This window comes from Synechococcus sp. CS-197 (assembly GCF_025128215.1).
In the GTDB taxonomy this organism is placed as follows: domain Bacteria; phylum Cyanobacteriota; class Cyanobacteriia; order PCC-6307; family Cyanobiaceae; genus Synechococcus_C.
Map to the genome: position 1 here is coordinate 1 of NZ_JAHLZC010000021.1, position 48,802 is coordinate 48,802.

The 48,802-nt window shown below is 60.1% G+C and carries 79 protein-coding genes (1 of these 79 cut by a window edge); 44 read left to right on the forward strand and 35 right to left on the reverse strand.

Annotation, left to right across the window (positions count from 1 at the left end):
- Window positions 1-119: 119 nt before the first annotated feature.
- Window positions 120-263 (reverse strand): hypothetical protein, encoded by a 144-nt coding sequence (locus KQ296_RS12715; protein ID WP_311133867.1) that lies wholly within the window; start codon window positions 261-263, stop codon window positions 120-122.
- Window positions 264-463: 200 nt separating this feature from the next.
- A complete protein-coding gene (locus tag KQ296_RS10220) occupies window positions 464-1,258 on the reverse strand; it encodes a hypothetical protein (protein ID WP_259726475.1) in 795 nt (264 codons plus the stop codon).
- Window positions 1,259-1,287: 29 nt separating this feature from the next.
- On the opposite strand from KQ296_RS10220, the gene KQ296_RS10225 reads away from it, so the two are divergent.
- Window positions 1,288-1,896, forward strand: a complete 609-nt coding sequence (locus KQ296_RS10225; protein ID WP_011932823.1) for a hypothetical protein — start codon at window positions 1,288-1,290, stop codon at window positions 1,894-1,896.
- Window positions 1,897-1,913: 17 nt separating this feature from the next.
- Here KQ296_RS10225 and KQ296_RS10230 read toward each other — a convergent pair whose 3' ends face one another.
- A complete protein-coding gene (locus KQ296_RS10230; protein WP_259726476.1) occupies window positions 1,914-3,242 on the reverse strand; it encodes a uracil-xanthine permease family protein in 1,329 nt (442 codons plus the stop codon).
- A gap of 27 nt (window positions 3,243-3,269) precedes the next feature.
- On the opposite strand from KQ296_RS10230, the gene KQ296_RS10235 reads away from it, so the two are divergent.
- The 8 genes from KQ296_RS10235 (at window position 3,270) to KQ296_RS10270 (ending at window position 6,973) form a co-directional block, all read left to right on the forward strand.
- A complete protein-coding gene (locus tag KQ296_RS10235; RefSeq protein ID WP_011932825.1) occupies window positions 3,270-3,545 on the forward strand; it encodes a hypothetical protein in 276 nt (91 codons plus the stop codon).
- A 74-nt stretch (window positions 3,546-3,619) separates the two neighbouring features.
- Window positions 3,620-3,826 carry a YqaE/Pmp3 family membrane protein gene (locus tag KQ296_RS10240; RefSeq protein WP_011932826.1) on the forward strand — a complete coding sequence of 69 codons (207 nt, stop codon included), beginning with the start codon at window positions 3,620-3,622 and terminating at the stop codon, window positions 3,824-3,826.
- 11 nt (window positions 3,827-3,837) lie between these two features.
- A complete protein-coding gene (locus tag KQ296_RS10245) occupies window positions 3,838-3,960 on the forward strand; it encodes a hypothetical protein (protein ID WP_259726477.1) in 123 nt (40 codons plus the stop codon).
- Window positions 3,961-3,969: 9 nt separating this feature from the next.
- Window positions 3,970-4,707, forward strand: coding sequence for a sulfite exporter TauE/SafE family protein (locus KQ296_RS10250; RefSeq protein ID WP_011932827.1), 738 nt, complete (start codon window positions 3,970-3,972; stop codon window positions 4,705-4,707).
- Window positions 4,708-4,786: 79 nt separating this feature from the next.
- Window positions 4,787-4,981 (forward strand): hypothetical protein, encoded by a 195-nt coding sequence (locus KQ296_RS10255; protein ID WP_259726478.1) that lies wholly within the window; start codon window positions 4,787-4,789, stop codon window positions 4,979-4,981.
- 1 nt (window position 4,982) lies between these two features.
- Entirely contained in the window at window positions 4,983-5,420 is a 438-nt protein-coding gene (locus KQ296_RS10260; RefSeq protein ID WP_011932829.1) for a DUF411 domain-containing protein, read from the forward strand.
- 623 nt (window positions 5,421-6,043) lie between these two features.
- On the forward strand, window positions 6,044-6,241 hold the full coding sequence (locus KQ296_RS10265) for a hypothetical protein (protein ID WP_011932830.1): 198 nt from the start codon (window positions 6,044-6,046) through the stop codon (window positions 6,239-6,241).
- Window positions 6,242-6,265: 24 nt separating this feature from the next.
- Entirely contained in the window at window positions 6,266-6,973 is a 708-nt protein-coding gene (locus tag KQ296_RS10270; RefSeq protein WP_259726479.1) for a response regulator transcription factor, read from the forward strand.
- 6 nt (window positions 6,974-6,979) lie between these two features.
- On the opposite strand, the gene KQ296_RS10275 is transcribed toward KQ296_RS10270, so the two are convergent.
- From KQ296_RS10275 to KQ296_RS10310, 8 genes are all read right to left on the reverse strand, one after another.
- Complete coding sequence (locus KQ296_RS10275) at window positions 6,980-7,474, reverse strand: lipocalin-like domain-containing protein (protein ID WP_259726480.1); 495 nt, start codon at window positions 7,472-7,474, stop codon at window positions 6,980-6,982.
- Between the two features lie 89 nt (window positions 7,475-7,563).
- A complete protein-coding gene (locus KQ296_RS10280; protein WP_041428442.1) occupies window positions 7,564-7,800 on the reverse strand; it encodes a hypothetical protein in 237 nt (78 codons plus the stop codon).
- Window positions 7,776-7,964, reverse strand: a complete 189-nt coding sequence (locus KQ296_RS10285) for a hypothetical protein (protein ID WP_011932834.1) — start codon at window positions 7,962-7,964, stop codon at window positions 7,776-7,778. The genes KQ296_RS10280 and KQ296_RS10285 overlap by 25 nt, the downstream gene beginning before the upstream one ends.
- Window positions 7,965-8,319: 355 nt before the next feature.
- Window positions 8,320-8,640 (reverse strand): hypothetical protein, encoded by a 321-nt coding sequence (locus KQ296_RS10290; RefSeq protein WP_011932835.1) that lies wholly within the window; start codon window positions 8,638-8,640, stop codon window positions 8,320-8,322.
- 45 nt (window positions 8,641-8,685) lie between these two features.
- The gene (locus KQ296_RS10295) at window positions 8,686-9,432 is read right to left on the reverse strand and encodes a fatty acid desaturase (protein WP_011932836.1); all 747 of its coding nucleotides are present in this window, start codon (window positions 9,430-9,432) and stop codon (window positions 8,686-8,688) included.
- Window positions 9,422-10,378: an orange carotenoid-binding protein gene (locus KQ296_RS10300; RefSeq protein WP_011932837.1), complete on the reverse strand. Its 957-nt coding sequence runs from the start codon at window positions 10,376-10,378 to the stop codon at window positions 9,422-9,424. Before KQ296_RS10300 ends, KQ296_RS10295 begins: the two co-directional genes overlap by 11 nt.
- A gap of 103 nt (window positions 10,379-10,481) precedes the next feature.
- Window positions 10,482-11,165, reverse strand: a complete 684-nt coding sequence (locus KQ296_RS10305; RefSeq protein WP_011932838.1) for an alpha/beta fold hydrolase — start codon at window positions 11,163-11,165, stop codon at window positions 10,482-10,484.
- Between the two features lie 20 nt (window positions 11,166-11,185).
- Entirely contained in the window at window positions 11,186-11,419 is a 234-nt protein-coding gene (locus KQ296_RS10310) for a chlorophyll a/b-binding protein (protein WP_011932839.1), read from the reverse strand.
- Window positions 11,420-11,596: 177 nt separating this feature from the next.
- Between KQ296_RS10310 and KQ296_RS10315 the strand changes: the two genes are divergently transcribed.
- On the forward strand, window positions 11,597-11,815 hold the full coding sequence (locus KQ296_RS10315; RefSeq protein ID WP_011932840.1) for a hypothetical protein: 219 nt from the start codon (window positions 11,597-11,599) through the stop codon (window positions 11,813-11,815).
- A gap of 91 nt (window positions 11,816-11,906) precedes the next feature.
- Here the strand turns inward: KQ296_RS10315 and KQ296_RS10320 are convergent, their stop codons facing one another.
- Entirely contained in the window at window positions 11,907-12,059 is a 153-nt protein-coding gene (locus KQ296_RS10320; RefSeq protein ID WP_259726481.1) for a hypothetical protein, read from the reverse strand.
- Window positions 12,060-12,142: 83 nt separating this feature from the next.
- A complete protein-coding gene (locus tag KQ296_RS10325) occupies window positions 12,143-12,589 on the reverse strand; it encodes a hypothetical protein (RefSeq protein ID WP_041428443.1) in 447 nt (148 codons plus the stop codon).
- Between the two features lie 547 nt (window positions 12,590-13,136).
- Here KQ296_RS10325 and KQ296_RS10330 point away from each other — a divergent pair.
- Together KQ296_RS10330 and KQ296_RS10335 are read left to right on the forward strand one after the other, a co-directional pair.
- Complete coding sequence (locus tag KQ296_RS10330; RefSeq protein ID WP_011932843.1) at window positions 13,137-13,361, forward strand: hypothetical protein; 225 nt, start codon at window positions 13,137-13,139, stop codon at window positions 13,359-13,361.
- Window positions 13,349-14,590: a glycosyltransferase family 2 protein gene (locus KQ296_RS10335; protein WP_011932844.1), complete on the forward strand. Its 1,242-nt coding sequence runs from the start codon at window positions 13,349-13,351 to the stop codon at window positions 14,588-14,590. Before KQ296_RS10330 ends, KQ296_RS10335 begins: the two co-directional genes overlap by 13 nt.
- Here the strand turns inward: KQ296_RS10335 and KQ296_RS10340 are convergent.
- Together KQ296_RS10340 and KQ296_RS10345 are read right to left on the reverse strand one after the other, a co-directional pair.
- Window positions 14,557-14,757 carry a chlorophyll a/b-binding protein gene (locus KQ296_RS10340; RefSeq protein WP_011932845.1) on the reverse strand — a complete coding sequence of 67 codons (201 nt, stop codon included), beginning with the start codon at window positions 14,755-14,757 and terminating at the stop codon, window positions 14,557-14,559. The two genes, KQ296_RS10335 and KQ296_RS10340, sit on opposite strands and share 34 nt — an antisense overlap.
- A 61-nt stretch (window positions 14,758-14,818) precedes the next feature.
- Window positions 14,819-15,433, reverse strand: coding sequence for a DUF3598 family protein (locus tag KQ296_RS10345; RefSeq protein ID WP_011932846.1), 615 nt, complete (start codon window positions 15,431-15,433; stop codon window positions 14,819-14,821).
- Window positions 15,434-15,510: 77 nt separating this feature from the next.
- Here KQ296_RS10345 and KQ296_RS10350 point away from each other — a divergent pair, with 77 nt between their 5' ends.
- Window positions 15,511-15,738: a Nif11-like leader peptide family natural product precursor gene (locus KQ296_RS10350; protein ID WP_041428444.1), complete on the forward strand. Its 228-nt coding sequence runs from the start codon at window positions 15,511-15,513 to the stop codon at window positions 15,736-15,738.
- Between the two features lie 7 nt (window positions 15,739-15,745).
- Here the strand turns inward: KQ296_RS10350 and KQ296_RS10355 are convergent, their stop codons facing one another.
- A complete protein-coding gene (locus KQ296_RS10355; RefSeq protein WP_011932848.1) occupies window positions 15,746-16,054 on the reverse strand; it encodes a hypothetical protein in 309 nt (102 codons plus the stop codon).
- 69 nt (window positions 16,055-16,123) lie between these two features.
- On the opposite strand from KQ296_RS10355, the gene KQ296_RS10360 reads away from it, so the two are divergent.
- The 4 genes from KQ296_RS10360 to KQ296_RS10375 are packed head-to-tail and all read left to right on the forward strand — an operon-like array spanning window position 16,124 to window position 17,385.
- On the forward strand, window positions 16,124-16,342 hold the full coding sequence (locus tag KQ296_RS10360) for a hypothetical protein (protein WP_011932849.1): 219 nt from the start codon (window positions 16,124-16,126) through the stop codon (window positions 16,340-16,342).
- The gene (locus tag KQ296_RS10365; protein WP_041428446.1) at window positions 16,339-16,590 is read left to right on the forward strand and encodes a TIGR03643 family protein; all 252 of its coding nucleotides are present in this window, start codon (window positions 16,339-16,341) and stop codon (window positions 16,588-16,590) included. Before KQ296_RS10360 ends, KQ296_RS10365 begins: the two co-directional genes overlap by 4 nt.
- Before the next feature lie 30 nt (window positions 16,591-16,620).
- Window positions 16,621-16,890: a hypothetical protein gene (locus tag KQ296_RS10370; protein WP_011932851.1), complete on the forward strand. Its 270-nt coding sequence runs from the start codon at window positions 16,621-16,623 to the stop codon at window positions 16,888-16,890.
- A 45-nt stretch (window positions 16,891-16,935) separates the two neighbouring features.
- Complete coding sequence (locus tag KQ296_RS10375) at window positions 16,936-17,385, forward strand: hypothetical protein (protein ID WP_011932852.1); 450 nt, start codon at window positions 16,936-16,938, stop codon at window positions 17,383-17,385.
- On the opposite strand, the gene KQ296_RS10380 is transcribed toward KQ296_RS10375, so the two are convergent.
- Window positions 17,336-18,538, reverse strand: a complete 1,203-nt coding sequence (locus KQ296_RS10380; protein WP_011932853.1) for a DUF4145 domain-containing protein — start codon at window positions 18,536-18,538, stop codon at window positions 17,336-17,338. The two genes, KQ296_RS10375 and KQ296_RS10380, sit on opposite strands and share 50 nt — an antisense overlap.
- A gap of 11 nt (window positions 18,539-18,549) precedes the next feature.
- Between KQ296_RS10380 and KQ296_RS10385 the strand changes: the two genes are divergently transcribed.
- The 5 genes from KQ296_RS10385 (at window position 18,550) to dcd (ending at window position 25,561) form a co-directional block, all read left to right on the forward strand.
- Window positions 18,550-18,795: a hypothetical protein gene (locus tag KQ296_RS10385; RefSeq protein WP_011932854.1), complete on the forward strand. Its 246-nt coding sequence runs from the start codon at window positions 18,550-18,552 to the stop codon at window positions 18,793-18,795.
- A 42-nt stretch (window positions 18,796-18,837) separates the two neighbouring features.
- Window positions 18,838-18,987, forward strand: a complete 150-nt coding sequence (locus tag KQ296_RS10390; protein ID WP_259726482.1) for a hypothetical protein — start codon at window positions 18,838-18,840, stop codon at window positions 18,985-18,987.
- Window positions 18,988-18,994: 7 nt separating this feature from the next.
- Complete coding sequence (locus KQ296_RS10395) at window positions 18,995-19,333, forward strand: phenylpyruvate tautomerase MIF-related protein (protein WP_011932855.1); 339 nt, start codon at window positions 18,995-18,997, stop codon at window positions 19,331-19,333.
- A gap of 136 nt (window positions 19,334-19,469) precedes the next feature.
- Window positions 19,470-24,686, forward strand: a complete 5,217-nt coding sequence (locus KQ296_RS10400) for a multicopper oxidase domain-containing protein (protein WP_259726483.1) — start codon at window positions 19,470-19,472, stop codon at window positions 24,684-24,686.
- Window positions 24,687-25,036: 350 nt separating this feature from the next.
- Window positions 25,037-25,561, forward strand: coding sequence for a dCTP deaminase (gene dcd, locus KQ296_RS10405; protein ID WP_011932857.1), 525 nt, complete (start codon window positions 25,037-25,039; stop codon window positions 25,559-25,561).
- A gap of 12 nt (window positions 25,562-25,573) precedes the next feature.
- Here the strand turns inward: dcd and KQ296_RS10410 are convergent, their stop codons facing one another.
- Window positions 25,574-26,395, reverse strand: coding sequence for an SDR family NAD(P)-dependent oxidoreductase (locus KQ296_RS10410; RefSeq protein ID WP_011932858.1), 822 nt, complete (start codon window positions 26,393-26,395; stop codon window positions 25,574-25,576).
- Window positions 26,396-26,398: 3 nt separating this feature from the next.
- Entirely contained in the window at window positions 26,399-26,923 is a 525-nt protein-coding gene (gene sodC / locus KQ296_RS10415) for a superoxide dismutase family protein (RefSeq protein WP_011932859.1), read from the reverse strand.
- 648 nt (window positions 26,924-27,571) lie between these two features.
- On the opposite strand from sodC, the gene KQ296_RS10420 reads away from it, so the two are divergent.
- Window positions 27,572-28,423, forward strand: coding sequence for an MBL fold metallo-hydrolase (locus KQ296_RS10420; protein ID WP_011932860.1), 852 nt, complete (start codon window positions 27,572-27,574; stop codon window positions 28,421-28,423).
- A 13-nt stretch (window positions 28,424-28,436) separates the two neighbouring features.
- A complete protein-coding gene (locus KQ296_RS10425) occupies window positions 28,437-28,721 on the forward strand; it encodes a DUF427 domain-containing protein (protein ID WP_011932861.1) in 285 nt (94 codons plus the stop codon).
- A gap of 4 nt (window positions 28,722-28,725) precedes the next feature.
- Here KQ296_RS10425 and KQ296_RS10430 read toward each other — a convergent pair whose 3' ends face one another.
- Window positions 28,726-28,953, reverse strand: a complete 228-nt coding sequence (locus KQ296_RS10430; RefSeq protein ID WP_011932862.1) for a hypothetical protein — start codon at window positions 28,951-28,953, stop codon at window positions 28,726-28,728.
- 38 nt (window positions 28,954-28,991) lie between these two features.
- On the opposite strand from KQ296_RS10430, the gene KQ296_RS10435 reads away from it, so the two are divergent.
- A complete protein-coding gene (locus KQ296_RS10435) occupies window positions 28,992-29,234 on the forward strand; it encodes a hypothetical protein (RefSeq protein ID WP_011932863.1) in 243 nt (80 codons plus the stop codon).
- Window positions 29,235-29,306: 72 nt separating this feature from the next.
- The gene (locus KQ296_RS10440; protein ID WP_011932864.1) at window positions 29,307-29,576 is read left to right on the forward strand and encodes a DUF1651 domain-containing protein; all 270 of its coding nucleotides are present in this window, start codon (window positions 29,307-29,309) and stop codon (window positions 29,574-29,576) included.
- A 150-nt stretch (window positions 29,577-29,726) separates the two neighbouring features.
- Here the strand turns inward: KQ296_RS10440 and KQ296_RS10445 are convergent, their stop codons facing one another.
- From KQ296_RS10445 to KQ296_RS10455, 3 genes are read right to left on the reverse strand one after another with little or no spacing between them, the layout of a single operon-like run.
- Entirely contained in the window at window positions 29,727-30,227 is a 501-nt protein-coding gene (locus KQ296_RS10445; RefSeq protein WP_011932865.1) for a DUF924 family protein, read from the reverse strand.
- Window positions 30,214-30,531: a hypothetical protein gene (locus KQ296_RS10450; protein ID WP_011932866.1), complete on the reverse strand. Its 318-nt coding sequence runs from the start codon at window positions 30,529-30,531 to the stop codon at window positions 30,214-30,216. The genes KQ296_RS10445 and KQ296_RS10450 overlap by 14 nt, the downstream gene beginning before the upstream one ends.
- Window positions 30,528-30,770: a hypothetical protein gene (locus KQ296_RS10455; protein ID WP_011932867.1), complete on the reverse strand. Its 243-nt coding sequence runs from the start codon at window positions 30,768-30,770 to the stop codon at window positions 30,528-30,530. Before KQ296_RS10455 ends, KQ296_RS10450 begins: the two co-directional genes overlap by 4 nt.
- 93 nt (window positions 30,771-30,863) lie before the next feature.
- On the opposite strand from KQ296_RS10455, the gene KQ296_RS10460 reads away from it, so the two are divergent.
- The 3 genes from KQ296_RS10460 to KQ296_RS10470 all read left to right on the forward strand — a co-directional run bounded on the left by KQ296_RS10460 (window position 30,864) and on the right by KQ296_RS10470 (window position 31,943).
- Window positions 30,864-31,199, forward strand: a complete 336-nt coding sequence (locus KQ296_RS10460; RefSeq protein ID WP_011932868.1) for a hypothetical protein — start codon at window positions 30,864-30,866, stop codon at window positions 31,197-31,199.
- A 164-nt stretch (window positions 31,200-31,363) separates the two neighbouring features.
- Window positions 31,364-31,558 carry a hypothetical protein gene (locus KQ296_RS10465; RefSeq protein ID WP_186473000.1) on the forward strand — a complete coding sequence of 65 codons (195 nt, stop codon included), beginning with the start codon at window positions 31,364-31,366 and terminating at the stop codon, window positions 31,556-31,558.
- A gap of 43 nt (window positions 31,559-31,601) precedes the next feature.
- Entirely contained in the window at window positions 31,602-31,943 is a 342-nt protein-coding gene (locus KQ296_RS10470; RefSeq protein ID WP_011932870.1) for a hypothetical protein, read from the forward strand.
- 114 nt (window positions 31,944-32,057) lie between these two features.
- Here the strand turns inward: KQ296_RS10470 and KQ296_RS10475 are convergent, their stop codons facing one another.
- The 11 genes from KQ296_RS10475 to KQ296_RS10525 all read right to left on the reverse strand — a co-directional run bounded on the left by KQ296_RS10475 (window position 32,058) and on the right by KQ296_RS10525 (window position 37,966).
- Window positions 32,058-32,321 carry a hypothetical protein gene (locus KQ296_RS10475; protein ID WP_011932871.1) on the reverse strand — a complete coding sequence of 88 codons (264 nt, stop codon included), beginning with the start codon at window positions 32,319-32,321 and terminating at the stop codon, window positions 32,058-32,060.
- 1 nt (window position 32,322) lies between these two features.
- The gene (locus tag KQ296_RS10480) at window positions 32,323-32,490 is read right to left on the reverse strand and encodes a hypothetical protein (protein ID WP_011932872.1); all 168 of its coding nucleotides are present in this window, start codon (window positions 32,488-32,490) and stop codon (window positions 32,323-32,325) included.
- Between the two features lie 88 nt (window positions 32,491-32,578).
- Window positions 32,579-32,767 carry a hypothetical protein gene (locus KQ296_RS10485; RefSeq protein ID WP_041428805.1) on the reverse strand — a complete coding sequence of 63 codons (189 nt, stop codon included), beginning with the start codon at window positions 32,765-32,767 and terminating at the stop codon, window positions 32,579-32,581.
- A gap of 115 nt (window positions 32,768-32,882) precedes the next feature.
- Window positions 32,883-33,542, reverse strand: a complete 660-nt coding sequence (locus KQ296_RS10490) for a Na(+)/H(+) antiporter subunit B (RefSeq protein WP_011932874.1) — start codon at window positions 33,540-33,542, stop codon at window positions 32,883-32,885.
- On the reverse strand, window positions 33,539-34,072 hold the full coding sequence (locus tag KQ296_RS10495) for a hydrogenase subunit MbhD domain-containing protein (RefSeq protein ID WP_011932875.1): 534 nt from the start codon (window positions 34,070-34,072) through the stop codon (window positions 33,539-33,541). The genes KQ296_RS10490 and KQ296_RS10495 overlap by 4 nt, the downstream gene beginning before the upstream one ends.
- The gene (locus tag KQ296_RS10500; RefSeq protein ID WP_011932876.1) at window positions 34,062-34,385 is read right to left on the reverse strand and encodes a monovalent cation/H(+) antiporter subunit G; all 324 of its coding nucleotides are present in this window, start codon (window positions 34,383-34,385) and stop codon (window positions 34,062-34,064) included. The genes KQ296_RS10495 and KQ296_RS10500 overlap by 11 nt, the downstream gene beginning before the upstream one ends.
- The gene (locus KQ296_RS10505) at window positions 34,382-34,630 is read right to left on the reverse strand and encodes a hypothetical protein (protein ID WP_011932877.1); all 249 of its coding nucleotides are present in this window, start codon (window positions 34,628-34,630) and stop codon (window positions 34,382-34,384) included. Before KQ296_RS10505 ends, KQ296_RS10500 begins: the two co-directional genes overlap by 4 nt.
- Complete coding sequence (locus tag KQ296_RS10510; RefSeq protein WP_011932878.1) at window positions 34,627-35,076, reverse strand: Na+/H+ antiporter subunit E; 450 nt, start codon at window positions 35,074-35,076, stop codon at window positions 34,627-34,629. Before KQ296_RS10510 ends, KQ296_RS10505 begins: the two co-directional genes overlap by 4 nt.
- Window positions 35,073-36,587, reverse strand: a complete 1,515-nt coding sequence (locus tag KQ296_RS10515) for a proton-conducting transporter membrane subunit (protein WP_011932879.1) — start codon at window positions 36,585-36,587, stop codon at window positions 35,073-35,075. The genes KQ296_RS10510 and KQ296_RS10515 overlap by 4 nt, the downstream gene beginning before the upstream one ends.
- Window positions 36,587-36,949 (reverse strand): cation:proton antiporter subunit C, encoded by a 363-nt coding sequence (locus tag KQ296_RS10520; protein WP_011932880.1) that lies wholly within the window; start codon window positions 36,947-36,949, stop codon window positions 36,587-36,589. Before KQ296_RS10520 ends, KQ296_RS10515 begins: the two co-directional genes overlap by 1 nt.
- Window positions 36,950-37,966: a hypothetical protein gene (locus KQ296_RS10525; protein WP_011932881.1), complete on the reverse strand. Its 1,017-nt coding sequence runs from the start codon at window positions 37,964-37,966 to the stop codon at window positions 36,950-36,952.
- Between the two features lie 338 nt (window positions 37,967-38,304).
- Here KQ296_RS10525 and KQ296_RS10530 point away from each other — a divergent pair, with 338 nt between their 5' ends.
- The 8 genes from KQ296_RS10530 to KQ296_RS10565 all read left to right on the forward strand — a co-directional run bounded on the left by KQ296_RS10530 (window position 38,305) and on the right by KQ296_RS10565 (window position 42,736).
- Window positions 38,305-38,655, forward strand: a complete 351-nt coding sequence (locus KQ296_RS10530) for a hypothetical protein (protein ID WP_259726485.1) — start codon at window positions 38,305-38,307, stop codon at window positions 38,653-38,655.
- A gap of 27 nt (window positions 38,656-38,682) precedes the next feature.
- Entirely contained in the window at window positions 38,683-38,856 is a 174-nt protein-coding gene (locus tag KQ296_RS10535; RefSeq protein WP_011932883.1) for a DUF2256 domain-containing protein, read from the forward strand.
- Between the two features lie 483 nt (window positions 38,857-39,339).
- Window positions 39,340-39,471 carry a hypothetical protein gene (locus tag KQ296_RS10540; RefSeq protein ID WP_259726486.1) on the forward strand — a complete coding sequence of 44 codons (132 nt, stop codon included), beginning with the start codon at window positions 39,340-39,342 and terminating at the stop codon, window positions 39,469-39,471.
- Between the two features lie 39 nt (window positions 39,472-39,510).
- Window positions 39,511-39,672 carry a hypothetical protein gene (locus tag KQ296_RS10545; protein WP_011932884.1) on the forward strand — a complete coding sequence of 54 codons (162 nt, stop codon included), beginning with the start codon at window positions 39,511-39,513 and terminating at the stop codon, window positions 39,670-39,672.
- An 84-nt stretch (window positions 39,673-39,756) separates the two neighbouring features.
- Window positions 39,757-40,140, forward strand: coding sequence for an STAS/SEC14 domain-containing protein (locus KQ296_RS10550; RefSeq protein WP_011932885.1), 384 nt, complete (start codon window positions 39,757-39,759; stop codon window positions 40,138-40,140).
- Between the two features lie 70 nt (window positions 40,141-40,210).
- On the forward strand, window positions 40,211-41,143 hold the full coding sequence (locus tag KQ296_RS10555) for a metal ABC transporter substrate-binding protein (protein WP_041428449.1): 933 nt from the start codon (window positions 40,211-40,213) through the stop codon (window positions 41,141-41,143).
- 2 nt (window positions 41,144-41,145) lie between these two features.
- Window positions 41,146-41,889, forward strand: coding sequence for a metal ABC transporter ATP-binding protein (locus tag KQ296_RS10560; RefSeq protein WP_041428808.1), 744 nt, complete (start codon window positions 41,146-41,148; stop codon window positions 41,887-41,889).
- Between the two features lie 10 nt (window positions 41,890-41,899).
- Window positions 41,900-42,736 carry a metal ABC transporter permease gene (locus KQ296_RS10565; RefSeq protein ID WP_259726487.1) on the forward strand — a complete coding sequence of 279 codons (837 nt, stop codon included), beginning with the start codon at window positions 41,900-41,902 and terminating at the stop codon, window positions 42,734-42,736.
- Here the strand turns inward: KQ296_RS10565 and KQ296_RS10570 are convergent.
- Window positions 42,727-43,818, reverse strand: a complete 1,092-nt coding sequence (locus KQ296_RS10570; protein WP_011932889.1) for a DMT family transporter — start codon at window positions 43,816-43,818, stop codon at window positions 42,727-42,729. The two genes, KQ296_RS10565 and KQ296_RS10570, sit on opposite strands and share 10 nt — an antisense overlap.
- 105 nt (window positions 43,819-43,923) lie before the next feature.
- Here KQ296_RS10570 and KQ296_RS10575 point away from each other — a divergent pair, with 105 nt between their 5' ends.
- The 7 genes from KQ296_RS10575 to KQ296_RS10605 form a co-directional block, all read left to right on the forward strand.
- Window positions 43,924-44,514, forward strand: a complete 591-nt coding sequence (locus KQ296_RS10575) for a hypothetical protein (RefSeq protein WP_011932890.1) — start codon at window positions 43,924-43,926, stop codon at window positions 44,512-44,514.
- A gap of 70 nt (window positions 44,515-44,584) precedes the next feature.
- Window positions 44,585-44,881 carry a DUF3721 domain-containing protein gene (locus KQ296_RS10580; protein ID WP_259726488.1) on the forward strand — a complete coding sequence of 99 codons (297 nt, stop codon included), beginning with the start codon at window positions 44,585-44,587 and terminating at the stop codon, window positions 44,879-44,881.
- A gap of 90 nt (window positions 44,882-44,971) precedes the next feature.
- Complete coding sequence (locus tag KQ296_RS10585) at window positions 44,972-45,313, forward strand: c-type cytochrome (RefSeq protein WP_011932892.1); 342 nt, start codon at window positions 44,972-44,974, stop codon at window positions 45,311-45,313.
- Window positions 45,314-45,328: 15 nt separating this feature from the next.
- Window positions 45,329-46,288 carry a permease gene (locus tag KQ296_RS10590; protein WP_041428451.1) on the forward strand — a complete coding sequence of 320 codons (960 nt, stop codon included), beginning with the start codon at window positions 45,329-45,331 and terminating at the stop codon, window positions 46,286-46,288.
- Window positions 46,289-46,303: 15 nt separating this feature from the next.
- Entirely contained in the window at window positions 46,304-46,993 is a 690-nt protein-coding gene (locus KQ296_RS10595; protein WP_011932894.1) for a TIGR03943 family putative permease subunit, read from the forward strand.
- Window positions 46,990-48,357, forward strand: coding sequence for a hypothetical protein (locus tag KQ296_RS10600; RefSeq protein ID WP_011932895.1), 1,368 nt, complete (start codon window positions 46,990-46,992; stop codon window positions 48,355-48,357). Before KQ296_RS10595 ends, KQ296_RS10600 begins: the two co-directional genes overlap by 4 nt.
- Before the next feature lie 39 nt (window positions 48,358-48,396).
- On the forward strand, window positions 48,397-48,802 hold the 5' portion of the coding sequence (locus KQ296_RS10605) for a metal ABC transporter ATP-binding protein (protein ID WP_011932896.1). The gene runs 296 nt beyond the window's last position; 406 of the gene's 702 nt are visible here — the first part of the coding sequence; the start codon lies at window positions 48,397-48,399; the stop codon falls past the right edge of the window.

Consider the following 48,802-nt stretch of genomic DNA (forward strand, 5'->3'; position numbering starts at 1 on the left):
GGGTGATAAGGCTGACTTCACCCCATCTCCCCTAAGGGTCAGGCAGCAACAGGGGCTGCTTGACGGGAGAAACGAACGATGTTGTTCGCAGTTACGGGTTTGCTCTCACCGAGCAGGCTTCAGTCACCCTCCTCATGCCCCCGGCTCACCATCAGGCCCCGGTAGTTGTGGCGCAGGTGGAGATAAAGCGTTTCTAGCTCGCTCCGCTCGAGAGCCCCTGGATCGGAGGTGAAGCTGCCTGTGGGTGGATAAAGGATCGGCATGGTGTGTCTCCTTCAGTTGCCGATGTTGAGCTGGAAGGTGTCGAGGATCAGCAGCGGGTCAAACAGAGGAAGCATCGGAATCGGTGGATGCGTGGGTTCCTCCATAGCGTTGGCCGAAAGGCCTTTTGGAACCTCCCCCAATCGGGGGAGAAAGTTCTGAAAGTTGGATGAGCTGGAAGCCGCCTCGCCGCTGATCTGTTTCAGGGGCTGCTCACGGTGATTCGGTTGCCATAGCCGCCGATCTCTTCCAGTTCAAAGGAGTGATGGCCGCTCATCGCCCAGCGCTGCCCGGAGCTGTCGACCATCTCCCGGCGATCGGTCGTGGGCGCACCGACCGGCGTGAAGGTGAAGATCGGCTGCTCGGCGTGGGAGAAGTAAATCGTGAAGCCGTCCTTCGCAGCGGGCTCTGTTCTGCAGGTGGACGCAATCTCGTTGAGCGTGCATTGCAGTGGCCACTGGGGCTTGCTGGCCTGCTCCTCGCTCAGTGCCGTGAGGTCTGGATACTGGCCGCGAACGGCTCCTTGGGCGTCGTAGGTCACCACCTTGAGGGTCTCTGACCCATCCAGTGGCTTGGCCAGCTGGATCACAGCCACACCGGTCGGGCAGGGCTCTGGCTGAAGCGTGAGCCTCACGACGGCATAGGCCAGCTCCGTTGGCTCCGTGGGCGCAATCAGCTGATCGGGGAAGCGACCGTTCTCGCCATTGGGCAGGGTCTCAGCGCTGTAGTCGCTGTCGCAGACACCATTCAGGTCATTGCCCCATCGCACGCGCTCGGGCTCGACGCTGAGCACATCCAACACGGCGCGCCCAGCGGTGCTGTTGGCCTGCCAGCGCCCCTGGAACACGCTGTTCAAGTCTGGTGTTGGCTTGGGCTGACGGCAGGCGCCGAGCAGAACGGCCGCCGCCAGCGGGGCTATCAGTTGGCGGGTGATCCTGTGCATCGCAGCCAGGCCTTTGTCTTTCCCAGTGTGATCACTCCCTGATGGCAATGACATCGTGGAACCAGCCCTCCGCCTGATGTCCCTTGGCCAGCCCCGCCGATGCCGACGCCAACCTCAAGCGGGCTCTCGAGCAGCTCACTGAAAACGAAGCGGCGGTGGCCGAGGCAATCAATGAGGCCCGGGCTGAACACTCCCGCAGCGAACCGCCGCTCACCGGCCCGGAGTTGCTCGAACGCATTGATGAACTGGCGGCACAGCGCTCGCTCGACAGCCAGGACGTCGCGATTCTCTGCCATTGGCCCGATGCTGCCTCCATCGGCCAGGCCTGGTTTGCGCTCAAACACCCCGGCCAGAGCGTGCCCAGCCCGATGCTGGTGCTCGATGCCTATCTGGTGGGGGCGCCACCGTTTCTGAGCAAGGCCCAGCGGGATCAGGTGAGCGACTGGTACCGCAGCCAGGTGTCGGCCAATCCCGAGTACACCGATGCGGTGACCGGTGCGGCCAAAGCGTTTGTGCTCATCGGTGATCTCAACGCCAGTGCCGCCGGCATGGCCTGGCAGACGATCATTCCCGATCTGCTCGCCAAGGGCCACGACCTGGAGTTCAACGTCACTAAGGAACAGGTGACGGCGGCGGCTGCTCGCTGGATCGTGGCGGTGGCCGACACTTTCACGCCACCGTTGCTGGATTGAGGCCGCCTCGCGTGCACTCAGTCCCTGCCGGCCTGCGTGCGCGGCAGGGCAAGATTTAGCAGCACGCCCGCGATGGCGGCAAGGCTCAGGCCTTCGAGGCTGAAACGACCGGCTTCGATGCCGAGTCCGCCAATCCCCAGCACCAGAATCGTTCCCACCACGATGAGGTTGCGGGAATCGCTGAGATCGGCACCGGCGCGCACCAGGGTGTTGATGCCCAGGGTGACGATGGTTCCAAACAGAATCACCAGCACCCCGCCCATCACGGGGTCGGGAATGGTGTTGAGCAAGGCATTCAATTTGCCCACGAACGACAGCCCGATGGCGAACAGGGCGGCCCAGATCATCACCACCGGTTTCACGGCCCGGATCAGCGCCACGGCGCCCACCACCTCGGAGTAGGTGGTGTTGGGGGGGCCGCCGAGGGCCGCAGCCAGGCTTGTGGCCAGACCATCACCGAGCAGGGTGCGCTGCAAGCCAGGACGCTTCAGGTAGTTCTCGCCGGTCACGGCGCCGATGGCCAGGATGTCGCCCACGTGTTCGATGGCCGGTGCGATCGCCACCGGCAGGATGAACAGGATTGCCGGCAGGCTGAACCGGGGTGTGGTGAAGCCCGGCAGCGACCACCACGGTGCCGTGGCCACGTTGGAGAGGTCGATCAGCCCCAGAGGCAGGCTGATGCCGTAACCGAACACAATCCCGATCAACACTGGGATCAAGCGCCAGGTGCCCCGGCTGAGCATGGCCGTGAGCACGGTGACCAGAAACACGGCGCTCGCCACCAGCAGATGGCTGGCGGGATGGTCGCCGCTGAGGTTGCCCCCGGCTTTTTCAACGGCGATCGGGGCGAGCGACATGCCGATCACCATCACCACCGGTCCGGTGACGATCGCTGGAAGCAGCCTCTGAATCACACCGTCACCACGCCAGCGCACCACCTGCGCCAGCAGCACATAGAACACCCCGGCAGCCATCAAGCCCCCGAGGGTTTCCGCCAGTCCGAACTGCTGGATGCCGTAACTGGTGGGGGCAATGAAGGCGAAGGAGGAGGCCAGGAATACAGGGATTCGTGCTCCGGTCACCAGCTGAAATAGCAGCGTGCCCGCGCCGGCGGTGAACAGTGCCACCGATGCATCGAGACCCATCAGCACGGGCACCAGCACCAACCCGCTGAAGGCCACAAACAGCATCTGGGCGCCAACCACGATGTTGCGCGGTTGAGCGAGCTCCCGCAGTAAGCCTGCACGGCGCGAGGTGGAGGGCATCGGCGGCTGTTTTGAACAGTCTGCCGCGCTGGCGACCACAGCCTTGCCAAGCGTGCCGCTGTCGATCCCATGCACTGACATCACCGCAGGCACTGGCTATCTGAGGGTGTGTGCTGCGCGATCGCCGTGGATGTCAAGTTGTTGGTGATGGTGCTGATCTCCCATCTGATCAGTGCTGGTCTGGCCAAGACCGTTGCCGCTCAGAAGGCCCGCAACAGCAATCGCTGGTTGCTGGCTGGCCTCCTGTTCGGGCCCCTGGGTCTGATCGCTGCTGTGGGTCTGCCCGATCGGCATCAGATCGTTTACCTCCGCTATCTGGCCGAGCATCAGGGCTACCAACCACGCCGAGCCTGTGGCGGAGCGCAGGGCTCGACCGGGGAGTGAGCTTGAGGGAGCTGCGAGCTTGCCTGTCCCCTGGCAGGGGACGTGGCTAGCAAGAGGGAGTCATCTCCAGACCCATGACGCTCGGCGACCTCCTTCGCATCATCCTGGCTTTCATTTTGCCGCCTCTGGCGGTGGCCACCCAGGTGGGTCTCACCGGGGCGTTCTGGCTCAACCTGCTCTTCTGGTTGCTCAGCTTCGGAGGGCTGGGGCTGCCGCTGCTGGCCATCATGTGGCCTGTGGCTGTGATCCATGCGATCTATATCTGCGTCACCCGCAAGTGAGGGTTGGCGGGATGGCAGCAGAGGCGCTTCCCTGGCGCACCATGGCGGTGTTCCGTGAGAAATCGCCTGGCTACCTCGAGGCTGTGGACGCCTACTTGCCTGCGCTCAGGGCGCTGAACGAAGAGCAGCGCTGAAATCTGGCGGTGTTCAAGGCGGCTGAGCTCCTCAATGCGTTGATTCAGATCCGCGAGCGCAGGCAGGCCCCGGATCGGCTTGGAGACGCCTTCGCCAAAGCCTCCTTCCAGCGCGTGCGCCAGGTGATCCGGGATCGGCGCATCGTGTTGCAGGGGGGCGAAGTGATTGATCTTCGTGATCCCGTGCTCCGCGATCTGATCGACGAAGGCTGCCGCCTGTTCCATGCCGGACGCAAGGATGCCGAGGTGTATCAACGGGCCCTGGCCCTGGCGGCGGCCTGGTTGATGCTGCGGCCGCCACAGGCGCCTGAGCCTGCGCGTCAACGGGAGGGCCGGATTCAGCTGCTGGTTCAGGGTTTGGGGGTGGGACTGCTCACGGGCATCGCCGGTGTGGGTGGGGGCTTCGCCATTGTTCCCGCCCTGGTGCTGCTGGCCCGTCTGCCGATGACCCTTGCCTCCGGCACCAGCCTGTTGGTGATCTGCGCCAGTTCCTTGATGGCCCTGGTCCGTCATGGCCATTGGCCGGCAGCCAGTCTGCCCCTGTTGCTGCCCTTGCTCCTCGGTGGTGGCATCGGCATCCTCCTCGGCCAGCGTTGGGTGTCCCGTGTGTCTGAGCGCAGGCTGCGCCAGGGGTTTGCAGCCCTGCTGCTGGTGTCAGCCATCAGCACCGGTCTGGAAGCCCTGCAACCGCAGAGGCCTTCAACCGAGGCGGGCTTGCGCATTTCGACACGTTGGCCTGAAGCCTGATGACAGCGGGGTTCTTGATGCTTTAGCTGTAAAGACGGTGTGCAGTGCAACGCGCATGGTGGCGACTCCCTTGGCATCCGTGCCAGCAGAAGAAACTCTGATCAATGCCCTCCGCGGCTGCCGCGATCAGCAGGAACTCAAAGACCTTGAACAGCGGCTCGCTGCGGTGGAGGGTGCCCCGCCCCTGTTCGACTGGATCTGCGATCTGCTGGTGAAGCGCCGCTTGTCCAGCATCCTTGCCGCGAAACTGCTCCGGCAATTGCATCAGTCTTGAGATGCCTTGGCGTTGCCGTCTGCGGTTTGTGTGCGCCCTGTTGTTGGCGTTGATCCTCGCCTCCCCCCTGCCGGTGTGGGCTGAGGCCGAGGGTCCGCTGATCACGGTGGTGCGATCGGCCAGTTGTGAGTGCTGCCGGCAGTGGGAACGGCACCTCGAAGCAGCGGGCTTTCGCATCAACGATCAGATCAGCGACAGCATCGATCCCACCCAGGCTTACTGCCACACCGCCAGCGTTGCGGGCTACAGGATCGACGGCCATGTGCCGGCGGCGTCGGTGCAGCGACTGCTCGCCGAACGACCCGACATTCGCGGCCTGGCCGTGCCGGGAATGCCGATCGGCTCTCCCGGAATGGAGATGGAAGGGGTCGAAGCGGATCCCTACGTGGTGGTGGCCATCGCCCACGACGGCAGCACCCGGGTGCTGGAGCGTTATTAACGGGTCAGGTCGTCCCAGGCAAAACCCCCGCAAGTCCCTGTTGGTGGGAGACCTGCGGGGGTTGCAATCAGCATTGGGCTGATTTATGGAGGCCGTCGTCCCAAGGCGGGACAGGCGGCCTAACGCGCTCGTTTGTGCATCACGACCATGCGATTTTCAGTGTTGCCATACGGTTGTTCAACCTCCAGCAAGTGGACTGAAAGAAAGGGTCGAAGCGACTGGCTGTGGCGCCTGGGGCCAGGTTCCTAGGTGGGAGGGTTGTGAACTCCTTGGGGCACCTGGAACGGTGCAGATGGAGTGCCGATCGACGTGGCGAACCTCAGTGCCTGCCGAAGGGCGATCCCTCTCTGATGCGTGAAAACTGTTGGAGCAGGGGCCAGAAAGTCAGCGAGCTTCTTGTGTTGGCTCGGGTGGAGTGTCGGCCGTCATCGGTGCCTCCGATCTCGATGCACACAGTGTTGGTGTTCCAGGCGACAAGTGCAATCAGTGAAATCGCGCATTGCCGATCGGTCGCAGACCGCTGAGAGTGAAAACGGCGTGCCTAATGCGAGGGGAACCGGCAGCAGAGTGCTGCAGGTCTCTCCCTCAACTGAGGGATGTGCAACCCGTTGATCTCTGCCTCAATGAAGGGGCTGCACGATCCGGCGATGTCCCCCGCCTACGACCTCATCCTTGAGCGCGATGGTCAGCTGACCACCCACACCGTGGAGGTGGCTGATGCGCTCGAGGCCTGGCGGCTGGCCCGTGCGCGCTATCCATCCCGCATCCGCGGCGTGGTGTGGCGTGATCCCCAGCAGGTGCGTGCCGACCATCCGCGCTAAACATCGGGTATCCGTGTGCCGACCATGGAGCTTCGGCTCGACTCCCGTGCCAATCAGGAGGCGATCGCTCAGGCTTCTGAGTTGTTGAAGGAGCGCCGCATTGTTGTGGTGTTCGGCGATCGCCTGGCGCTGATTTCCTTTGTGCTGGTTGATGCGATTGCCTCGAGCCTGGTGGGTGCGGCCACCACCGAAGATGAGGGCTTTGAGCTGGTGTTGCGCACCCAGCCGGATCTGCTGATCTGCAGCTCGGATCTCGAATCCGGCTATGGCATCAACCTGCTACGCCGGGTGAAGGCGGAGTTGCCCACCTGTCAGCTGCTGATCGTGCTGGTGCGTGAAACCCAGGCGGTGGTGCAGGAGGCGATGGAGGCCTTCGCGGATGGCGTGGTTTTCAAATCCAGCCTGGGCACCGGCCGCGGTGATCTGATCAAGGCCCTGCGCACCCTCGCTGATGGCGGTGTGTACTTCCCAGAGCAGATCCGCCGCATTGCCGCCTCCACACCGCAACCCGATCTGCCGCCGTTGGTGGAGGAACTCACTCCGCGCGAACTGGAGGTGGCCGCCGGGGTGGCGCGCGGTCTTAAGAACAACGCCATCGCAACCCTGCTCGGCCTTTCGGTGGAAACGGTGAAAAGCCACGTGGGCAATGCCATGGACAAGCTCGGTGCCCGGGACCGCACCCAGATGGCGGTCACGGCCCTGCTGTATGGCCTCATCGATCCCCTGCAGTGAGCAACGTCAGCTGCAGCGTTTGAAGATCACGATGCTGCGGGTCGGGCCCTGTTTCGGCCAGTTGGGCATCACCCGCCATGGCGTTCGCACCGTGAGCTGGTCAGCGTCAATCGAGAAGTGGCGCATCTGTTCGGTACCCACCCATTCCGGCTTCCAAGCCACATCAACCGCCGTGATCCAGCGGTCGTCCTCCAATCTGTAGGTTCCGGAGTAGGCCACCAGGCTGCTGAGCAGAGCCGCGTCGCCTTCGCGGTCGGTTGTGGGTGTGCGGCCTTCAGCCGTGAGCGTGAACGACACCCGTCCAGCCGGGGTAAACAGCGCATAGCCCGTGGGGTGGTCACCCATCGGCCTGAAGGTGTTGCCGCTGATTTGTTCCTCCACCAGGTAGCTCACCAGTTGCCAGGCGCCATGGATGCAAGGGGCTTCAACGGCACTCAGTGATTGCAAAGGCGTTGCGTTCACAATTGATGGATGGCTTAGGCGGAAATTACCAATGGTCACTTCAGCGCCTCAGCGGCTCAAGGCGCTGAATGAGCAGATCGACATCCATTTGTTGATGGTTGGTATCAACCACAACTGAGTCATTCCGTTCAGTCCGCACGCTCGCAGTGCTCGTCGTCGCAGCGCACTGTGCAGCTGGGGGCTTTCTCGCCGTAGCTCTGCGGTTCGCGCATGGTCCAGTACTCATCCACCAGGCCCATCAGGTAAGAGCCGAGTCGCTGCAGCAGGGAGCGCTGTTTCATGATTTCAAAATGCCATTGCCCATGGCCTGTTGTCATCAGGCGCAGTGGGAAGAGGCCGGTTAACCCGCTTGCGGCCGCGGGCATGGCATCAGGGGCAGAGAATCGCCGGTGGGGTTCAGCCATTCATCGAACTCTCGGCGGATGGCTTCTGCGTCGGAGAGTCGCTCTCTGCTGGCGAGCAACTTGCTGCGTTGTTGGCTGTAGTCCACAGCGGATCCGATCAAGGCAATGGCCTGTTCGCTTGTCATGGCTGAATCCATCGATCAGCCCATGGTTAGGGGGGCAGGGCAAAGCGGCCGTGCCAACGGCGACAACTTTGCAGGTCAAGCCTGGAAGATTTCCTGAACTTGGCTCGTCAACAGCCTCTAAATCCGCGAGGCTGCCTTTAGGAATCAAGCCAACAGGGATTCCGTTTCACAACCGGTTTGACGATGAAACTCAATCTGGCCCATTCCCATCCGATGGGAACTCTCATTGTTGAGGGTGTGCATCAGCCCTTTCGAGCCTTGGCGTGCGCATTGAAGCCCGCAGCGATTCGCATTCAACCCAGCCCCAGATCGCTGCATCTCTCAACAAGCAACCAATCCTGAATTTGGGTTGACCTCAGAACATGGCCATGGCTTTGATTTTGCTCAGCTTGGTTGTGTCAAGGCCTTCAAGATCTTCGTAGGTGATCAAATTCTGTTTGATCATGTCGGCCAGATTGAAGAGAATATTGGCGGTATCGAATTCAGCACGGCCTTCATATTGATAGCGCTCGCTGCTGAGAAAATCGTGATAGCGCCAGATTGATTCCGGAGTGTCGAGCAATGCACTCTGTTTCCTCAGGATCACAATCAGTGCTTCGATGGAACGTTGTTTGCCTGTTTCAAAGGCATCTTTGGCGATTGATTGTTCCTGGTGTGTCCAGTCAGCTGCTGACATGGTGTGGGAGGTGTGAGGTGTAAGTGCAGAGGTGCTGAACCAGGTTCAGGATTGAGCAACTGCAGTGCGCAGCCTGGGGAGCTGATGCCAAGGCACTGCTGGGTAACTGTGGTGCTCGCGATGATAGCCAAAGTGGTAACACGCTGCGAACGACAGAACCGGGTGAAAATTGAGGCTGATTGGTTGATGGAAACCCTCAGTGGCCTGGCGATTATTGCGATGGGGAAGAAACGTTCCCACCACAAAGAGTTGCCAGGAACTGATGATCAAAGGCAGCACATAGATCAACACAAGCGCGAGCAGGGGCTGCTGCTGATTCGCGGGCATGACCGCCAGCATCAGGCCCATACAACCCGCCATCTTGAACAGCTGCATCGGGTTCAGATAGTGACTGAGAAAGCGTGCATACCAGGCCAGTGGTGAGGAATCAGCCGCGGTGCAGTAGTCGGGATCCGTGGCCGATCCAGGCGAATGGTGATGCTGAATGTGATGGTTCAGGCATGCCTGGAAGTTGAGGCCGGCGTAGGCCCAGAGGCAGCCTTGGCCGATCCGTTGATTGAGGTTGGGACGGCTTGCAGGGGCAAGGGTGCCGTGCATGGCGTCGTGAGCCACGATGAACAGTCCGGTGTGCAGAAAGCCGCGCAGGATCACGAAGGCCATGAGGGCCAAAGGGTGGATCTGCTGAAAGGGAAGGCGAAGCCCCACCGCGAGGGTGAACAACCAGGCACAGCCGATCAGCCCCGCCAGTTGCAGCCCCCTCCAGTGATTGGTCCCCGAGGGATCACTTGCCACCAAGCTTCAGCAGCTCGGCGGGTGAAGCGAGCAGGTCGATCGCCACGAAATAGATCTTGTTGTTGTCGTCGAGCAGGAAGCGCCAAGCCACATTCATGCCCACTTCCCGGCCGAACCAAGGGGTTTGCACCTTGCCGGTGACCTTGATCTGGGTGAATCCACCATCGGCAGGTTCACCGAAACCACCCTGGGGGATCAGCTTGAGGTTCTGGCAGTCACGCTTGAAGAACTTGAGGATGGCCTCACGCCCCACGATCGGACGCTGGAACGGAGGTTGCAGCGCGCCGTCATCGAGGAAGAGATCGATGAGGTTGTCGAAGTCGTTGGCGTTGAGCAGCTGCATGTAGCTGAGGATCGTCTGATTCAGCACGCCGGGAATGAAGATCTCTTCACGTTGATCTTCAGGTGTCGGCGCCACGATCGGCTCAGTCACCACCTTGCTGTCGTCCACGCCGGGGTCGTATCCCATGTCGACCACGAAATTGCGCAACAGGGTGATCTGCTGGCCCTGCTCCACCTTCTTCACCGCTTCCAGCACCGAGTTGGCGTTGGCAGAAAGCTTGTAGCCCTGGGGGATCGGGGCCACCTTGCCCTGACGCATGAACTCTCCCAGTTCGTACCAGAAGCAGAGCTTCACATTCACCGACCAGAAGGCGTAACGGCTGGAGATCGGGCTGTTGATCTTGGCCGCCAGGTCGCACATCACCTTGGTTTGCTCGTCGAAGCTCATCGCCACGATTTCATCGAGGGTGGGCTTCGCCAGGGCCATGCGGGCGGCGCCGGGGGCTGCCACGGTGATGGTCTGACCCATCTCCAGATAAGCGAACCAGATCAGGGCCAGCTGGTCTTCAGCGCTGAGCAGCTTGAAGCGTGCGGTGATGGCTGGAACCGCATCGGCGGTCATGGTCTCCGGAAAAATCTGACGAGCCTTGTCGAGCGTGAACATCCGGAGCGATCGAGGATTGCGAGACTGTAACGCTATGTTGCGATTCTGGCGATGTGCGAAAAAATTTTGTACGTGGTGCACTGCTCGGGCGTGTTCGGCGCCGTCAGGCTTGCTGTGTCCGTTCTGTGCTGGACAGCAGCTTGGTCAGGAACTGATCCATCGCACGCACCGCCAAAGCCCAGTTTGTGGATTCGCTGTGGCCTGAGCTTTTGCGCGGTTTGAAGCTGTGATCCCCGTCCGGCATCCAGGCCAGCTGCAGCTGTTCGGAGAGGGGGTAGTGGCTCACCTCGTCGTGTCGACCCATCGCGTCACGTTCTCCTTGAACGATCAGCGTTGGTGTGCGCAGGCCGGCGAGGTGCTCCGTGCGCAGCCGGTCGGGCTTGCCGAGAGGATGAAACGGGTAGCCAAGGCAGATGCAGGCCTGGATCGCTTGCTCATCGAGCAGCGCATCAGCCAGAAGGCTGGCCATGCGGCCACCCATTGATTTACCGCCGATCACCAGGGGCTTGTCCTGAACCAGGGCTTCCACCTGCTCGCGAAAGCTGGTCAGCAGAACCTCCGCCTTGTCAGGCGGCCGCTTCTTGCCGCTGCTGCGTTGCCGTTGCATGTAAGGAAACTCGAAGCGCAGCACCTGCCAGCCGTTCTCGGCGAGGCCCAGGGCCATCGCCTCCATGAAGGGGCTGTCCATGCCGGCACCGGCTCCATGGGCCAGCAACACCCTCAGGGGTGCTGAGTCGGCTCCCGATACCAACAGGTTGTCCATCCCCTCTCCATTGCCGCTCAGCATGATCTCTCAGTCGGGCGGCGTTAAAGGCCGATGGCCTGAAGCAGTCCTTCTCCTGTGAGCAGTTCCGTGGCGATGGCTGCGACAAATCCCAGCATGGCCAGGCGTCCATTCAGTCGTTCGGCCCGTTCGTGGAAGCCCCATCCAGCCTCCGGGCTGGTGAGCTGCATCGGTGGTTCCTTGGCGTAAACGTTGTCGCGGCCCTCAGCATCGTGCGTGATCAGTCCTTTGGCTGCCTGCGTTGTGGATGCCGTCATGGTTGTTTCTGAGCGGGATCTGATCGGTCTATCCCTCCTGAAAACGTCACACACAGTGGGAGAGCCGACTGTTGTGGTTCGGTTTCAGGACCTCGCCTGTCGGGCTAGGGGCGGGTCGATGCAGTGAGTGCGCGCGTTCCCAAGGCCTCTTAGGCTGATCTTCTCTTTCATCTATTCATGAACTCCCGGCAAGTTGGTGCGATCAGGCGTGCGGTGATCTACTTCGTTGTTGGATACGGCGGCTTGGCTGTGATTAACAACAGCGGTTTGGCTCCTGAGCGGATGTGGACTGCTTATCTGCCTCTGTTCGTGGGTGTGTATTTCTTTGCCCGTTGGGCTGACGCCAAGATCGGCGCCATCCAGAACAACGGCGACGATACGAATCAATCCAATTGAGAAGCCGGCTCTTGCCAAGAGAACAACCCGTTCTGTCTCGAATTTTTCTGAAAGGACCTGCGTAGGTCTAAATGATCAATCTTGAGGGTATTCATTCATTGGCAGTGATCGCACTTCCCCAATGGTCTGCTTGTCTTATGAGGCGACGATTGGAAGGATTCACCTTGAACAAACCTTGCTCTTCGATCTGTATTTTCTCTAGCTCTTGATTCGTGCTCACTTGCTTGGTGATGAGGGAGGCCATGGCATCACACCTCAAATCAACGAAGTTGTCTGCCAGTGCTGTTGACGCTTAGAGAAGCAAGGCTTCAAGTAGAGGCGAGGGTTTCATTGGTTGAGGAATTTTTCGAAGTCTGCAGAGTCAATCTTGGTGCAATCTGCCGTGATCGCTACGTCAGTAATGGTCGTGACAAAGTCTTCTTTTATAACGACCTTTCCATTGCCGTATCTTATATGTGGAGGCGAAAGTGTCGTGTGTATAACACGTGCATCCTTTGTCTTGCCGTTATCAAATGTACCTGAGTCAATTGCCTCATCATTCTTAATCACGATATCAACTTTACTGTTGTTGATGAGCATCGTCTCTTTCTTGCGGTCAATTCCGAGTACAAGCACCTCTTTGTCTTCATTCTCTAAATGTGTTGTGTCGCCGTCGCGCCAGTGTGATTTCGTCGTGAACACTCTCGTTTCATCGCACTTCAGAAAAAGAATGCCGTCAGCAAGGGCAGGTGATGCTGAAAGGAGCAGGGCTGCAAGGAAAAGCGGGAGATTCATTGATGGAGTCCAGATCAATGAATCTTGTTATCTGCATGGCTAAGAAAAGAGAGGTTTCTGCCAATTCAGATATCAGAACGTTCGTCGATCAGCCGTCTTGTCAGCAAAAAACCCCGCCATCGCTGACGGGGTGAATGTTTTTGTCGATCGATCGACTGTATGACGTGTTGAAGCGTCTGGCTGCATGGCGCCTGGGGCCTGAAGTCCAGGGGTAAGGCTGATGGGGCTCCGGGGCACCTGTGGCTGCTTGCTGCGGCCGGAACGATGCAGTGGAGTGTCGGTCGACGTGGCGTACCAGTGATTGCCTGCCGAGGGACAAAGCCTCACGGATGGGTGGAAACTGTTGGAGCAGGGGCCGTTTGAGTCAGGCTGCTTCGTGATTGGGCTGGGGTGGAGTCTCGGCTGTCATCAGCGCCTCCGATCTCGATGTGCTTAGTTTCGTTGGCGTGAGCCGCTGGGGCAATCGGTGTTAAGGCGCATTGTTGCTCTGGTTAAAAGGAGCGAGAGTTTGGGGGATGTGCCTGCCGCGTCCGGCAGATCAGAGCGGATGGCCCTTCAGCTGCATTCGGCGGATTTCGTTCACGACGACGGCATCACCTACTGCATCCGCCGCAACTCCCTGGAGGAGGATTTCACGATCTACGAGAAACGTGGCGATGCCTGGGTGGACTGCGGCCTCGATCAGGCCGTTCAAGAGTTGAACTTCTCGGAGTTCAAGCGGTTGGGGTTGTTGATCAAGCGAATCATGGATGCCGATCGTTGGCTGAGCTGAGCGTTTCTTGGGCACAGCTCCTCGCTCTGCTGTTGTTCGCCACGTCCGCGGCATCCTGCGGCGGTCTCCTCCTGCTTCAGCTGGGGTTGATGCGATGCCTGGCCAGCGCTCCGGTGCTGCGCCCGGATGCATCCCCCAGTGCCGGAAGCGCCAGCCTGACCGTGGTGATTCCGGCTTACAACGAGGCCGTCAACATCGGCCCCTGCCTCCGGCATGTGCTTGCCAGTGAGCCTCCCTGCCGCGACTGGCGGGTGTTGGTTGTCGATGATGAATCAACCGATGCAACGGCGGAGCTGGCGACTGCCGTGCTGAAGGCTCACGCCACTGCTGGGATCCGTGGCGAGGTGGTGCATGCAGGCCCTCGTCCGGAGGGTGAACACTGGGTTGGCAAGAACTGGGCCTGCACCCGGGCGATGGAGCAGGTGCAGTCCGGGTGGGTGCTGTTCGTGGATGCGGATGTGCGTCTGAAGCCCGATGCCCTGCGCCGAGCCCTCGCGCAGGCGATCGATGAGGAGGCCGATCTGTTCAGCCTTGCTCCGCGCCTGGGCTGCGACTGCCTGGCGGAATGGATGGTTCAGCCAATCATGGCCAGCCTGCTGGGGCTTGGCTTTCCAATCGAGGAAGCGAACGATCCCGCCTCGCCGGTGTCGTTCGCAGCGGGCCCGTTCATGTTGTTTCGGCGTACGGCGTATGAGGCCATCGGTGGGCACCGCGCCCTCGCCGCTGAAGTGGTGGAGGATCTGGCTTTGGCCCGGCGTATCAAGAGCGAAGGCCTGCGCCTGCGTTATGTGCTGGGCCTTGATGCGGTGGATCTGCGCATGTACCCCAACCTTGCCTCCCTCTGGGAAGGCTGGACCAAAAACTGGTGCCTCGGCCTGGATCGCAACGTGCTGAAAGCCCTGGCCGCTGCAGCCGTTGTGGTGCAGATGTTCAGTGTTCCCTGGATTCTGGCTGGAGTTCTGCCCGCTCTGTTCCTGTTTTTCCCAGCTCAGTCGATCTGGTGGACGAGCAGTGTCGTCTTGGCGTTCTTGGCGATTGCTCAGCAATGTCTGCTGAGGCTTTACACCAGCAAAACGTTCGGAATTCCCACAACCCTGTGGTGGTTGATGGGGGTCGGTGGTCTGCTGGTGGGTGCGATCGGACCGGTCTCGGTCTGGCGGACTCTGACCGGTCGGGGATGGACCTGGAAAGGTCGTCAGCTCAGGCCGAGCACACCGAAGGTGATCTGACTGAGGATGCCGTGGCCGGTGAGGGCTTCGGTGAGAACGCCGATCACGAAACCGAGCATGGCCACGCGGCCGTTGAGCAGCTCAGCGCGCACCATGCGCTCACCTTTGATCTGGGCGGCAGCGGCGTCCTGGAACCAAGCGTCCTGTTTGGTTGAAGTGGAGTCCATGGGCTTCCGTTCGATTAACAGAACGTTACGACTCTTTGTTAAGGAATGCAACGTCCTGGCGTTACGGCCAGGCCGGGCTCAAGGGCAGCAGGCCTCCCTGGGTGTCGTAGCGGCGCACCATCTGCCGCACGGTTCCACCCGGCAGGGTCCAGCGCAGCCCGCAAGCAGTGGCGTCTCCGCTCTGGCGATCGCGCTGGTCGAGAAGCAGTTCAACGCCGTCTTCAGGTTCCCAAATCATCAGCTCCGCCGCGCTGCGCGTGCGGCACTGAAGACGCTGCACAGGCGCCTCAGGTGTTCTGCTGCCTTCCGTCTCCACCACGTACACCACTTGTTCCAGCCCGCTCACTCCATGACGGACCACGATTCGTCTGCGAGCCTTTTGATGCACCACGCAAAGTTCCGCCACCCAGTTCCAGGGCGTGATGCTTGTGGGACCCAGAGACCAACCGCCGTTGGCGCTGACCTGCATGGATGGAGGCAGGGTCTGAAATGACATCGAGCGCTGCTGGCCGGTTTGCTGATAGGTGAGGCAGGTCTGAATCAGCCCATCGCACTCTTTAACAGACAACGCCGTGGGGAAGCGTTCCTGCTCGTGGCCATCGCCGTTGAGACGGATAAAGCACCCCGCCCACTGGCCGATGTTGTGCTGCAGCAACGCTTCCCGTTGGTCGTGCATGGCGTGGTCAGGAGCTGAGCGGCTCCAGGTTGGCGCGCCGTCAGGGACGATGGAGCCCACTGTTCCTGCTCGGCGCGATGGACTCCTCCCCAGTGCAGGCGTTTCTGGCCCATCTCGGCCGTGACCCTCGCCTCCAGGCGCAGGTGCAGGCCGTCGTCACAGCCGATGAGGTGGCCCTGCTGGCTCAGGAGCTCGGCTACGCAGTGTCTGGGAGTGATCTGCTGCTGCTCTCAGGCCGCAGCGTTGATGGCGTGCGGGTGACCCGCGTGGATCACCCGGGGGAATACCCAGGCCGGTATTACTGAATCCGGCTCAGCTCACGTGCAGGGCCAGAAAGGCATCGTCGAGGGCGGTCATCTCGGCTTCGTCGTCTTGAAAGCAGCTTCCGTAGAGCAGGTTGAGAATGCGACCCACCTCAAGGTCGCGGTCGGCGACCTCCTGCCAAAGGCGCTGGCTGAGCTCACCATCGGCCAAAACGAACTGCGCTTGCACGAGCTCGCGTGTGATGGCGAAGTAGCTCTGACGGTCATTGCGCAGGCGGCACTCGGCATTCGGCTGGGCTGTCGTCAGCTGATCCTGTTGCTGGCGAAGGCCGGCCGTTTTGGTTGAGGACTGGTTCATACTGCGCTCCGTGGACCTTCCCTTCAGTGTTGTGCCCTGTATCGAAAGGCACAATCAGCGTTCTTACCCATGCCTTCAAGCGAGCTCACTCACGAATTGAACGGCAAGTCCATCAGGATCTCCGTGCCCAGTGATCGCCTGGTGGTGGATCGGGTGGCCCGGCACATGCAGCGCCGTCTTGCTGAGAACGACTGGCGACCCTATGGCTCGCAGGCCGACGCTCTTCAGGCCTGGTCACGCCTGGGGGGGATCCGCGTGGATGTGCTCCGGGCCTTGGATCTGCTGTGAGTCGTTCCGTTGATCGTTTTGATTCCGCTGATCTCGACCGGATCATCGAAATGGCCTGGGAAGACCGCACCACCTTTGAGGCCATCCAGCATCAGTTCGGTCTCGGCGAACCGGAGGTGATCGCCATCATGCGCAGCGCGCTGAAACCCTCCTCCTTCAGGATGTGGCGCAAGCGTGTGAGCGGACGTCGCACAAAGCACGGCATCACGAGTCGGTCGTCGCGCTTCCGGGCCAGCGGCCATCGTTAGTGGCAGGCTGAAGAGGAAGCTCCCCTTGCGATGAAGCAGCTGCCGGGCCGTCGCCGGCCGAAGTGGATCCAACAACTGGCCGCAACGGGTGTCGCCGTTGTCGCCACGATCTGGCTGATCACCCTGCTTCCCGTTCTGCTGTTCGTAGGTCTGATCGCGGGGGTGCTGCTCATCCCTGTTCTCAGGCAATTGAAGCTTGAGGTGGAGCAGCTGGAGCGGCGTCAGCGGGGGGAGCCTCCTCTTCCGAGAGATGTCACGCCGTGGCATCGCAGGATCTGGAATCAATGGCGCGGCCGCTGAACCGCGGTCAGCATGAAGGTTGAGCCCGTTTGGTCTTGATCGTTCATGGAGTTCACCCTTGAGCAGCTCTCCCCCGACAACGTCACGTCGTTGTTCGATGGAGCCTTCTACAAGGCTGAGACCAACCGGGTGCGCAACCAGGATGATCAAACAGATGTGGCTGTCACCACCACGGTCTGGTCGGACGGTCGCCCTGTGCAGGTGTATGCCAGCCCAACCGATCAGGTGTTTGTGTTCCGCTACAGCGCCAATTACGGCGAGGCGACGGAGGCCCAGGTGCTCAGGGCTTGCAATTTGATCGATGAATTCCCCGTCCACGCCCGTGCCGAGAAGGACGAGGGTGGCGACTGGGTGATCTCCTTCATCTATAAGCACATCGTGCCGGAGGGGGTGGGCCTTGGTGCCCGCGAAATCGTGGGTGTGTTTCGGGTGTTCGAGAAACTGCTCACGGCCCATATGCAGAACTTTCACGCCCTGGTGATGCAGGCGGAGTGATCCAGGGGTAGTCCGCCAGGATCCGCTGCAGGGAACAGAGCATGGCCAGAACGTCGTGTTGTTCCACCCGGCGGCTCCGGCCTGTGTCCTGGGGATGGCCCATCCAATTCCCGAAGGTGCGCACCTGATGCATGCAGCTCAGCAGCCAGGGGTCCAGCCCCAGGCTGCGCAACTGCTGAATGCCGTTGTTCAGGCCTCGCTGCTGCTGGTCTCCGCACTGGTGCAGGCAGTGGGTCACCAGACGCTCCAGCAGCCGGCGCGAATGCAGTCCCAACGAAATCGGTGAAACCTGATCGCTTTGTAGTAGTTGGATCAGTTCTGTGAGGTCCGCGGCGACCCGCAGTCGCTTCAGGCTGTCGTCTTCCAGAACGCAGCGGCAGAGATGGCGCAGGCTCTCCAGAGCGTCGAGATCTCGGGGCAGTTCCACCAGGGTGTGGTGGGGATCCTTGCGCTGAATCGTGCGATCGATGGTGGCGCCGAGCGGGCGCAGCACCTGATCATCCCGATCAAACAGGATCAGCCTGTGCAGCTCAGGCAGATGCCGGAAGGCCTGTTTGCAGATGTCCAGCAGGTGGGGGTAATCGGCGGCAGCGTCGGGACCGTTGGGGTGGAGACCAAACAGCGGCGCAGCCACGGTGCGGCAGTGGATTCCCTGCATCGGCAGGATGGCCAGAAGCGAGAACAGGCGGTTGAACGCACTCCAGGGTTGATCCCGCTCCTGTTCATGGCCTAGACCTCCGGCCACCACCGCCACCCGCTGAAAGTGGCTGTTCACCGGCCGTCCTCCCGCTCCTGAGAGGACAGGGTGCAAGCTCAGTTCAGTGCTGACCCAGCTGTTCACCAGGCTGCCGCTGAGATCCACAGCGCGTTGTGTGCTCTCAAGCCTGAGCCCATAGGCCCGTTGCAGCCTGGTGAGGAAGGCGTCCTCTGCAGTGCCATCCGCCTGGCCATCGGACGACACGGCCAGGAGATCGGCTTCGATTCCCAGGCCGACAAACGCACCGGCGCGGAGCTCCAGGTTGCGCGTGCCGCTGCTGGTCTCCAGATCGAAGGCATTGAGCAGCATCGCTGCGTTCCCGACATCTCGCTTCAGGATGGCGACCAAGGCGGATCGACGCCCGCAGCGCGCTCCTGGCAAAGTGATGCAGCGCATGCGGCAGTGCCATGGATGCCACCACCCCCCTCGACCAGGCCAAGGCCATCGCTGAGGCCATCGAAAGCATCGCCAACCAGCTCACCCCAGCTGTGATCCGCGCCGCGCGCAACGATGGCGGGGGACGAAACGATCTCGATCGGATCGAATATGCCCTCGGCACCATCGGCAAGGCGTTGATCCTCACCGACTACACGATCGATGAGGAGAAAGACATGGACAAGCTTCAGGCCTTTCGGGAATCCCAACAGACCTGAGGGGCGCAGCGGGTGTAGACCAGAAACAGACGAGGAGGAACGATGAACAATCTCTTCAAACGCCCGCAGGCTCTCAACACCAAGCCCGTCTCCCGCCCGCCCCTCGACCACCGCGGTGAGGATCTGGAGTACTGGACCCGTCGTTGCGCTGCTGATCCAACGGCGCCCGGGTGCAAGTTGTACGACGTCTGAATCGACCATGCCTCTCATCAACGTGCGCACGTCGTTGGCCTCTGTCGACGATGGCGATGGATTGCTGCAGCAGCTGTCGTCGTTGCTGGCAGAGCAGACCGGCAAGCCTGAGGCTTATGTGATGGCGCTGCTGGAGACCGGTGTGCCCATGACCTTCGCCGGCAGCCCAGAACCCTGCGCCTATGTGGAGGTGAAGTCCATCGGTGCCCTCCGTCCCCCAGCCATGAGCGCGGCCTTTTGCGATCTGATCAGTGCGCGAACAGGGATTGCTGCAAACCGCATCTACATCGGTTTTGAGGATGTTCCGGCGAGCTGCTGGGGCTGGAACGGGTCCACATTTGGCTGACAAAATGTTGTCTACATTGATGAAAAGTACAAGCCATTGATCGCCTGATTTTTTTTAGATAATAATTTTTCTTAAATAGTTGCTTTCTCGGTCTTGGTAGCTAAGGTGCGAATGGTTAATGGCGACGAAGCTGATCATGAATCCTCTCGATTTTCTTGCTTCGGGATGGCTGAATCGAAGTCTTCTGGGAACCGATCAACCGTATCAATTCAAAATTGCGGCTGATACTTATATAGACTTATTGCGTCTTGATACCCAGGGAAGGGATCTTGACTTTGGCTTTGAAAGCCTATCCGAACAGACCTGGCTCTCGGAATTTCAACAGGCGAATGCAAGCTCTCTTGACTTAGAGAAAATTCGAACTGACCGTTGGCTGCAAACGGAAGGTGTGTCACTCGGTGGACGAAGGGCGACGCCGATCAGTGCTGATAACTGGCGGCCGATAGCGAGAGATTCCTCAGGTGAGCTTCTCTCTCTCGAAGAGGTGACTCTTACTGGAAACAGCGCTTTGGCTCGTTTCTCTGGTGGTGTTGAGGCGGTGTATTCGGTTGGAGGGTCTGGGTTGCTTGCGAATGCAATTCCGGAGGGGCCTCAAGTGGTCGTTGAGGGAACTGTCCGCAGACTTGCTAACTACAATAACGGGATTGCAATTTATGAGGCAGACCCTCTCAATGGGGCTGTTGATGGTCTTTCTCCTGGGGATCCGGGATATCTCCAGGCTGCGCTTCGGGATGCAAAAGAGTCTGGTCTTGTTTTTTCTGCATTTCAATTGCCTGAGAATGGTTCTATTGGATCTATTAATCTTAACCTTTCTCCGGATAAAAATTATGGCTTCCTTTTGCTTGTTGATGGTGATGAATCAAATCTCTTTAGTTCTTATTCGAGTGCCAACCCTGACAATGCAGTTCAAGTTGTCAGCTTTACGACGTCAGATGGTTCCCTGGCGTTAGGGTTTGAAGATCAATTGGTGACTGGTGAGTCTGATCAGGATTTCAATGATGTCATTCTTACGCTGCCAATCACAACTAGTACGGATATTCTTTCTGAAGTAAATTACCGGATAGGCTCTTTGTTTCCAACCCTCGAGGATGGGAGTCCTAATCTGATTCTCTCCTCTGGTCTTGAGCTGAGGACCATTGATGGTGAAAGTCGTGTTGTTTCCTCGCTGCAGTCAGGAACACTCGATACGCCGATGCGCATTAGCTCCGATCCAGTACGCATCCCTGGAATCGATCGCTTTTTGCGCGACTGGTTTATTCCTCAGCTGACGGATACTGCAAATTCGCAATCACTGTTTAATGCTTATAAGAAAGGCGTGCTCAGTAAGTGGACGACTCACGCGCGCAATCGATCCATGGAGGATTTACTTAAAATTGGCTATGTAGGGCCCGGTAATGATCAAAGTGCCACAAACGACGATTATTGGAACGCAGTTGGAGTTGTTGGTAGTGACCTCTATAAAGCTGCTAGTGATTCAAGTAATTACAAGCCTGCAGAGCTTTGGGATGCTTACGACGGGAGCACAACTGTCTTTTCTCGGTTTGATACCGATGCCCTCCTGCAGAGACTTGAAGCTTTAACTGATCCAGAGGCAAATCCCAATCCTGATCTCTGGTACCCCTCGATGCTTTACACCTTCGGGGTTCCGGGTGAAGGAACGAGTTACCCCGCTCCGGTGTTGATGATGCAACCCGGAGATGGGATGAACCTCAATTTCACTAACGATATCAAGGTTGATGGCCTTAACGAAGAGCAAAATCAAGCGGCTTCATTGGTTAGCAACAGCACCTATGGCAATGCAGCTGGCGATGGTCTGGGTGCTCTGAATGCTGTGAATTATCACTTGCATGGCTCGCACACGAATCCCGGTGGATTTGGCGATAATGTCGTCGCTCGCTACACCACGGGCCAGCAGTGGACAACGGAGATCGATCTCCCTGCTGATCATGGTCAAGGTTCTTATTGGTATCACCCTCACTACCATCCTTCCGTGAATCAGATGGTTTACGGCGGGATGTCGGGGCCATTTCAAGTGGGTGATCCGCTCAGTAAAATTCCTTTGTTTAAGGACATTCCCCGCAATTGGGCTGTTCTTAAGACCATGGATGTGGGGATTGACGCTGAAACAGGCAAGCTTCGCTTGGATGGTTTTGACAATCTCGGCGGTGTCGTCAATCGGATGACGATGGTCACGGTGAATGGCGAATTTCAGCCCACGGCCGAGGCGGGAGAGGGTGGTTGGCAGGCGATTACGCTCTCAAATCAAACGAATCAAGCGTTTCATAACATCTCGCTGATTCATACGGATTCAGATGGCAACCGCACAACATTGCCTCTCTATCTTTATGGAGAAGATGGCCATCAGTATCCACAAATCCGCGCTGCAACTGATGGGATTTTTGGTGCATCTGGTGCTTCTAATCAGTTGCCCACGGGATATACGCAAGCGGTGGATCTGCTCAGTTTGCCTCCGGCCAAGCGTGTGGACGTGCTGGTGTATCTACCGGAGGGAAAAACCGAGATGGCCTCGACCTACTCATTCGAGCAGGATGGTGTTGATTACACGATCAACAATGCAGGCTCGTATCCCGATTTAACCGAGATCAATACCGGATTTGGCTCTAAAACCGGAGCCGGTCCTCTCGCCTTGTTCAACGTTGAGGGCGGGCAGGCTTTGCCCACCACTGCGGAGTTGGATGCGGTCATTGCTCAGGCCAATGCCGGGATTGATGTTCAACAGATTCTCCCAACCACCTCCCAGGCTGACTATGACCCCCTTCAGGTTCCTTCCGTCGATCTGTTCGCCCAGGATGCTGACGGCTCCGATCTTTGGGATCCAATTCGTCAGCGTCAGTTCAACTGGACCAAAGGCACGCTAGTTGGGCCTGCCAGTGAGTACGACGCCGCCACTGTGGAGCTGCTTAAGCACTACAGCATGATGAATGATGGTGCTACTTACGAGCCTTACACCAGTCTTCCTGTTGGTAAGCCAGGGGTTGACAATTGGTTGGGTTATAACAATCCTTTCTTGATCAACGATCATGTTTTCCCCTATGGAAATATGACCATTGCCCAGCTTGGAACGATTGAGGAGTGGGTGAATCGTAATTGGAGTATAAATAGTCCTTCGAAATACATTGGTCATCCTTTCCATATTCACATTAATGATTATCAGGTAAAGGATAGTGATACGGAGCTTCAGAATAAGCGCAATCTTGAAGATACGACATCACTCAACTCCTCTGGGTATGAGTTCTATGATCCGGCAGCAAAAGAGGTTGTTTCTTTAGAGCCACAGCGTGGTGAGTTTCACTCCATACCTGAAGCTCAAGATCCTGAGAAGATTGCTTCTTTGGCAACGTTCGGGGCTAACGATCAGACCATTCGCATGCTGTACCAGGATTATTTAGGAACGTATGTTTTCCACTGCCACATCCTTCCCCATGAGGATGCTGGCATGATGCAGATTGTGACGGTGGTTGAGAATACCGATTCCAGTTGGTTGGTGGAAGCACAAGGCTTTACGCAGAACGAATCCGGTGTTCGCCTTTATCAGGCTCAGACCTTCGACTCGGTGCAGCTTCAGGCGCTTCCTGATTCCGGTCAGACCTGGACGCGTGCTCAAGCGGGAGATCTTGGTGCTGATTTTGTTCAGGACATTGCCCTTGCTGCAGGGGGAGGTGGAGAGGCCGGCATCATCGAACTGTTTGATGGCGCTGCGCTTCTTCGTGGAGAGACTCTCAGGACCTCCAGATTGACTCCCTATGCCGATTCCAGTTTGGCGCCCTGGGTCTTCATCGAAGATTTCAGTGGGGATGGTCAGAGAGATCTGGTTACCGCCGGTTTCGATCAGGTGCAGTCGGATGTGGTGAACCTTAAGGATCTTGAAATCAAGGCGTTCTTGCCAGGTGAGGCGCCCGGTAGCTGGGACGAGCAGTTCAACTTCGACCCCTTTGATGACATCTCCTTGATGGCCCCCCACAGTGTGATGCCCCGAATGGGGCTCAGCGCTGACCAGGTGAGTGTGGCGATGGCTGATATGAATCTCGATAACTTCCAAGATGTCGCGATCGCTTATGCGGTTGAAGGAGGCGTGCGACTCGTCGTGATTGATGGAGCTGCACTGTCACTCATGTTCCAGACTGGAGAAATGGAAGGAGGCTTCTTCGCTGACAGCAACGTGCTTGCCGATGCGGTGTTTTTGGATTCTGGCCTCAGTGATCTTTCTCAGTTGGTGTTGACCTCTGGATTCAACAGCTATGCCCAGTCGGCACTGGAAAATCTGGTGCTCACGACACAGTCTTCTGCAGGCTCACAGCAGTTCACGCTGCAACTCCAAGCCGGTCATTTCATCGCCACCAATCTTCCCGATTCTTCAGAATCTGGCGGTCATGGCGGTCATGGTGGTCATGGTGGTGCTGGCTTATCTCCTGATGAACGCATCACAAACCTGCGGAATAATTCATTGCCTCTGTTCCTTGTGGATGAGTTGCAGCTTGCGAACGGAACTGAGGCCGTCACTCCCACGATCAGTGCAGGCCTTGGTCATGGCGGCACTCTCTTGGACGGTCATGCCGTTATCGCCCAAGGCAATGAAGTGAACGGAAATGCCTCCAATTCAGACATCCTGATCAACACAACCCAGCAGCTGGTGATACCGCTGGATGGGTTGAATCTGATCAATGCCGATGATCTCACCGGAATCGTTGATACCACCAGCAGCAGCACGTTCACGGCTGAACAGGTTCAGCAGCGTTATCAACTCACGTCGATGACCTATCTGGCGTACACCGGAAAGCTGCTTTGGCCTTCGGCTCTTGCTTCTCAAGCTGCATCGATTTTGGGAACAGGGGAGCAGGCGTCCGCGTTGGTCACGAATCTCTTGTCCTCGCCGGCTTATGCCGGTGAGATCGAGGCGTTGTATGGAGGCCCCCTTGCTGATCAGAGTGTTAACGACATTGTTGAAATTGCCTATTCCACGCTCTACAAACGCTCGGCGACAGCTTCTGAACTTCAGAGTTGGCAAGATCAGGTGAGTGCTGGGTTGGATCAAACCCTTCTTCCTCAGGCCATCCTTCAGTCCACGCAAGAGGCGGATCGCTTCCGCGTGGCCCTGCTCAGTGACATCACCCAGTGGACCGCTTTGCAATGGGGCACCACTGCGGAAGTGAGTGGTTCTTATGGTCAGGGATTGGTGGGAGATGAACAGGTCTCCAATCAGTTGGATGCGTTGGCATCCTCCCTTGGAAGCTATGCCTCATTTGAGGATGCACAGCAAGGATTTGACCTCTTCACCACTGAGGCTTTGCAGGAGTTGATTGGTACCCCTGTCTCGAAGAGTGGCTTCTTCTGATTGCTGAACGCCACTCCATCGGTTCAACGCTGACCAAGCAGGTCATCCCAACTGATCAGCTGGGATGACCGTTCGGTCACAGGATCTGAAGAGCGGTGCGTGCCAGGCCTGTGGGTGCCTGAGCACGTCTCAGGGCCAGTTGCTCCAGCAGAAATCAGAGCATCCCTCCGGTGGGACGAGGTCTTCATGGTGGTTTCTCCATTGAGGTATCTGGATCGCGCTGAATGTTTGTTTCAGGCTCTCTCTGCGCGCAGCTGACGTCAGTCGAAGCTGCTTCACCTCAACATCTTGCCACGAATCAGAGTTTCTGTGGTGTTCAGGTCATACTTTGACCCCCTTGCACAAGCCCCATGGCAGTTCTGGGACGGCAGGCCATTCTTCAGGCGATTGACTCCGGGGTGATCACGATCACACCCTTCAAGCCTGAGCTTGTGGGTCCAGCCTCAGTGGATCTCACGCTGGCCAGCAGCTTCCGGGTGTTCCGCAAAGTGCATGAGGTGATTGCGGTGTGCGAGCACACCGATTACCGGCAGTTCACCGACAAGGTGGAGGTGTCCGAAGGAGAACACATCCTGATCATGCCCGGTGAAACAATCCTGGGGATCACCCGGGAGCGCCTCAGGCTTGGACCGGGATTGTGCGGTTGGTTGGAGGGGCGCAGCCGATTCGCCCGTTTGGGATTGATGGTGCACATCAGTGCTCCCTTCATGGGACCCGGGATCGACAGTCAGCAGGTGCTGGAGATGAGCAACTTCGGCCCGGCACCGTTGGCCGTGGTTCCTGGTACCGCCATCTGCCAGTTCATCTTTCAGGAGCTGGATGGTGAGGAGCACTACGACGGTCGTTTTGCTGGCCAGACCCAGCAGAGCTTCTGATCGCGCGTTGATTCAGCCGCCGATCATCTGACGGCGCACCAGGGAGTCCCAGAGACGGGTGGGGATGAACCGTTGGATCAAGGCTGATTCCGACGAGCTGCCGCAGCGGTAGCGCGGGCTTGGATCAGCATCCGTGAGAGCGCGCTCGATGCAGGCGGCCACCACCTCAGGATCGGATCCTTGTCGGAAGCCTTCGCCCCACGCTTTTGCGACGTTGCGCATCATCGATCCCCATACCGGATCATCGCCGCCGGCCTCGAGTGATGGCTTGCTCACGGCTTCAAATCCTGTGCGGATCAATCCTGGCTCGATGACCACCACCTTCACGCCGAAGCTCTGAAGTTCCATGCGCAGGGCGTCGCTGATGGCCTCAACAGCGAATTTGCTGGCGCCGTACCAGCCGGCCCCCGGCGTCACGAATTGTCCTGCGATGGAGGAGATGTTCACAATCCGGCCCTGACCGCGCTTGCGCATCGCCGGAAGCAGCGCCTGGGTCAGGCCCATGAGCCCGAACACATTCACGTCAAACATCGCCCGTGCCGCATCAAGCGGCATGGTTTCCATTGGACCGATGGATCCATATCCAGCGTTGTTCACCAGGGCATCCAGGCCTTCGTGCTGGTCTGAAACTGCATCACTCAGTGCTTGTCGTGATCCCGGGTCCGTGATGTCGAGCGCATGCACGAAGGCACCGCGGCTGCGCAGATCCTCCATGGCATCGACCCGTCTCGCGGCTGCATGCACAGTCCAGCCCTTCTGCAACAGACGCAGGGCCGTGATTCGGCCGATGCCGCTGGAGGCACCGGTGATCAGAACGGTTCCAGGGGTTGTCATTCCTCAGCCCACGCCGCAGGCGATGCGCGCTCCACCACCACCCAGGGGTGGCACATCGCTGTAGGTGTCACCACCGGCGTGCACGACAAGGGCCCGTCCGCGCAGATCGGAGGTGCTCAGGCGCGGGGCGACCACGGTGGTTGTGGTGTTGCCATCGGCATCCACCACAAGCCTGCTGAGGTCGCCGCGGTGACCATTCCCGAATGGCCCGAGATGGGTGTTGGTTTCGTCGGGGTCCCAATGCCCTTTCGCCGCGAGGCCCGCCACCATCACGCCTTCGGCATTCAGAGCTGCATCGCAGGAGTCGCCGGCGTGCAGGTGGAATCCGTGCTCACCCTCGCTCAATCCCTGGAGTGATGGCGTGATCACGAGCCCTTGGTCGCTGTCATGGGCCTTCACGGTGCCGATCGGGTCTCCAACCCCCTCAGCGCTGATGGCGTGGAGTGTCACCTCCAGCGAACCGGCCGAGGCCTGGCCTGGCACGCACAACAACAGGATCAACGCGATCAGTGGCACGAGACGCGGCATGGAGAGTGTCCAAGTTGTTTCATTGTCGTTCAAACGGCGCTAGCGCGGTGTCGGTAGCGGTACCGCTTTGAAGTCAGCCAGCACCAGAGCAGCAGAAAGAATGGTCATGGGATGGCAACGGCGTAACGATCTTCGCGTCCGCCCTTGATGGCCATGGAGCGATCGGCCACGCTGGAGATGACCCATCAGGTCGCACCATGAAACGCTGGTTTCTCAAGGTTGCCTTTCGCATCGGCATGCCGCTTGCGCTCTGGCCGCTCAAGCTTCTCGATACGCCGCGCTCGCAGATTCAGCGTTAAGACCTCGAAGTCGCTAAGAGGGCAACGCTGCGATTGGAGTGGGACAATGGTTGGTCAGGTTCAGTCTTTTGCCCAACGTTGATTGCAACGGCTGCTGCATTTCATTTCTCCATCCGGGTAGTCATAGCCTGCCTTCCGAGCATTTTTTTCGACTTCGCCAGGGTTGGAGCCGCTGAATGTGCGGGTTGTTCTGGCACCAGCAGGGACAACCAACGCAAACGTCAAAACAACTGTTGCAGCTCCTGCACTGAGCCTGACTGGTAAAGAACCTTTCATGTCCGATCGAGCAATGCAATCGGCGCCAGATTAGTGCTGTTGGACCGTTGAAAACCCTGCGCTAAGCACCTTGGTGTTCCGAATCAACCAGTGCTGCATCAATTGCGGCACGTGCTGGCAATTCGATCCCGATCATTTCGCCCCCGAGGGTGAGAGGGCATTCGTGCACGCGCAGCCCGTTGGCCAGGAGGCCACAGAGCAGGCGCTTCTGGCTTTGCAGGCCTGCCCTGTGGCAGCGATCGAAACCGAGCGCCGCCTGCTCCAGACCACGCCGGTTGATGGCTTTCCTGCTCTGATCCAGGAGCATCCCGAGGGAACGATCTACTACTGCGGCTGGGCGTCGCGGCGCAGTTTTGGCGCCTGCAGTTGGTTGATTACCAGGCCCTCCGGAAACGTAATGGTGGATGTTCCGCGTTGGAGCGCGCCTCTGGCCCGGCGGATCCAGGCCCTGGGTGGCTTGCGCTTCATCGTGCTCACCCACCGCGATGATGTGGCGGACCACGCGCGTTGGGCCAGCGCGTTGGGTTGTGAACGCTGGATTCATGCGGCGGATGCGGACGCGGCCCCGGAGGCGGAACATCTGATCACAGGCGGCGATGCGCTGGCGATTGCCGAAGGCTTCCAGCTCATCCCCACGCCAGGGCACACCGAGGGATCGCTCTGCGCGTTGCTGGGGGATGAACGCGCTGTGCTCTTCAGTGGCGATCACCTCTGGTGGAACCCCGAGCATGCGGTGGTGGTGGCTTCAGAGCGCTACTGCTGGTGGGACTTTGCAATCCAGCTTGCGTCTGTGGAGCGGCTGCTGAACCTTGATGTGGCCTTGCTGCTGCCCGGGCATGGCCGCCGGCATGCCTTTGCACCGGGAGCCTGGCGTAGCGCTCTTGAGCAGACCTTGCGCTGGAATCGGCGCCATCATGAAACCTGATCAGGACCAATTGATGCAGGCTGTTTTCAACGGCACGGTGATTGCCGAGAGCGACGACATCGTGATGGTGGATGGCAATCCTTATTTCCCGCGCGCGTCGATGCACGCCGACTACTTCCGCGACTCCAGTCACACCACGGTGTGTGGTTGGAAAGGCACCGCCCGCTACTGGGATGTGGTGGTTGGTGATCAGGTGATCAGCAATGCGGTTTGGAGTTATGAGTCGCCGAAGCCCGAAGCCGAACAGATTCGCGAGCGTTTCGCCTTCTATCGCGGCAAGGGTGTGGAGCTGAGCTGAGGATTCAGCGTTTTCGCTGCCGGCGGCTCGCCTTGCGCGTGCCTCCGTACTGATACCCGGGTTGGCGTTCAACCTGCAACCAGCACTGCGGGCAGATCAAAGACCAGTCTTTGATCAGATTGCTGCGCACGCGGTAGTGCACAGGGCCAGGGCTCTGGCACAAGGCGCAGGCAATCATCTGCTGCTTGTGTTGACTCGGGCTCGCCGCAGGCGTGTCGTCGGGGTGGGGCATGCACAGCGTGGCTACCTTGCAGAAGCATGCATCGACCCATGAGTAAGGCCACAAAACTGCTGATGGCGCTGGATCGAGTTCTGCTGGCGATCGACGACTTCGGCGACGATCCTCTGAGCGAAATTGACGCTGTGCTGACCCGGCTTGAACCTGACATTCAGCAGGTGGAGATCAGGGGCCGTGACAAACACCAGGCTGAGATTTACGTGGCCAGGGACCGCGCCTCCGTCAAGGTTGAGGTTCTCAATCGGGTGATGGAGCGATGCCATCAGAAACGGTGATGGCTGGCCTGATTTGTGCGTGATTGCTGAAGAGCGCGTTCGTTGTCTTGGGGGTCTCGACAGGATTCACCCATGTGCACCTCCCATCCCGATCGACGCCAGAAACCCCTGATCTCCAGCGCTCAGGGCTGGTTGTTGAACCGCCAGGAGGGACTTGTCGTGCGCTTTCAGCAAGCCATGCCCCCGTCCAGTGCCGAGTGGGTCTGGGTGGAAACGGGGCGTTTTCTTGCACCAGGCCAGGCCACGCCTGAGCAGCGCAGACGGTTGTTGCGCGTGAATGCCATCAAGGCGTTCGAAACGATGCGCTTGACGGGATGGGAGCGAACGATCGCCCATTGGTGAGGCCGCTTAATGAGTACTTTTACTCAGTTTGTATGAATACAGTGTTTTTCGCTACGCAACGTCCAGAGGATTGGTTATCTGTGATGGAGGGAGCGAAACATCTCCTTTGCGTCGAGTGGGTGAGCTGAGGGGCTTGCCCATTTTTTTGGCTCACTGATCGCGCCAGGGATACCGCCCCTCCTGAAGCAGCATCTTGAGATTGCGCTGGGCGATGGCAGCCGTGGCAGGGTCTGCCCAGCGGTCGAGCAGGGGGATCGCACTCTCAACGGTGGCGATCTCCTCGCTGTGCAGAAGAGGCATCAACCAGAACTGCCGCCGGGGGCGTTCCGGTTCGTTCTGAATCCAGCCCCGCCGCAGTGCTTCGCGGCTGAGGTTCACGGCGCGTGCATCCCCTGCAAAGGCTTGGGCCTGTCCGCGCCAGACATGACGGCTGAACTGATCCAGCAGCAGAACCAGCGCGAGTGCGGAACACGCGTCTTGCTCCCAGGCGATCAGACCGCCTGTTTGCGCCGATAGGCAAAGAGCGCCGAAGCGATCTCTGATGCGTTGATCGAAGCTTGGATTGCGCTTGAACCACTGCCAAGGGCGACAGTCTTCAAACCAGAATCGGAGAATCGCGTCGGAATCTCGCTCCGGTTCAGTCAGAACCACGCACCCGCTTCACGGCCAGGCCTGCTTCGCTGGCTGTCACTGCCGACAGCAGGACAAGTCCAAGAAGCCCGATCAACTGATTCTGGGGATCGGCGTCTGGCTCAGCGTTCAATCCCAGAGCTGCACCGGCAACAAACCAGGCGGTGGCCAAAGCCGAGGTGAGCCAATAAGCCTTCCAGCGACGTTGGTAGAGATACCCCGCACCCAGGCCTGGAACCACGTTCAACACCACGGCGACCCATCCGGCGGATGCCGCAAGGATTTGCTCCGGGCTGGGACCTGCGTTCGATTCCGGTGTTGTCATGCCTTGCTCCGGCTGGCAGCGGCATAGGCCACGGCGCCACCGGCAACGAGGGTGAGAACGCCGGTGCTCAGGAGAAACCCGGTCAACATGATCAAGCCGAGAAAGGAGCCGAGCAGCGACATCTTCACGCGCAGAAGCTTGGACTTGATCAGAAGCACCAGCAGCAGCGTCACTGTGGCCTTGAGGCCTGCGATCTTAGCGGCGCTGATCGGGCAGAGGGGAAAGAAGGGGGGGAGCATCGACGGAGGGTGCACAGGGGTGCGACTCTTTCACTCTGACGTGTTCGCTCGTTCGCTGTGGCTCAATGTCTGCGATGGCTTGTCTTGAACGTCGTGCTTCTGGTTGGCCTTGCTGTTGCCTCAACACCGGTCTCAGCGGCCTGGATCTGTGATGGCGATCGACTCACGGCGGAACCACTCACCCTCGGACAGGACGCCATTGGTGTGACGGAGTCTCCGCTGCCCAATAGCGCCGCAGGCACCGTGCCGGGTGATGGGGTGTTGCTCCACTGGCGCGGCGTCACCCTTCAGCTTCCCCGCACCAACAATGCAGGGACTCCGAGTTACACCGATGGGCGTTGGTGGTGGCAGGTGGAGGATCCGCTGCACCCCGACTTTCGCGAGCGGCGCGGTGCCGTGATCAGCTACGCCTGCGACGCCTCGGAATGAGCTCAGGCTGCGGGAGCCAAACCCTGAAGCAGCAGGTATTCGTACACCGTCACAGCCAGCACCACGAGTCCGATTCCACTGAGAAGTAGTCGTCCGTCCATGGTGGTGTCGGCTCAGCCGCAGTGGGCTCAAGATCGCTTCATGATGGTGTTTTGCGCAGCTGCGTGCACGATCCCCGTTGGATTCTTGTTGCTTGGGGGGTCGTGGCTTTGGCGGCGGCCCTGCGTTTCTGGCGCATGACGCAGCCTTTCCGGGCCGGATTGTCGGCGCAGAATCGCTTGGGGGCTACCGATCTCGATCAAGCACGGGCGTCGTTGGAGCGCTCCTGGCGACAAGGAGAGCGTCACGGCTCCAGCTGAGCATTGCTTTCAGCGCCATTACATTGAACGAATGAATCCGTCGATGTCACGCCAGCAGATCGAAGAGGAGCTTGAGCAGGCCCGGGCGATGGGGCGCTGGCTCAGCGACGAGGAACGCGATCAGCTGGCAGCGCAGAAGCAAGGTGAACGCCTCGCTCTCGAGCGCGATCAGCACTTGCGCAAGCGCCTCATGGTGTTGACAGGTGTGTTTCTGCTGATCCCACCGTTGTGGCCCGCTGCTGCTGGCCTTGCGGTGTATCTGCTCTTCCCGCAGTCATTCCGTCGGCTGATGTTGTTGGCGGGTGGAAGTCTTCTGGTGCTCCTCGCCCTGGGCGTGGGCACTGTTGGGATCGCTCTGGCGCTTCTCTGGGCTGTTCTGAACTGACGCTCACAGCAGCGTCAGGATCTGTAGACATTGTGTTGTTCGGTACAGACGATTGTTATCTGCATCACTATCAGCTGGTCCGCGCGTGTGGTGACGCAGACCGCGGTCGAGGGCTCACCTCTCGGATGCATCCGGGGGCGGAGCCTTCATGGTTGGGGCATCCGGGTCAAAGTCGACCGGTTCAGCATCCTGGTTTTGGATCATGTCCTCGTCGTCCAACGTGGCCGCAGCAGGGATGGCGCCCGTGATGAGCACGAGGCAGGCCGTGATGATCAGAGCTGCAGGATGACCCAGGCGAGTGAGCAGCCCACGACGAGGGATAGGACCCCCAGGAGTGCCCGCCAGAACCTGGGATCGTTGGGTTGAAACACCAAGCACGTCAGGCGCAGCTGTGAATCAGTTTGATCGAGCCGTTGTCCACCTGGCGGAGAAGATCCGTGCGCAGGCGTTGGTCCTGGTCGTCGAGTTCCTGAAGCATCAACACCGAGCGATAGCTGTCGACGCTGATGCGACTGTGCAGCTTGGCCTTCAAGTACAGCTCAACCATGGTTGAAACCTTTCGGCATCAACGCTAGTCAACGCCAACTGGGCAGCGTGATGGAACGAGCGGGCTCCATCGGCCTGTCTTCCTGTCTTCAGCGCATCAAGGGGGGCGGACCCTGGCGCATGATCCAGCTGGTGGCCGCTTTCTGGGTCTGCCAGGCCTGCATCAGTTGCTTGGCAAGCTGCCGAAGTTGATCCGGATCCTGAGTGGTGTCGAGAGCTCGGTTGAACTGCTCGATCTGAAACCGTTGTTCGGTGCTGAGTTGAATGCTGCCGTTCATCGCGATCTCCGGTTGCGGATGCACGCAAGGTACGGGTCTTAATCAAACGATTTGTTGCAGATCACACGCTTGCACCCGCCTGTCAGCAGTCGCGCACCTGCAATTTGTTAAGCGCTCAAAGGAGGCCGCGGTGTTGCACAAAGCGCTGGATCATCGCCCAGGAGCCCAGGGTCACCTTCAGGGCCACCAGCAGATTCAGCAGCGGAATCCAGCCTCCGCTCAGCAGGCTTCCGAACTCACCGGCCCCTGGCGATAGTCCTTCGAGGGCCAGAAAGGACAGAACCACAAAACCCATCACCGCCGCCTTTTCCCAAAGATCTGCATGCCAGCGTTCGTGGAGCCGGCGACTGCGTTCACTTCCGCCGCTAATCAGCACCAGACCGATGGCGGTGCCGCCAGCAACCCCTGCGGCGAATCCACCGCCCGGGCTCAGGTGGCCTCGCACTGCCAGCTCAACTGCCACAAGGGCGGCCAGCGTTGCCACCTGTTCGCAGACCACGCGCGAGGGAATGTCGCTCAAGCTCCGGATCCGTGTCCGCAGGGGTTCGTCACGCAGCAGCATGCGCACACCGATGGACGCCAAGGTGAACACCACCACTTCGCCGATGGTGTCGAACAAACGGATGTGCAAGATCACCCCCGACACCAGATTGGGCACGTCCCCCTCGGCCGCCAGCCCACGGATCAGCTCACCCATGCCACCCACCTGAGGTAACGGTCCCGTGAGCGGTGCCGCGAAGAGCGCAATGGCAGCCAGCACATAAAGCCAGATCATGGTGTCGGCTCCTCTGGTGTGATCAGCACCCCGCCGCTCTTGCACCAATGCTTGAATCCGGGAGTGTTCTGGAGACGTTGCTTCAGAGATGGCTGCAGGATTGTGAGTCGACCTTGATCCTCCAGCCATCCATGGGGTGCTGCGCCCTGCCGAACCAGTCTGAGCCGCAGGTGCAAGGGCTGAATCCATTGGTTCAGAACCTGGGCTTCAGCGTCGGCTGATGGCTCCAGTTCGGTGCTGCGCCGATCCTCGAGGCGGAGGGTCATCGACGAACGCAGAGCAATCACATAAAGGGTGGTGGACAGCAAGGTTCCCACCATCGCCTCGGTGAGAGCCACATCCGGTGCACCCAGGAGCACATACAGCAGTGTGGCCACTGATCCAAAGACGCCCCGCAGCATCAGGGCCTGATAGGGGTTGTCTTGGCAGACCATCAGTACGGACACCAGCGGAAGCAACGCGGTGATCGGCAACAGCAGACCGAGGGAGCCTTGAAGACTCAACAGGGAGAGATCGAAATCAGGAAGCATCACCCAGCTCCTGCGCTTTGGCATTCAGCAGTCGGCTCTGGTGAACCCCCCGGGCGACCACGTATCCGAAGATCGTGTTCCAGAGCATCAGTCCCAGCATGGCCAGGCCGTAGAGAGGCCACCAGTCGGGACGTCGAATCAGAAGCCCCAACAGCATCAGCAGCGACCCGAGGGAGTCGGAAACCGTGAGCTTGTGCAACCGGTCGAGCAGGGGACGCACCTCCAGCAGAGGCCAACTGCCCCAGAACCAGAGAAACAGTCCCGCAAACAGAAACAGCAGGCTTGCAGCCTCCTTCAGAAGCACAACACTCATGGTTCTCTCTCCTCCAGAAGCCTGGCCAGCAAAAGCATTCCGGCATCACCGGCGCTGAGCATCAAGGCGCCAACCAAGGCGATCATGCGATCGCCGCGCATCACGGCCACCACCAGGGCCAGCATCGCCACTTTGGTGCCGATGCTTCCAAACGCCGCCAGGCGATCCCACACACTGCCGTTGCGGCAGAGAAGCGCGATCGGAATCAACAGGGCGATCACCATGCCCCAGAGCAACAAGGTCATTGCGGTGTCCTCCCGCCAGTCGGCGCCTGCCCCCGGCGTGGTGCAGGGCGCAAGCGATGGATCCTGTAGCGATGGTGCGATCCTTCCACGGCATCCTCAACGCGCACCAGGTCGAGCACCAGGGTGAAGGGTGTGAGCGTGATCGCCAGCAGTTCCAGAAACACCACCAGCGGTGTGGCGGTACCACTGGCACGATGCTCGGTTTCATCGCAGTGTTCGCGCCCACCGGCAACGATCAACGCCACTGCTTCGCCGTAGGCCTGGGGAATGGCGACCAGGCTCTGGCCGACTGCCTTGAGCAGCGGTGCCACCCGTTCGCCGTGGTGGTGCGCTCGTGGCAGAAGAATCGCCACCAGCAGGCCAAACAGCAGGTTGGTTCTGTTGGTTTCGCCTGTGAGCAACACCCACAGCAGCAACCGGAACCCCAGGCTGAATACCACGGTCATCCCCAACCCTCCATGACATGAAGGCTCAGCAGCATTCCTGCTCCAACCACAGCCAGGCTGCCGATCAGGTCCTGGAGTGATTCCAGATCCGGCCAGCGACGTTCCAGTGCAGGCCGCCACCGCTGCAGACCCCGGTCCAACAGCAGACCGAGGGCGAAGATCAGTCCGGTCACGGCGAGCTTCTCAGCATCGTGGCTGGGAGCAACGGCGAGGCTGATCAGAGCCGATGCACCGATCAGCACCACCACGAGCAGGGTGATGCTGCCCCCTGATGGTGACTGGACAGCGTTGCTGCCTTTGTTGCTCCCGTTGGGGGCACACCACGGAGCACCCCAGAGCCTGGCGTACACCGCCACACTGCCGATGGACGCCAAGAGCACGGCCGCGGCCCAGAACGGTGGCAACGCAGACTCCAGCTCCGATTTGGCGATGGACCCGATCAACCAGGGGAAGCCGGCGATGGAGAGGGATCCGATCCAGAGGGGAACCTGCAATCTGGCCGGCAGGGGACGCTGACGCCAGCTGTTGAGGTGGGTGGAGTCGACGCCTCCGCTCATCAGAAACAACAGGGCTTTGCCGAGTCCATGCGCGAAGGCCATCAGTCCTCCGGCCATCGGTGAGAGGGCCACAAGCCCCATCTGGGACAGCGTGCTCCAGGCCAGCAGTCGGCGCAGGTCGGTTTCGGTGAGCGCCCGCAACAGGCCGAGCACCGCACTGGCGATGCCGATCCAGCGAACGAGGGGAGTCAGTCCTGGGTCGATCTGCATCAGTCGCAACAGAGGCAGAACCCCGGCGGTGACCACAACCCCTGAATGCAATGCGGCCACTTCCGGTCTGGCGGCTGCATGACTGCGAGGCAGCCAGAGCCCTGGCAGGAACAGTCCGCCCTTGCTGAAGAGGCCGAGAAGAATCAGCACCTGGGCGCTGCCCAATTCCAGGCCTGCCAAAGCCTCCATGCTGAAGCTGCCAGTGCGCACGTACACCAGTCCGGTGCCGATCAGATACAGGGTCATGGCCGTGCTCGCGACCAGCAGATACCGGAGCGCGATCCAGAACGAACGCGGTGCCTCCCGGCGCAGTTGCAGCAGGAACGCTGCAATGCCCACCACTTCCAGGGCGACATAAAGACTGATGAGGTCTGTCACCACGAAGCAGGTGTTCAGTCCTCCGAGCATCACGGCAGGCACCAGGGGGCCACTGGCACCCTCGAGGTTGCGGCTGGCCAGTCGGGTGGCGCCCAGCACCACGCCATTGAGCAGCAGAAACCAGGCCGCTGTGGCATCGATGCTCAAACTGATGCCGTTGCTGCCGACCAGGTTGAGGCTGATGCTCTCGCCCAGCAGCAGAGAGGGCAGGGCCATCAGCACCGTGGCCAGACAGCAGAGCAGCAGGGGCCATTCTCCCAGCTCTGGTACGAGAGCACCGAAAAAGGCCAGCAGATAAGGCGCCAGCAGCCAGCCCACCACCACCGCTGGGGTGAGCAAGGACACCAGAATCGCCTCAGGGGTCATCAGCACGGGTCCTCACTGTCAAAGGTGCGCACGTCCAGCAGGGGGTCGCGCACGGAGAGGCGGCTGATCACCGCCAGCAGCAGGGCTTGGCTGGAGAGCCCGATCACGATGGCTGTGAGAATCACGGCCTGGGGAATCGGGTCTGCGACAGCGGCCAGGGCCTGATCGGTCTCGCCGTTGGAGAGAATTGGACTGCGCAGACCCGTGCGGGCCGCGAAAAGAACAAACAACGACACCACCGATCCGCCCATCACATCCATGGCCAGAACCTTCAGGTAGAGGTTGCGGCGGAGCAGCAGTCCGAGAAATCCACTCAGCAGGCTGAGCAGGATCAGCAGCTCCAGGAGGCGGATGGTGGCCATTCAATGATTAACCGCTAACGGCTCGGGGTACTGGGGGCTGCGACCCCTTGCAGGGATTGCAAATCGATCCCTCACCACCGCGAGCGGGTCACTGAAGTGATCCCAGGGATCGATGTCGCGAATCAGGTCGGTGTTCACATGACTTCCGTGCTCGAGGCCTGCAAAGACCCTTTCGGGATCCAGTTGTCTCCATTCCCCCGGGATGAACGGAGAAACGCCGATGCCGAGTTCAAACTCAGCCATCACAAACATGATCACATCGAAGGGATCGAGGCGCTCAAAACCGGCCTGGAAGCCCACCACACCGCCTTCCTCTGCGGCCGTCGTTCCATACCCTCCGAGCACATGGCAGCAGTCATGGCGAAACACCGGTGGTGGAGGTCCTCCCGTTGCTCCAGGGAATGCGAAGTCGTTGCGCTCGATGAAGTCGGCATAGGCCTTGCCGAAGCTTCCGGGTGGATAGCCGCGGAGGGTTTGAAAGCGCTCGAGCATGCTGCGGTCCTCATGGCCGCTGAGCACCTTGAGGGTTGATGCAAACGCGGGAAGACCACCATCACGCACGGTGGCTTCAATCGCCTGCCGTAAAAAACCACGTCGGGCGATGTCGAAGCGAACGATCATCTGGCGATCCAGCATCACGTTCCTGTAGGTCTTCACCGGTCGGGCATCGACCCCGAATGCCTCGGCAGCAGCATCCAGCAGGGAGAGGATCTCGGAGTCAGGCTCACCATCGAACATGGCGACGAGCGTCATCCCCCGCAGGATCCGTTCTTTCCATTCAGGATCGGGATCACAGGCACTGACCGCCTGCGCCATGGCCGCGGGCGTGAGGCTGGGGCGCTGTTGTAAATCGCAGTCCACCTGAAGAAGGTGGTCGCGGATGGCGCAGATCCCAGCCAAAGCACGTTGAGACGGCTCACCCCGCAGGCGCGCCACTGTCATCAGACATGACAATCCGCTCTCCGCCAGACAACGCCGAAGCTCGCTGCTGAGGGGACGTCCGGGATGAATGACCATGGCGATCACCGGCGCTCATCCACCAGTGATAGCCATGGGGTGAGAAACAGCCTCAGATGCTGTAGCGGTAGCCGCGATACCGCAGCTCAGTGGTTTTGCGTTCAGCCTTTTCGGGCTGATTGGCATCCAGTGATTCAGCGTCGCGCTGATCTTTTGCCATCAGCTGTTGGGCCTTTCTAAGGGCCTCAGCTTTGACAAGGCGAGATTTCGTTAGTTGAAGAGTGTTCATCGCTGAACTCCACAGTGTTCACACCCCCGTTGCTTGGTGTGAAACGAACTGCAGCCCGAAGGCTCAACGTGTATTGACTTTAATCGGATCGGCATGGAATTGTCACGCGGTGGCTGGTTTGTATTCCCTACTCCTGTCGGTTGCCGTGGCTTCAGGGGCAATGCTGATCGAACGCCCCTTCTGTGATGGGGTGAAAAAGGCTGGCCAGTATTTCACTGGCTCCAATGTCTTCTGTTTATCCACCGCTCTTGTGAACACCGAGGCTCGGGCTGTGGAAACCCTTGCCCATGAAATGGTTCACCTAGCCCAGGATTGTGCCGGGGGTGGATTGCAGACCGACGCCTATGCCCTGCTTCTTTCAGAGCAGCCACCCAGCGTGGCCGCGGCTGAAGAAGAGGCCTATCAGCTAGAACGCGATCCCCGGCGCGTGGTGGAGCTGGTGCGTCTGCACTGCTATTGATCACCATCCAGCGTTTTTGATCAACAGATGACCCGTCCCCGCGATCGCCCCAGCAAGATCTGTCCTGTGTGCGGGCGCCCTTTCCAGTGGCGGCGCAAGTGGAAGGATGTGTGGGACGACGTGAAGTACTGCTCGGAGCGCTGCAGACGGCATAAAAAATCCTCCGCCATGACGTCGGAGGATGCTTCGCCGGCTTCGTGAAACCCATCACCCGGCCGTCGAATGAACGCTAGAGAGAAGTGTCTCCAGTGCCAATCTTGCAGTTATCAATAGGCCTGGCGTGAGGATTTGCGCAAGCCCCAGATCTGGTGTGGACAAGGGGGCAATGAATAAATTTGCAGTTGCTCTGGCGCTTGGTTTCTTGAATGCCCCACATGTGGTGTTCGGTGCACCTCAATGAAAGAACGCTGCCCAGTTGCAACAAAAAAACCCCGCCGAAAGGCAGGGTTTAGGGCCGGCAACACAAAGACGTCTGACCTTGTTTCGACTCTTTGGGGTTGCCGGTTCCTCACACAAATGCACTGTCACGCCTGAACTGTCACTGTGCCAGTTGCCTGGGGCCGGTTGCTGGTCTGTCCTTGCTCGCAGGGCCCGGGTGAAGAGATGTGAAGTGCCGGTTCCCTGCTCTTGTGCCGATTCTGCAGGTGGCGGTTGAATGGGCTTGCGGGGTTCGGAAGATTGCAGATGTCAACCAGCATTTCACAGCTTTTTGTGCAAGCGATCGCTCACGTTGACTGGGTGGGATCTCTTGCTGTTGTGCTGTTGATGGTGGCGATCACTATGGTTGGCTATCGCATCAATCATCCGATTCTCTGAAACGACTGAGCGAGGGCGATTGGCTTCAAGGGTGGCGTGATGTTTGAGATCCTCTGTGTGCTGATGCTTCCGCTGATGTTGATTGTTTACTACGCGATCCAGCGCTTGGTTGTGCATCACAGCGGAATGGAAACCCAGCTTTTGATCCATGATCTGGTGATTGAAGCGATGAACAAACACGAGAACGACTTCAATGATTAATTGGCTGGGTGGAGATCCCCACCTCTCGGACTGTTTGGTGTGAAGCGCGAGGGGCTACAACAACGATTAGTTGCAGTGAATGAGATGACAGTGACCTCCTCCCATGGCTTCACATTGGAATCGGTGGATGTGGCCCATGGATCCGTGATCACCGTGTTTGCCCGGGGCCGCCTCAGTCATCAGGACTATCAAGAGTTCATCCCGCAGCTTGAGGCCGCCATCGCCGAACAAACAGGTGATCGCTTGCGGCTCGTTTTCGATGCCCGTGAACTGGTGGGATGGGAACCGCAGGCCGCTGTGGATGATCTTCGTCTCGGACTCCGCCATGGGCGCCATGTGGAGCGTGTGGCGCTGATCACAGAAGCGCGATGGCTGACGTTGCTGAGCTCAGTGGTCGGTCTGCTGATGCCAGGCGAGTTGCGTCATTTCGAAGATCGGGCATCGGCGGATGCCTGGATCCGTGCGTAGGTTTCGCCCCCTTAAATTCAAGAACAATCTTCAGTCGCCCTTGCCGAGTCGCGTTCTGCGTAGCGCCCTGATGCGTTGCACCATCGTGTCTTCTCTGATCGGTTGTTGCCTGCTGGCAGCCTGTGCAACGCCTCGTGAGCCGCAACGATCTCTGAAGGACCCGGATCAGCGCCCCAGGGTTCTGGCCACCTTCACTGTGCTGGCTGATCTGGCCAGAAACGTGGCGGGTGATCGCTTGAAAGTGGAATCCATCACCAAGCCCGGCGCAGAGATCCATGGCTACGAGTTCACGCCCAGCGATATCGAACGGGCGTCTGGCGCTGATCTGATTGTGGAGAACGGCTTGGGGCTTGAGCTCTGGGCGCGCCGCTTCACGGCCGCGGCCGGCGATGTTCCCTCAGTCACGCTCACGGAAGGGATTCAGCCGCTCTTGATCGAGGACGATGCCTATGCCGGCCGTCCCAATCCCCATGCCTGGATGTCGCCGCAGCGCACCGAGCACTACGTGGATCAACTTGTGAAAGCCTTTTCCTCCCTTGATCCAGACGGTGCGCCGACCTACCGGGCCAATGGCGAGGCGTACAAGCTCAAACTCCAAAAGCTTGATGGCGAACTGCGGCAAGCCCTGCAATCACTTCCGAAGCAACAGCGCCTGCTGGTGACCTGTGAGGGGGCCTTGAGTTACCTGGCACGCGATTACGGGCTGGAGGAGGCCTATCTGTGGCCGGTGAATGCTGAAAGTCAGATCACGCCTCGCCGCATGGCCCGGCTGATTGAACGGGTCAAGCGTGACCAGGTTCCGGCGGTGTTCTGTGAGACCACGGTGAGTGATCGGGCCCAACGGGAGGTGGCCCGTGCCGCTGGCAGTCGCTTTGGCGGCAGTTTTTACGTGGATTCCTTATCGGATCGCAACGGTCCTGCCTCCTCCCTCCTCGATCTGCAGCGCTACAATGTGAAACTCATCCGAGAAGGGCTGGGGACATCCGCCGATCCAACGCCATGACGATGCGCATCGCTGCTGAGCAGCTCTGTGTGGATTACAACGGCACGGTGGCGCTGTACGACGCCTCGCTGAAGCTTCCCTCTGGATGCATCTGCGGACTTGTTGGCATGAATGGTGCCGGTAAGTCCACGCTGTTCAAGGCCCTCACCGGGTTCATTCGTCCATCGCGGGGACGGATCCGGATCAACGGCTGCAGCATCGTTGAGGCTCAGCGCCAGCAGTCCGTGGCCTACGTGCCCCAGAGCGAAGAGGTCGACTGCCAATTCCCAGTATCGGTTTGGGATGTGGTGATGATGGGCCGCTATGGATCGATGAACGCCCTGCGCATCCCCCGCAGTTCCGATCGGGTGGCCGTTCGCGATGCTCTCGAACGGGTGGATCTTCTGGAGCTGAGTCGACGACCGATCGGCACGCTCTCCGGTGGCCAGCGCAAACGTGCCTTCATCGCCCGTGCCATCGCGCAGCGTGCTGATGTGCTGCTTCTCGACGAACCGTTCAACGGCGTGGATGTGCGCACCGAGAAATTGATGGCCGACCTCTTTCTGCAGTTCCGCCGAGAGGGATGCACGATTCTGATCTCCACCCACGATCTCACCCACGTGCGTGATTTCTGTGATCTCGTGGTGCTCATCAACAAAACCGTGTTGGCCTATGGCGAAACATCGGAAGTGTTCACACCCGAAAATCTGTCCCTGACTTTCGGCGGCGTGCCCCCAGATCTGCTCACAGGGAACAGCTCTCCCTGAGACTGGGTCGATGGATCTTCTCCTGGAACCCCTCAGCCACGCCTTCATGCTCAAGGCGCTGTTGATCAGCGCCCTGGTGGGGGGGGTTTGCGGTCTGCTCTCCTGCTACATGACCCTCAAGGGCTGGGCTCTGATGGGTGATGCCGTCTCCCATGCGGTGCTGCCGGGAGTGGTGCTGGCCTATGCCCTGGGGCTTCCCTTCTCGCTCGGTGCCTTCGTGTTCGGCGTGGGGTCGGTGGCCACCATCGGCTTTGTGAAGCAGAAGTCGCGGATCAAGGAAGACACGGTGATCGGCTTGGTGTTCACGGGCTTCTTCGCCCTGGGACTGGTGCTGGTGTCGAAGACGCGCAGCAACATCGACCTAACCCACATCCTCTTCGGCAATGTGCTGGGGATCTCCTCCGCCGACATCCTCCAGACCGTGCTGATCTCCAGTGTGGTGATCCTGCTGCTGCTGCTGTTCCGCAGGGATCTGCTGCTCTTCTGTTTCGATCCCACCCATGCCCGTTCGATCGGGATCAACACGGGCGCTCTGCACTACCTGCTTCTCTCGGTGCTGTCGTTGGCGGCGGTGGCGGGATTGCAAACGGTGGGCATCATTCTTGTGGTGGCCATGCTTGTCACCCCTGGTGCCACGGCCTACTTGCTCACCGATCGCTTTGACCGCATGACCTGGCTGGCGATCGGCAGCAGTGTGCTCTCCAGTGTGCTGGGGGTTTATGTGAGCTACTGGACCGACAGCTCCACGGCGGGATGCATCGTTCTCGTGCAAACCGGACTTTTCCTGTTGGCGTTTCTTCTGGCACCGCGCCATGGCGTGCTGCGCCGCGGAAACCCTCAGGCCTGAGGCGGCTCCGGCGGGTTGTGGTCGTGGCGGTGGTGCAGATCGCTCACGTGGGTATGGCTGTGCTCGATCGCCTCATGCACGTGTTCATGGGCATGCCACAGAGGCGCTCCCCCTGGATGTTGATGCTGGTGATGGGGATCGGGATCCTCCCCACTGTGTTGATGGCGGTGGTTGTGATGCATCGCCGCGTGGTGATGCCGGTGGCTGTGGTGATCACCGATCAGCAGGACCACGCCAGCGGCCATCAGTGCCGCTGCGAGGACCAGGGCGCTGCTCACGGCACTGCCCAGCACCGCCACGGCAAACACGGCTCCAACAAACGGCGCTGTGGCAAACAGCACGGCTTCCCGTGCCGCCCCAAGCTGCCGCAGCGCGATCAGATCCAGCCAGATCGAGATGCCGTAGCCCAGGGCTCCAATCACAAGCAACGCCAGGCTGCTCCGCATCGGAGGGAAGGCTTGCTGGAACAGGGCTGACATCACCAGCAATGGCAGGGAGGCTCCCAAGGCTTTGATGCAGGCGATCTGCAGGGGATCACGCAGGCTGAGGGCCTGGCTGAGATTGTTGTCCACCCCCCAGGCCAGGCAGGCCAGGGCGATCAACCCCACCCCGCCAAGCGATCCGCCATCCAGGTGGCCTCCGCTCAGGATCAAGGCTCCGCCCAGGGTGAGTGCGGCTGCGCCGACTCCGCGCCGACCCAGGTGCTCGCGGCCGATCAGCACGGCAACGATCAATGTGAACAACGCTTCCAGATTCAGCATCAGTGACCCTGTGGCGGGGGAGAGCCGTTCCAGCCCCAGCACCAGACAGAGGGGGCCGACCACTCCCCCCAGGAGCGTGAGCAGGGCCAGGCTCGGCCAGTCGGAAGCCTGAACCGGTGTTTCTTCCGCTGCGTTCTCTGTGCTCCCTGTTGCCTCTGCGCGGGAACGCAGGTGGTGCAGGGGCAGCAGAACGGCACTGGCACCGAGGTAAAGCAGGGCGGTGACGGCCAGGGGGCCACCCTCAGAGGCCAGCTCCGCGATCAATGGAGCACTGCAGCCGAACAACACGGCGGCCAGGAGACCGGTCCAGTAGCGATGCATGCCCGTTGGGTGACGTCATCACCATGCCAAGAGTTGCGCAATCAGGGAGTGGTGGATTTGGGGAATTGCGGCTAAAGAATCATCGAAGAGATGTCCGCTCATTCCATGTCTGGTCGTTGTTGGTCAGTGGCTGCCGCTGCGGTTCTGGGGGCCAGCACCCTGGCGCCTTTGCCTGCAGCCGCGGATTCTGAAGTGCAGGTGTTCAGCACCATGGTCACCGAAGCGGAGGTGATCAAGGCCCAGCGCGGTTGGTGTGCGGCTTTGGTTGCGATCAGCGATGCTTACCAGACCGGTGGGTATGCCGCTGCAAAGGCCAAAGCGTCTGCGGTGATTGATGCGGCCTACGGCTTCGACTACGGCCCGATCGCGTTCAAACCCACTTACACCACTGGGGCGGATACGTTCCGTTCCACCCGCGCCGGAGCCCTGGCTTATTTCGTGGGTCCTGATCCCTCGATTCCCGCGTTCGGTAAAAACAAGGGCTTTGCCACCTATCGCCACTGGAAAAGCTGTGAGATCGAGGACTACGTGATCCAGCTGTTCGGCAACACGGCCAACACCATGGGTTTGGTGCGGGTGACGGATGCCAAGGGGCAGGTGGGCGTTGTGGAGAAAACGTGGACCTTCGTGCGCGAGATGAATGGCACGCTGCGGATCGTTCTCCACCACTCCTCGGCACCGTTCGATGCGCGCTGATTGGTGACAGGGATCCTCGTTCCTGTCGTTCCTGATGGAGAATGGGGTCTTAAACCTTTCATTGCAGCCGATGCAATTCAAGTCCACCCGTTTCAGGCTCAAGAGTGCAATGGCGCTCCTGGGCTTGCTCACCCTGGTGGGTGTTGCATCGGCTCGTGCCCATCACGTGCCCGGTGATGACCACAGCGGCATGGTGTTGTCGGGTCAACCTCAACATCCCGATCAGAGCTCAGGCGGCAAGAAAGCCATGTTTGACACCCGGGAGGAAGCCGAAGCCGCTGCCCCCGGTTTTGGATGCAAGGGTGCCCATGCCATGGGCAGCAAGTGGATGCCCTGTGAGAGTCATGGTCACGGCATGGGTGGCTGACCCGGGCGTGTCATTGCATGACGATCATCTGATCGCGTCGTGAATCCTTTCCAGAGGCTCTGAACAATCAGTTCAGTCGTCTGCCCCGTCATGCGCTTCGTTGCTTCGTTCGTTCTGGCTTTGTTGATTGGCTGGGTTGCGCCTCTTGCCGCCGATGCCACCGACACGGTGCGTGGCGGTCAGATCTTCACAACCAACTGCGCCGCTTGCCATGCAGGCGGTGGCAACATCATCAAGGCGGAGCGCACCCTTCAGGAAGCTGACCTCAAAGCCCACCTTCCGAACTATCTCGGTGCCCATGAGTCAGCGATCGTGGCCCAGGTCACCTACGGCCGCAACGCCATGCCCGCTTTCGTGGATGTGCTCAGTGAGTCGGAAATCGCCGACGTTGCTGCCTACGTGGAAGAGCAATCGTCTCAAGGTTGGAGCTGACACCAGGAGCTGGGAATGACACGTGCCTCCACGGCTTGGGCCATCTTCCAAGGTCTGCTGATTGAGGCCCTTCCCTTCCTTCTGCTGGGAGTGGCGATTGCCGGGATCGCCCGGTGGCTCGTTCCCCAGTCGGCCTGGGTGCGCCGGCTTCCGCGCCATCCCGTTCTCGCACCGATTGTGGGGGCTCTCCTCGGCTTCGCTCTGCCGGCCTGCGAATGCGGCAATGTGCCTGTGGCCAGGCGGCTCCTGGCCAGCGGAGCGCCCCTGGGAACGGGATTTGGATTTCTTTTCGCAGCGCCAGTGCTCAATCCGATCGTGCTGGCCAGCACCTGGGCTGCGTTTCCCGATAAAACCTGGCTGCTCTGGGCCCGGCCTCTGGGTGCGTTCCTGATCGCCCTGGCCCTCAGCATGCTGCTGGGAATGCTGGCTGAATCCCAACTCCTGGAGCCGGCTCTGCTGGAGGAGAGGCGCCTCACCCAACCGCTGTCGCGGGTGGGATTGCTCGAGCGTGGCAGTGGTCTGGTGGGGGGCAGCGCAGCGATGCCTGAGGCGCCAACAGCTGCCGAGCGGCTGGGAGCCGGAGCCTTGCTCGGCCACAGCACCCGGGAATTTCTCAGTCTTCTCACCTTGCTTGTGCTGGGCAGTGCCTTGGCCGCGGTGGTTCAAACCTGGTTGCCCCGCAGCTGGCTACTGGCCCTTGGCAGTGCCCCCACCCTGTCGGTGATCGCCCTGATGCTGCTGGCCCTGGTGCTGTCGGTGTGCTCCAGTGTGGACGCTTTCCTCGCCCTGGGATTTGCCGCCCAGGTCACCCCAGGAGCCCTGCTGGCGTTTCTGCTTCTCGGTCCTGTCGTTGACCTCAAACTGGCTGGACTGTTCACTGTGCTGCTCACGCCCAGAGCGATTGCCATCACTGCAGTGGCGGCGTCATTGCTGGTGTTGCTGATCGGTCAGTGGGTCAATTTTCTTCAGCTCTGAGTTGGTTGCCGTTTGATGTCTCTCCTGCAACGCCTGCGCCGGTCTCCCTGGATGACGCCTCTGGCCTTGGGGCTCTGGGGCTGGCTGTTGCTCTGGAGCAGTGCCTCCGGACGTTTGGATCTGCTTCTGAATGCGGCCTTTCACCCTGTGGTGACGGCAGCCGGGGCTGTTCTGCTGCTGCTGGCGCTGATCCAGTTGGGCAGGGCCCGAACCCGCCCGGTTGGTCCAGTTCCACTGGGCGTGCTGCTGTCACTGGGCGTGGCCCTGCTGATGCTGGCGGTCCCCCCGGCGCCCTCCTTCAGTGATCTGGCAGCCAACCGCCAGGACAGCCTTCCTGAAGCGCCCCAGCTCAGTTTTTTCCTGCCCCCCGAGCAACGCACCCTCACGGAATGGGTGCGCTTGCTGCGCAGTCAGCCTGATCCGGATCTGCATGCTGGAGATCCACTGCGCATCAGTGGTTTCGTGTTGGCGCGGCCTGGGGAACCTCCCCAGCTGGCCCGTCTCACCGTGCGTTGCTGCCTGGCGGATGCCACGCCCGCCGGCCTGCCTGTGGACTGGCCTGAGGGAACGGATCCAAAGCCGGATCAATGGCTGGAGATCGAAGGAACAATGACGGTTCAGGACCGCAACGGCGTGCCGACGAATGTGGTGAACCCCACCAGCATCAAGTCGATTCCCCGCCCGGCACGCCCCCTGGAGCCATGACAGGCCGATTCGCTCAATCCAAAGGGCGCTGGCTCGCGGCCAGCCTGACGCTGCTCGCCGGAGTGGCGCTGCTGCAGCAACAGCTGCTGGCGCGCAGGCCGCCCCGTTTGCTGGCGGTGGCGGTGCAACCGCTCCGCTCCGGTGCCGCCGCTCTGGATGTGACCTTCAGCCGCCCAATGGATCGCGCCACGGTGGCCGAGAGTCCTCTTGAACCCGAGTCTCCCCATCGCTGGCTCGGCCGGCAGACCCGGATGCGGCTGCTTCTGAAGTCTGGCGACCCTGTGTCAGGGCCTCTGCGGCTCGATCTGCGTGGCCGGGATCTGCGCCGTCTGCCGATGAAGCCGCAATCGTTGTGGTGGGATCCCCGGCCGTTTCTGCTGGCCGTGGCACCCGGGGACGACGGTGAGCGGCTGCTGATGCGTGAACGCGATGGTCGCTGGCGTGCCCTGATGCCTGCGCAGCAGCGCATCCTCCAGGTGGAGCCCCTGGGTGATGGCAGTGGTGTGGCCGTGGTGGGCGATGACGCCGAGACCACCCAGCAGGTGCTGTTCCGCAGGATCGATCAGCGCTCTCTCAGTGCCGTGCCATCAGGGCTGGGCGACCCTGACTTAGGCCCGCTGCAGACCCTGGAATCAGGTTCATTGCTGTTCGCCCATCTCAGCGCCAATCAGCGCGGTGATCTTTTGATTCAGCTCGGGGGATTTGAACCCGGGAGCGACCGGATCTGGATCCTTGAGCAAGGCTCCGAGCGTCGTCGCCTTGCGCTTGAGGCCAGTGGCGCCTTGCGCTTGCTCCCCGATGGCACGGGCCTGGTGCTTCCTTCCTTCGATGGACTTGCGTTGTTGCCTCTGGAGTCCAAGCAAGGAGCCGCCCCTGCGCAGACGCTGCCTGGTAGCCGTGAGGTGAAAGCGTTCTGTTCCGGGTCTGGCCGTGCCGTGTTGGTCAGGCACTGGCCTGATTACCGCCGTTCGGTTGAGCTGGTAATTCCCGGACGTCCGCCACGGCAGGTGTGGATCGGCGAGGCCGGTGTGATGGCTGCCGCCTGCGACAACGGTGGCGAGCGGTTGTGGCTCGTGCTTCGCGAGGCGGGTCAGCAGGCCCGAGACCGGGTTCTGCTGCTTGATGCCGAAGGCAGCATCCTTCTGAATCGATCCCTCGACAACTGGCGCCTCAGCTCCGGAGCTGAACTCGACTTTGATCCGGTGAGCGACCAGTTGCTCACGGTGGTGCGCCGCCCCGGGGACGATGATGCCGGGCGGGTGGCCCTGATCAGCGGACGCACGTTGGATCTGACCGTTCTGGACCAGCCTGGGGTGCTGGCCCGTTGGCTCCCTGCAGGTGGGGCCTGGACTGGCAGATCCTGAAGGCCTCGATAGGTTGAATGGGAATCGTTCTCATGATGGATGGGGAGTGCTCCCCTGGTTGCCGAGTCGTTGTCGGCTGCTTTTGACAATCGCGTCGTTCTGCAAGATGTGTCTTTGACACTCCAACCAGGCACGCTCACGGCCCTTGTGGGTGCGAATGGCGCCGGGAAATCCACCCTCCTGCATCTGTTGCAGGGACAGCTCTCCCCCACGGGCGGTCAGGTGCTCTGCGATGGCGTTCCTGTGCAGATGTGCCGCGATCAAGTGGTGCTCATGCCCCAGCGGGGACGGATTGACTGGTCGTTTCCGATCACGGTGCGGGAGTTCGTGGATCTTGGATCGGTGCGATCCAGGTCCTATGGCTGTTGTGACAGAGATGCGGCACTGCAACGGGTTGGTCTCACAGCCCTGGCCGGTCGTCGCCTGGATGCCCTGTCCGGAGGTC

What these genes read in the sequence shown, in the direction of transcription:
- KQ296_RS10520 (WP_011932880.1), bottom strand. Translation starts at nt 36,949, where the DNA reads ATGGCCACCATCCGCCTCCTGGAGCTGCTGATCCTGCTCAGCCTGCTG.
- KQ296_RS10340 (WP_011932845.1), bottom strand. Translation starts at nt 14,757, where the DNA reads ATGGACTCCACTTCAACCAAACAGGACGCTTGGTTCCAGGACGCCGCT.
- KQ296_RS10490 (WP_011932874.1), bottom strand. Translation starts at nt 33,542, where the DNA reads ATGATCTGGCTTTATGTGCTGGCTGCCATTGCGCTCTTCGCGGCACCG.
- KQ296_RS10410 (WP_011932858.1), bottom strand. Translation starts at nt 26,395, where the DNA reads ATGACAACCCCTGGAACCGTTCTGATCACCGGTGCCTCCAGCGGCATC.
- KQ296_RS10390 (WP_259726482.1), top strand. Translation starts at nt 18,838, where the DNA reads ATGAACAATCTCTTCAAACGCCCGCAGGCTCTCAACACCAAGCCCGTC.
- KQ296_RS10555 (WP_041428449.1), top strand. Translation starts at nt 40,211, where the DNA reads ATGCGTTGCACCATCGTGTCTTCTCTGATCGGTTGTTGCCTGCTGGCA.
- KQ296_RS10580 (WP_259726488.1), top strand. Translation starts at nt 44,585, where the DNA reads ATGCAATTCAAGTCCACCCGTTTCAGGCTCAAGAGTGCAATGGCGCTC.
- KQ296_RS10220 (WP_259726475.1), bottom strand. Translation starts at nt 1,258, where the DNA reads ATGTCATTGCCATCAGGGAGTGATCACACTGGGAAAGACAAAGGCCTG.
- KQ296_RS10240 (WP_011932826.1), top strand. Translation starts at nt 3,620, where the DNA reads ATGACGCTCGGCGACCTCCTTCGCATCATCCTGGCTTTCATTTTGCCG.
- KQ296_RS10290 (WP_011932835.1), bottom strand. Translation starts at nt 8,640, where the DNA reads ATGTCAGCAGCTGACTGGACACACCAGGAACAATCAATCGCCAAAGAT.
- KQ296_RS10495 (WP_011932875.1), bottom strand. Translation starts at nt 34,072, where the DNA reads ATGCTTCCTGATTTCGATCTCTCCCTGTTGAGTCTTCAAGGCTCCCTC.
- KQ296_RS10330 (WP_011932843.1), top strand. Translation starts at nt 13,137, where the DNA reads ATGGCCCTTCAGCTGCATTCGGCGGATTTCGTTCACGACGACGGCATC.
- KQ296_RS10320 (WP_259726481.1), bottom strand. Translation starts at nt 12,059, where the DNA reads ATGGCCTCCCTCATCACCAAGCAAGTGAGCACGAATCAAGAGCTAGAG.
- KQ296_RS10350 (WP_041428444.1), top strand. Translation starts at nt 15,511, where the DNA reads ATGGACTCCTCCCCAGTGCAGGCGTTTCTGGCCCATCTCGGCCGTGAC.
- KQ296_RS10260 (WP_011932829.1), top strand. Translation starts at nt 4,983, where the DNA reads ATGCCTTGGCGTTGCCGTCTGCGGTTTGTGTGCGCCCTGTTGTTGGCG.
- KQ296_RS10300 (WP_011932837.1), bottom strand. Translation starts at nt 10,378, where the DNA reads ATGTTCACGCTCGACAAGGCTCGTCAGATTTTTCCGGAGACCATGACC.
- KQ296_RS10360 (WP_011932849.1), top strand. Translation starts at nt 16,124, where the DNA reads ATGCCTTCAAGCGAGCTCACTCACGAATTGAACGGCAAGTCCATCAGG.
- KQ296_RS10480 (WP_011932872.1), bottom strand. Translation starts at nt 32,490, where the DNA reads ATGGTTGAGCTGTACTTGAAGGCCAAGCTGCACAGTCGCATCAGCGTC.
- KQ296_RS10285 (WP_011932834.1), bottom strand. Translation starts at nt 7,964, where the DNA reads ATGACAAGCGAACAGGCCATTGCCTTGATCGGATCCGCTGTGGACTAC.
- KQ296_RS10380 (WP_011932853.1), bottom strand. Translation starts at nt 18,538, where the DNA reads ATGCGCTGCATCACTTTGCCAGGAGCGCGCTGCGGGCGTCGATCCGCC.
- KQ296_RS10395 (WP_011932855.1), top strand. Translation starts at nt 18,995, where the DNA reads ATGCCTCTCATCAACGTGCGCACGTCGTTGGCCTCTGTCGACGATGGC.
- KQ296_RS10345 (WP_011932846.1), bottom strand. Translation starts at nt 15,433, where the DNA reads ATGCACGACCAACGGGAAGCGTTGCTGCAGCACAACATCGGCCAGTGG.
- KQ296_RS10230 (WP_259726476.1), bottom strand. Translation starts at nt 3,242, where the DNA reads ATGTCAGTGCATGGGATCGACAGCGGCACGCTTGGCAAGGCTGTGGTC.
- KQ296_RS10425 (WP_011932861.1), top strand. Translation starts at nt 28,437, where the DNA reads ATGCAGGCTGTTTTCAACGGCACGGTGATTGCCGAGAGCGACGACATC.
- KQ296_RS10370 (WP_011932851.1), top strand. Translation starts at nt 16,621, where the DNA reads ATGAAGCAGCTGCCGGGCCGTCGCCGGCCGAAGTGGATCCAACAACTG.
- KQ296_RS10535 (WP_011932883.1), top strand. Translation starts at nt 38,683, where the DNA reads ATGACCCGTCCCCGCGATCGCCCCAGCAAGATCTGTCCTGTGTGCGGG.
- KQ296_RS10280 (WP_041428442.1), bottom strand. Translation starts at nt 7,800, where the DNA reads ATGCCCGCGGCCGCAAGCGGGTTAACCGGCCTCTTCCCACTGCGCCTG.
- KQ296_RS10595 (WP_011932894.1), top strand. Translation starts at nt 46,304, where the DNA reads ATGTCTCTCCTGCAACGCCTGCGCCGGTCTCCCTGGATGACGCCTCTG.
- sodC (WP_011932859.1), bottom strand. Translation starts at nt 26,923, where the DNA reads ATGCCGCGTCTCGTGCCACTGATCGCGTTGATCCTGTTGTTGTGCGTG.
- KQ296_RS10270 (WP_259726479.1), top strand. Translation starts at nt 6,266, where the DNA reads ATGGAGCTTCGGCTCGACTCCCGTGCCAATCAGGAGGCGATCGCTCAG.
- KQ296_RS10450 (WP_011932866.1), bottom strand. Translation starts at nt 30,531, where the DNA reads ATGACAACACCGGAATCGAACGCAGGTCCCAGCCCGGAGCAAATCCTT.
- KQ296_RS10525 (WP_011932881.1), bottom strand. Translation starts at nt 37,966, where the DNA reads ATGGTCATTCATCCCGGACGTCCCCTCAGCAGCGAGCTTCGGCGTTGT.
- KQ296_RS10455 (WP_011932867.1), bottom strand. Translation starts at nt 30,770, where the DNA reads ATGCTCCCCCCCTTCTTTCCCCTCTGCCCGATCAGCGCCGCTAAGATC.
- KQ296_RS10585 (WP_011932892.1), top strand. Translation starts at nt 44,972, where the DNA reads ATGCGCTTCGTTGCTTCGTTCGTTCTGGCTTTGTTGATTGGCTGGGTT.
- KQ296_RS10315 (WP_011932840.1), top strand. Translation starts at nt 11,597, where the DNA reads ATGAACTCCCGGCAAGTTGGTGCGATCAGGCGTGCGGTGATCTACTTC.
- KQ296_RS10545 (WP_011932884.1), top strand. Translation starts at nt 39,511, where the DNA reads ATGTTTGAGATCCTCTGTGTGCTGATGCTTCCGCTGATGTTGATTGTT.
- KQ296_RS10435 (WP_011932863.1), top strand. Translation starts at nt 28,992, where the DNA reads ATGAGTAAGGCCACAAAACTGCTGATGGCGCTGGATCGAGTTCTGCTG.
- KQ296_RS10245 (WP_259726477.1), top strand. Translation starts at nt 3,838, where the DNA reads ATGGCAGCAGAGGCGCTTCCCTGGCGCACCATGGCGGTGTTCCGTGAG.
- KQ296_RS10500 (WP_011932876.1), bottom strand. Translation starts at nt 34,385, where the DNA reads ATGAGTGTTGTGCTTCTGAAGGAGGCTGCAAGCCTGCTGTTTCTGTTT.
- KQ296_RS10510 (WP_011932878.1), bottom strand. Translation starts at nt 35,076, where the DNA reads ATGACCGTGGTATTCAGCCTGGGGTTCCGGTTGCTGCTGTGGGTGTTG.
- KQ296_RS10430 (WP_011932862.1), bottom strand. Translation starts at nt 28,953, where the DNA reads ATGCCCCACCCCGACGACACGCCTGCGGCGAGCCCGAGTCAACACAAG.
- KQ296_RS10400 (WP_259726483.1), top strand. Translation starts at nt 19,470, where the DNA reads ATGAATCCTCTCGATTTTCTTGCTTCGGGATGGCTGAATCGAAGTCTT.
- KQ296_RS10600 (WP_011932895.1), top strand. Translation starts at nt 46,990, where the DNA reads ATGACAGGCCGATTCGCTCAATCCAAAGGGCGCTGGCTCGCGGCCAGC.
- KQ296_RS10565 (WP_259726487.1), top strand. Translation starts at nt 41,900, where the DNA reads ATGGATCTTCTCCTGGAACCCCTCAGCCACGCCTTCATGCTCAAGGCG.
- KQ296_RS10310 (WP_011932839.1), bottom strand. Translation starts at nt 11,419, where the DNA reads ATGACGGCATCCACAACGCAGGCAGCCAAAGGACTGATCACGCACGAT.
- KQ296_RS10505 (WP_011932877.1), bottom strand. Translation starts at nt 34,630, where the DNA reads ATGACCTTGTTGCTCTGGGGCATGGTGATCGCCCTGTTGATTCCGATC.
- KQ296_RS10305 (WP_011932838.1), bottom strand. Translation starts at nt 11,165, where the DNA reads ATGCTGAGCGGCAATGGAGAGGGGATGGACAACCTGTTGGTATCGGGA.
- KQ296_RS10385 (WP_011932854.1), top strand. Translation starts at nt 18,550, where the DNA reads ATGGATGCCACCACCCCCCTCGACCAGGCCAAGGCCATCGCTGAGGCC.
- KQ296_RS10355 (WP_011932848.1), bottom strand. Translation starts at nt 16,054, where the DNA reads ATGAACCAGTCCTCAACCAAAACGGCCGGCCTTCGCCAGCAACAGGAT.
- KQ296_RS10515 (WP_011932879.1), bottom strand. Translation starts at nt 36,587, where the DNA reads ATGACCCCTGAGGCGATTCTGGTGTCCTTGCTCACCCCAGCGGTGGTG.
- KQ296_RS10325 (WP_041428443.1), bottom strand. Translation starts at nt 12,589, where the DNA reads ATGAATCTCCCGCTTTTCCTTGCAGCCCTGCTCCTTTCAGCATCACCT.
- KQ296_RS10440 (WP_011932864.1), top strand. Translation starts at nt 29,307, where the DNA reads ATGTGCACCTCCCATCCCGATCGACGCCAGAAACCCCTGATCTCCAGC.
- dcd (WP_011932857.1), top strand. Translation starts at nt 25,037, where the DNA reads ATGGCAGTTCTGGGACGGCAGGCCATTCTTCAGGCGATTGACTCCGGG.
- KQ296_RS10560 (WP_041428808.1), top strand. Translation starts at nt 41,146, where the DNA reads ATGCGCATCGCTGCTGAGCAGCTCTGTGTGGATTACAACGGCACGGTG.
- KQ296_RS10570 (WP_011932889.1), bottom strand. Translation starts at nt 43,818, where the DNA reads ATGCATCGCTACTGGACCGGTCTCCTGGCCGCCGTGTTGTTCGGCTGC.
- KQ296_RS10485 (WP_041428805.1), bottom strand. Translation starts at nt 32,767, where the DNA reads ATGAACGGCAGCATTCAACTCAGCACCGAACAACGGTTTCAGATCGAG.
- KQ296_RS10540 (WP_259726486.1), top strand. Translation starts at nt 39,340, where the DNA reads ATGTCAACCAGCATTTCACAGCTTTTTGTGCAAGCGATCGCTCACGTT.
- KQ296_RS10550 (WP_011932885.1), top strand. Translation starts at nt 39,757, where the DNA reads ATGACAGTGACCTCCTCCCATGGCTTCACATTGGAATCGGTGGATGTG.
- KQ296_RS10470 (WP_011932870.1), top strand. Translation starts at nt 31,602, where the DNA reads ATGTCACGCCAGCAGATCGAAGAGGAGCTTGAGCAGGCCCGGGCGATG.
- KQ296_RS10590 (WP_041428451.1), top strand. Translation starts at nt 45,329, where the DNA reads ATGACACGTGCCTCCACGGCTTGGGCCATCTTCCAAGGTCTGCTGATT.
- KQ296_RS10575 (WP_011932890.1), top strand. Translation starts at nt 43,924, where the DNA reads ATGTCTGGTCGTTGTTGGTCAGTGGCTGCCGCTGCGGTTCTGGGGGCC.
- KQ296_RS10265 (WP_011932830.1), top strand. Translation starts at nt 6,044, where the DNA reads ATGAAGGGGCTGCACGATCCGGCGATGTCCCCCGCCTACGACCTCATC.
- KQ296_RS10375 (WP_011932852.1), top strand. Translation starts at nt 16,936, where the DNA reads ATGGAGTTCACCCTTGAGCAGCTCTCCCCCGACAACGTCACGTCGTTG.
- KQ296_RS12715 (WP_311133867.1), bottom strand. Translation starts at nt 263, where the DNA reads ATGCCGATCCTTTATCCACCCACAGGCAGCTTCACCTCCGATCCAGGG.